41 protein-coding genes and 1 tRNA gene (1 of these 42 running past the window's edge) are annotated in these 57,671 nt (G+C 58.5%); 17 read left to right on the top strand and 25 right to left on the bottom strand.

Annotated features, from left to right (window positions below; all coding sequences use genetic code 11):
- Both WCO56_03180 and WCO56_03175 read left to right on the top strand, forming a co-directional pair.
- On the top strand, positions 1 to 1,665 hold the 3' end of the coding sequence (locus WCO56_03180; GenBank protein ID MEI7728541.1) for a DEAD/DEAH box helicase family protein. Its footprint begins 2,487 nt before the window's first position; only the last 1,665 of its 4,152 coding nucleotides appear in the window; the start codon falls outside the window, past its left edge; it ends in the stop codon at positions 1,663 to 1,665.
- Between the two features lie 14 nt (positions 1,666 to 1,679).
- Entirely contained in the window at positions 1,680 to 1,892 is a 213-nt protein-coding gene (locus tag WCO56_03175) for a hypothetical protein (GenBank protein MEI7728540.1), read from the top strand.
- On the opposite strand, the gene WCO56_03170 is transcribed toward WCO56_03175, so the two are convergent.
- The 9 genes from WCO56_03170 to WCO56_03130 form a co-directional block, all read right to left on the bottom strand.
- A complete protein-coding gene (locus tag WCO56_03170) occupies positions 1,861 to 4,542 on the bottom strand; it encodes a sialidase family protein (GenBank protein ID MEI7728539.1) in 2,682 nt (893 codons plus the stop codon). The two genes, WCO56_03175 and WCO56_03170, sit on opposite strands and share 32 nt — an antisense overlap.
- A 28-nt stretch (positions 4,543 to 4,570) precedes the next feature.
- Positions 4,571 to 6,190: a DUF4440 domain-containing protein gene (locus WCO56_03165; GenBank protein ID MEI7728538.1), complete on the bottom strand. Its 1,620-nt coding sequence runs from the start codon at positions 6,188 to 6,190 to the stop codon at positions 4,571 to 4,573.
- A gap of 15 nt (positions 6,191 to 6,205) precedes the next feature.
- Positions 6,206 to 8,581 (bottom strand): hypothetical protein, encoded by a 2,376-nt coding sequence (locus tag WCO56_03160; GenBank protein MEI7728537.1) that lies wholly within the window; start codon positions 8,579 to 8,581, stop codon positions 6,206 to 6,208.
- The gene (locus WCO56_03155) at positions 8,578 to 8,799 is read right to left on the bottom strand and encodes a hypothetical protein (GenBank protein ID MEI7728536.1); all 222 of its coding nucleotides are present in this window, start codon (positions 8,797 to 8,799) and stop codon (positions 8,578 to 8,580) included. The genes WCO56_03160 and WCO56_03155 overlap by 4 nt, the downstream gene beginning before the upstream one ends.
- Before the next feature lie 15 nt (positions 8,800 to 8,814).
- Complete coding sequence (locus WCO56_03150) at positions 8,815 to 9,864, bottom strand: sugar kinase (protein MEI7728535.1); 1,050 nt, start codon at positions 9,862 to 9,864, stop codon at positions 8,815 to 8,817.
- Complete coding sequence (eda, locus tag WCO56_03145; GenBank protein ID MEI7728534.1) at positions 9,861 to 10,514, bottom strand: bifunctional 4-hydroxy-2-oxoglutarate aldolase/2-dehydro-3-deoxy-phosphogluconate aldolase; 654 nt, start codon at positions 10,512 to 10,514, stop codon at positions 9,861 to 9,863. Before eda ends, WCO56_03150 begins: the two co-directional genes overlap by 4 nt.
- 39 nt (positions 10,515 to 10,553) lie before the next feature.
- Positions 10,554 to 13,244, bottom strand: coding sequence for a right-handed parallel beta-helix repeat-containing protein (locus WCO56_03140; protein MEI7728533.1), 2,691 nt, complete (start codon positions 13,242 to 13,244; stop codon positions 10,554 to 10,556).
- A gap of 150 nt (positions 13,245 to 13,394) precedes the next feature.
- On the bottom strand, positions 13,395 to 14,051 hold the full coding sequence (locus WCO56_03135) for a non-canonical purine NTP pyrophosphatase (GenBank protein ID MEI7728532.1): 657 nt from the start codon (positions 14,049 to 14,051) through the stop codon (positions 13,395 to 13,397).
- Between the two features lie 42 nt (positions 14,052 to 14,093).
- A complete protein-coding gene (locus WCO56_03130) occupies positions 14,094 to 14,624 on the bottom strand; it encodes a nitroreductase family protein (protein ID MEI7728531.1) in 531 nt (176 codons plus the stop codon).
- A gap of 98 nt (positions 14,625 to 14,722) precedes the next feature.
- Here WCO56_03130 and WCO56_03125 point away from each other — a divergent pair, with 98 nt between their 5' ends.
- Both WCO56_03125 and WCO56_03120 read left to right on the top strand, forming a co-directional pair.
- Positions 14,723 to 17,095 carry a DUF4962 domain-containing protein gene (locus tag WCO56_03125; GenBank protein ID MEI7728530.1) on the top strand — a complete coding sequence of 791 codons (2,373 nt, stop codon included), beginning with the start codon at positions 14,723 to 14,725 and terminating at the stop codon, positions 17,093 to 17,095.
- 4 nt (positions 17,096 to 17,099) lie between these two features.
- Positions 17,100 to 19,295: a glycoside hydrolase family 9 protein gene (locus WCO56_03120; GenBank protein ID MEI7728529.1), complete on the top strand. Its 2,196-nt coding sequence runs from the start codon at positions 17,100 to 17,102 to the stop codon at positions 19,293 to 19,295.
- A gap of 126 nt (positions 19,296 to 19,421) precedes the next feature.
- Here WCO56_03120 and WCO56_03115 read toward each other — a convergent pair whose 3' ends face one another.
- The gene (locus WCO56_03115) at positions 19,422 to 19,967 is read right to left on the bottom strand and encodes a hypothetical protein (protein MEI7728528.1); all 546 of its coding nucleotides are present in this window, start codon (positions 19,965 to 19,967) and stop codon (positions 19,422 to 19,424) included.
- 112 nt (positions 19,968 to 20,079) lie between these two features.
- Positions 20,080 to 20,442, bottom strand: coding sequence for a hypothetical protein (locus WCO56_03110; GenBank protein ID MEI7728527.1), 363 nt, complete (start codon positions 20,440 to 20,442; stop codon positions 20,080 to 20,082).
- A gap of 903 nt (positions 20,443 to 21,345) precedes the next feature.
- On the opposite strand from WCO56_03110, the gene WCO56_03105 reads away from it, so the two are divergent.
- From WCO56_03105 to WCO56_03070, 8 genes are all read left to right on the top strand, one after another.
- The gene (locus WCO56_03105; GenBank protein MEI7728526.1) at positions 21,346 to 22,848 is read left to right on the top strand and encodes an alpha-L-fucosidase; all 1,503 of its coding nucleotides are present in this window, start codon (positions 21,346 to 21,348) and stop codon (positions 22,846 to 22,848) included.
- Positions 22,849 to 22,890: 42 nt separating this feature from the next.
- On the top strand, positions 22,891 to 23,817 hold the full coding sequence (locus tag WCO56_03100; protein ID MEI7728525.1) for a hypothetical protein: 927 nt from the start codon (positions 22,891 to 22,893) through the stop codon (positions 23,815 to 23,817).
- Between the two features lie 192 nt (positions 23,818 to 24,009).
- On the top strand, positions 24,010 to 26,868 hold the full coding sequence (locus tag WCO56_03095) for a 2-oxoglutarate dehydrogenase E1 component (GenBank protein MEI7728524.1): 2,859 nt from the start codon (positions 24,010 to 24,012) through the stop codon (positions 26,866 to 26,868).
- Between the two features lie 56 nt (positions 26,869 to 26,924).
- The gene (gene odhB, locus WCO56_03090; GenBank protein MEI7728523.1) at positions 26,925 to 28,136 is read left to right on the top strand and encodes a 2-oxoglutarate dehydrogenase complex dihydrolipoyllysine-residue succinyltransferase; all 1,212 of its coding nucleotides are present in this window, start codon (positions 26,925 to 26,927) and stop codon (positions 28,134 to 28,136) included.
- A 54-nt stretch (positions 28,137 to 28,190) separates the two neighbouring features.
- Complete coding sequence (gene lpdA / locus WCO56_03085; GenBank protein ID MEI7728522.1) at positions 28,191 to 29,582, top strand: dihydrolipoyl dehydrogenase; 1,392 nt, start codon at positions 28,191 to 28,193, stop codon at positions 29,580 to 29,582.
- Positions 29,583 to 29,760: 178 nt separating this feature from the next.
- The gene (locus WCO56_03080) at positions 29,761 to 32,940 is read left to right on the top strand and encodes an SNF2-related protein (protein ID MEI7728521.1); all 3,180 of its coding nucleotides are present in this window, start codon (positions 29,761 to 29,763) and stop codon (positions 32,938 to 32,940) included.
- A gap of 53 nt (positions 32,941 to 32,993) precedes the next feature.
- Complete coding sequence (locus tag WCO56_03075) at positions 32,994 to 34,388, top strand: MBL fold metallo-hydrolase (GenBank protein ID MEI7728520.1); 1,395 nt, start codon at positions 32,994 to 32,996, stop codon at positions 34,386 to 34,388.
- A gap of 114 nt (positions 34,389 to 34,502) precedes the next feature.
- Positions 34,503 to 34,973: a TIGR03067 domain-containing protein gene (locus tag WCO56_03070; GenBank protein ID MEI7728519.1), complete on the top strand. Its 471-nt coding sequence runs from the start codon at positions 34,503 to 34,505 to the stop codon at positions 34,971 to 34,973.
- A 1,532-nt stretch (positions 34,974 to 36,505) separates the two neighbouring features.
- On the opposite strand, the gene WCO56_03065 is transcribed toward WCO56_03070, so the two are convergent.
- The 14 genes from WCO56_03065 to WCO56_03000 all read right to left on the bottom strand — a co-directional run bounded on the left by WCO56_03065 (position 36,506) and on the right by WCO56_03000 (position 52,253).
- Positions 36,506 to 37,336 carry a DUF1080 domain-containing protein gene (locus tag WCO56_03065; GenBank protein ID MEI7728518.1) on the bottom strand — a complete coding sequence of 277 codons (831 nt, stop codon included), beginning with the start codon at positions 37,334 to 37,336 and terminating at the stop codon, positions 36,506 to 36,508.
- Between the two features lie 16 nt (positions 37,337 to 37,352).
- A complete protein-coding gene (locus tag WCO56_03060) occupies positions 37,353 to 38,753 on the bottom strand; it encodes a HAMP domain-containing sensor histidine kinase (GenBank protein MEI7728517.1) in 1,401 nt (466 codons plus the stop codon).
- Positions 38,750 to 40,051, bottom strand: a complete 1,302-nt coding sequence (locus WCO56_03055) for a hypothetical protein (protein MEI7728516.1) — start codon at positions 40,049 to 40,051, stop codon at positions 38,750 to 38,752. Before WCO56_03055 ends, WCO56_03060 begins: the two co-directional genes overlap by 4 nt.
- Positions 40,052 to 40,072: 21 nt before the next feature.
- Positions 40,073 to 41,650 (bottom strand): glucose-6-phosphate isomerase, encoded by a 1,578-nt coding sequence (locus WCO56_03050; protein MEI7728515.1) that lies wholly within the window; start codon positions 41,648 to 41,650, stop codon positions 40,073 to 40,075.
- 88 nt (positions 41,651 to 41,738) lie between these two features.
- Complete coding sequence (locus WCO56_03045; protein MEI7728514.1) at positions 41,739 to 42,983, bottom strand: MFS transporter; 1,245 nt, start codon at positions 42,981 to 42,983, stop codon at positions 41,739 to 41,741.
- 198 nt (positions 42,984 to 43,181) lie between these two features.
- Positions 43,182 to 43,937 carry a ThuA domain-containing protein gene (locus tag WCO56_03040; GenBank protein MEI7728513.1) on the bottom strand — a complete coding sequence of 252 codons (756 nt, stop codon included), beginning with the start codon at positions 43,935 to 43,937 and terminating at the stop codon, positions 43,182 to 43,184.
- Between the two features lie 607 nt (positions 43,938 to 44,544).
- Entirely contained in the window at positions 44,545 to 44,700 is a 156-nt protein-coding gene (locus WCO56_03035; GenBank protein MEI7728512.1) for a hypothetical protein, read from the bottom strand.
- Between the two features lie 60 nt (positions 44,701 to 44,760).
- Complete coding sequence (locus tag WCO56_03030; GenBank protein ID MEI7728511.1) at positions 44,761 to 45,543, bottom strand: UvrB/UvrC motif-containing protein; 783 nt, start codon at positions 45,541 to 45,543, stop codon at positions 44,761 to 44,763.
- A 6-nt stretch (positions 45,544 to 45,549) separates the two neighbouring features.
- Positions 45,550 to 46,746, bottom strand: coding sequence for a homoserine O-acetyltransferase (locus WCO56_03025; protein MEI7728510.1), 1,197 nt, complete (start codon positions 46,744 to 46,746; stop codon positions 45,550 to 45,552).
- A 201-nt stretch (positions 46,747 to 46,947) separates the two neighbouring features.
- Positions 46,948 to 48,660 (bottom strand): tetratricopeptide repeat protein, encoded by a 1,713-nt coding sequence (locus WCO56_03020; protein ID MEI7728509.1) that lies wholly within the window; start codon positions 48,658 to 48,660, stop codon positions 46,948 to 46,950.
- Positions 48,661 to 48,662: 2 nt separating this feature from the next.
- Positions 48,663 to 49,835, bottom strand: a complete 1,173-nt coding sequence (xrtU, locus tag WCO56_03015) for an exosortase U (GenBank protein MEI7728508.1) — start codon at positions 49,833 to 49,835, stop codon at positions 48,663 to 48,665.
- Positions 49,807 to 50,214 (bottom strand): hypothetical protein, encoded by a 408-nt coding sequence (locus tag WCO56_03010; GenBank protein ID MEI7728507.1) that lies wholly within the window; start codon positions 50,212 to 50,214, stop codon positions 49,807 to 49,809. The genes xrtU and WCO56_03010 overlap by 29 nt, the downstream gene beginning before the upstream one ends.
- Before the next feature lie 228 nt (positions 50,215 to 50,442).
- A complete protein-coding gene (locus WCO56_03005; GenBank protein MEI7728506.1) occupies positions 50,443 to 51,216 on the bottom strand; it encodes a choice-of-anchor R domain-containing protein in 774 nt (257 codons plus the stop codon).
- 515 nt (positions 51,217 to 51,731) lie between these two features.
- Complete coding sequence (locus WCO56_03000) at positions 51,732 to 52,253, bottom strand: hypothetical protein (GenBank protein ID MEI7728505.1); 522 nt, start codon at positions 52,251 to 52,253, stop codon at positions 51,732 to 51,734.
- A 337-nt stretch (positions 52,254 to 52,590) separates the two neighbouring features.
- Here WCO56_03000 and WCO56_02995 point away from each other — a divergent pair, with 337 nt between their 5' ends.
- The 5 genes from WCO56_02995 (at position 52,591) to WCO56_02975 (ending at position 57,311) form a co-directional block, all read left to right on the top strand.
- Complete coding sequence (locus WCO56_02995) at positions 52,591 to 53,511, top strand: shikimate dehydrogenase (protein MEI7728504.1); 921 nt, start codon at positions 52,591 to 52,593, stop codon at positions 53,509 to 53,511.
- 7 nt (positions 53,512 to 53,518) lie between these two features.
- Positions 53,519 to 54,838: a prepilin peptidase gene (locus tag WCO56_02990; protein ID MEI7728503.1), complete on the top strand. Its 1,320-nt coding sequence runs from the start codon at positions 53,519 to 53,521 to the stop codon at positions 54,836 to 54,838.
- A 54-nt stretch (positions 54,839 to 54,892) separates the two neighbouring features.
- Positions 54,893 to 55,822: a hexose kinase gene (locus WCO56_02985; GenBank protein MEI7728502.1), complete on the top strand. Its 930-nt coding sequence runs from the start codon at positions 54,893 to 54,895 to the stop codon at positions 55,820 to 55,822.
- A 96-nt stretch (positions 55,823 to 55,918) separates the two neighbouring features.
- Positions 55,919 to 57,136, top strand: coding sequence for a GspE/PulE family protein (locus tag WCO56_02980; GenBank protein ID MEI7728501.1), 1,218 nt, complete (start codon positions 55,919 to 55,921; stop codon positions 57,134 to 57,136).
- A gap of 98 nt (positions 57,137 to 57,234) precedes the next feature.
- Positions 57,235 to 57,311 (top strand) — tRNA-Arg (locus tag WCO56_02975).
- The last annotated feature ends 360 nt before the right edge of the window (positions 57,312 to 57,671 follow it).

Genomic DNA, 57,671 nt, shown 5'->3' with positions numbered 1-57,671 from the left:
AACCGAGATGAATGGTCCAATTTTTGTAAAGGTGGGATGCCAAAGCTGGGGCAGTTACCTAAAGATATTCCCGCCAGTCCGGAGAGAACATATGCCGATAAAGGCTGGAAGGGGATGGGCGATTGGCTAGGGACCAGCAGATTAGCAACGAATTTCAGAACATACCGTCCATTCTACAAGGCGCGTGAGTTTGCTCGCAAACTGAAATTGAAGAGTGGAACGGAGTGGTTTGCTTTCTGCAAAGGAGAGTTGCCAAAATTAGGGCGACTGCCTGCAGATATTCCAGTTTCCCCTAAAAACACATACATAGGCAAGGGCTGGAAGGGCATGGGCGATTGGTTGGGAACCGGCACGGTTGCGCCAAGCCTGAGACAGTTCCGTCCGTTTCGGGAAGCCCGGTCATTTGCCCGTAAGCTTGGTCTCAAAAGTAGCTCCGAATGGCGTGCTTTCTGTAAAGGTGAAATACCGCAGCTAGGACGACGACCCAACGATATTCCGGCAAAACCATATAGGACTTACTCCAGCAAAGGATGGCAAGGAATGGGGGATTGGATTGGAACCAAGAGAGTGGCAGACCAACTAAAAAAATATCGTGTATTCAGAGAAGCGCGGATTTTTGTCCGTAAACTTAAACTTAAAAATCGAGATGAATGGTCTACCTTTTGTAAAGGCCATCTGCCTCATCTTGAAAAGTTACCATCTGACATTCCGGCTGGACCCGCACGGACTTATGCTGACAAAGGCTGGAAAGGTATGGGGGATTGGTTGGGGACAGGTACTGTTGCGAATCAGCTAAAGCAGTTTCGCCCGTTTCCCCAAGCTCGTTCTTTTGTTCGCAAGCTCAAGCTCAAGAGTAAAACTGAATGGCAAGACTTTTGTAAGGGAAAAATGCATCATTTGGGGCGACTACCCAAGGATATCCCGGCCAACCCCAGCCATACTTTCGCTAAAAAAGGTTGGAGGGGTTACGGCGACTGGCTAGGAACTGGCAACGTAGCAAACTTCTTAAAGGAATATCGCTCTTTTCATAACGCGCGAAAATTCACCCGAAATTTAAAGCTTAAGAATCAACTTGAATGGCGAGCTTTTTGTATGGGTAAAATGTGTCATTTGGGGCGACTGCCCAAGGACATTCCGGCTAATCCCAGCGGCACTTACGCTAAAAAAGGTTGGAGAGGTTACGGCGACTGGCTGGGGACAGGTTCGATTTGTCCTCGGCTTAAGCAATATCGTCCGTTTGTTTCGGCGCGGTCCTTCGTCCGTAAGCTTAAACTTAAAAACAATACCGAATGGTGTGCCTACTGTAAGGGCGAGGTGCCGCATTTAGGGCAGTTTCCAAAGGATATCCCTGCAACTCCGCAAACTGTGTATTTGGGGAAAGGCTGGAAAGGGTATGGAGATTGGCTGGGAACCGGTACTGTGGCAACTTTCTTGCGGAAATATCGTTCTTTTCACGAGGCACGAGCATTTGTCAGAGATCTCAAACTAAAGAGTCGTACCGAGTGGTTTGCTTTTATCAGGGGCGAGATAACGCAGTTGGGACGATTCCCCATGGATATTCCCACTAACCCAAATAAGACCTACAGTAGCAAAGGCTGGAGAGGAATGGGGGATTGGTTAGGAACCGGAAGAACCCACCGCGTCAAGGCATCAAAGCCTAAGTGATTTCAAAAATGAATATGCGGATCATCTATTGTTTGCTGTTTGCGATGACGTTGGCGGGCGCCGGTTTTGCCGCTGCGGCCGCCACGGTTTTTCAGGCGGAAGGGGCCGCTCTCAACCTGACCCGCGTCGAAGTCGTCGCTCAGACCACCTTCCAAGGTGTTAAGGGTGTTGCATTCATATCCGGGCAGACGACCATCACTTCACCGCCAGCGCGGTCACCGGAATGATGGACAGCGCACAGTCTTCCTTGCCCTGGGTGTAGATGATGTACAGTTTGCCGTCGTGCTCCACGGCCGCCGGATAAGACCATTCGGTGCTGTTGCCCACATGCGTCTTTTTGCCGTCCTGGCTGCCCAGCAGGCGGCGCTTGGGGGACTGCTGGTGGCGGATTTTCCAAATCCGGCAAAGCGTCTGGTCACCGGGGGCGGTCACCGCAATGCTCATCAGGTTGCGACCTTGTTCCAGATTGCCCGTGATGAGGTATTGCTGGCCGGTGCTGAGCCGTCCGCTGAGCGGTTTGCTGGCGGCCAACGGAAAATTACTCTGGCGCAACGGTGTCCAGGTGCGTCCGCAATCCGTGCTGACGGAGGCCGGGGCGGTCTTGGCATCCTTGGGCCGGCAAATGGCCACCAGGGCATTGCCCTGTTCCAGGAAGGTGGTTTCCGGGAACATCAGTTTGATGCTTTCCGGCCGGGGGATTTGCACCACGTCCCATCGCGTGAAATCATCCCCGTAGCTGATCGCGACCGCCGCCTCGTACCAAAGCAGTTCGCCGCCGATGATCCAGTTGCCATCCCGCAGCTTGCGCGGCGGGGTAAACGGAATGAAGCCGGGGATGTGCTGGTTGAGCGGTTGCCAGGTACCGGCGGCTTCGTCCAGGGTGAACAGTTCCGTGCGTGGCTGTTCCTTTTCCCAGCGGGTGAAGAATCCCCAGAGCTTGCCCTGATGCGAATACAGCACGGGATGATTAAAGGACTCGCCCCCGAGCAGCGGCTTCTCCGCCCAGATCTTGGCGGGAGCCCAGGTGAGGCCGCCATCGGTGGAGGTGGTGCCCCGCAGCAGTTCGTCTTTCACGTTGATCTCAAAAAGCCGGTGATTGGCCCAGCCGGCATGCAGAACATTTTTGTGCCAGGCAAGGGCAGGTTCATGCAGGTAGTGGTAGCCGCCTTGGACCGCGCGCTCTACTTGTACATGGGTCACCACGGGCAGATCGGGCATCTCATCGTAAGGCGGGAAGGGCACTTGCGGATCCCACAACTTCAGGGTCTCGGTATCCGCCGCGAGTTCAACCGAAGAGATCCGGCTGAGTTTCGCTTCCTGACCGGGTAGCACCAGGATTCCCCACTTCTCCACATTCAAGGCCTCTTCTTTGACCAGTCGCTTTTGGAAAACCGTGCACACATTTTGTTCCCCATCGAACATCAGGAATTCCGGAAGTTTGACTTTTTCAAAACCGCTCTTCAAAAGCGCCTCCGCCAGGCTGTCTCGCTGCCGTCCGGCCGAAGGGGTGATCAGATAGACCACGCCGGGTTGACGGCAGAGGATGCGCCCGCCCCCGATGTTGAACCGGACAAACTTATTGCCGCGCAGTGCCGCCGGCACTTCCTGAGCCGTGTAATTGCGATCCAGGAAAAGCTTGGCGCCGGGGTTCATCACATCCGCTTCGCCTTCGCCGTACTCGATTTCCGGCGCCGGTCCTTTGAGCAACGGTTTGCCGTCCTCGTTTGCTGCGCGCTTGCCTTGCACGGTGGCGGGGGCATTGGTGCCGGTGGCCTGGTTGATGCGCGCCCGCAAGCGGCCATCGGGCGACACCATTGTTCCCTGGAGCACATCCGCTTCGCGGAACGTGGCCATCAGGATTTCCTTGTCGCGTTGGCGTTCCCAATCGTAGATGACATAGAGGAGTCCATTGCTGGCTTGCACTCCGTCGGGATAGGAGACATTGCGCCGCTCATCCAGCAGCAGACCGCCTTTCCAGGTCTGGCCATCATCTTCCGACAGGAAGGCTTTGAGATGGGAGCGCGTGCGGGCGTTATTGGGGGGATCATGTCGCACCAGCAATAGGTTGCCGCTGCTGAGGCGGCGGATGAAAAAGCGCGTGGTGGGGTGGGGGATCGGGCTGGGAACGACCTCTGGCCAGGTCTTGCCGCCATCCTTGGAAACGCTTTCTCCGATGCCGTAGCGGGTGCGTACAAGCAGCCAGAGGCTTTGGTCGCGCTTTTGCACCAGCATGTGTTCATCGCAGTTGCGGTCTTTCCTATCCGGGATGTTGGCGGCGCCGATTTGCGTGTAGGTCTTCCCTTGGTCCACCGTGGCCATGACGTGCGCGCTATCGTTGCTGAACCAGACCGCCGCCGGCGCCAGCCAGCGCCCGTCTGCCGCAACTGTCGGCTTGTTCATCATGATGCCCTCAAAAAACCGGCGCGGTGCCGACCACGTCGCTTTGGCATTGCCCGATTCAGTGGTGGTGATCGCCATGCAATCGGCCGGCCGGCTGTCCGGCCGCTGCGCCCAGAAGAGCCAGAGCTTGCCGGCGGGGTCGTGCCAGAGGCAGGGGTCGAACGCGCGCACCGGCCCGTCGCGGTCGGGATCCAGGATCAGCGCCCGTTGCCAGGTACGGCCGTCGTCGCCACTGGTATCGAGTATGATGTAGTTGTTTTTGTCTTCGGTGATGCCGCCGCCGTACCACGCCGCCCAGAGCCGGCCATTGGGTGCGCGTTCGATGGCCGGGATCCCTTGGAACATGCGCACCTCATCGGCGTATTCCGGGCCGGGCGTGGCATTGAGCGGTGGAATAACCGGCTCACTGGCGGCGCTGAACGCGGCGGTTGCCGTCACCAGCCAGCACATGAGGGGAGCGATCATTTTGCCTTTCATAGCTATGATGGGTTCTGTGGTTATAAAATTATTCCAGTTTTCCAAACATGATACGTTCCTTCCGGCTTGAATCAGTGTCGCCCTGTGTCACCGCGAGCCAGATACTGCCGTGATGCTCGTGGAAGGTGGGATATTGGAAGGATTTCCCGGTCTCGAAACGATACTTGCGCTCCCACGTCTTGCCATCTCTGGAGATGTCCAGGTTGAACACGCTGCGCCCGACGCCGTTGATCCGGGTGGACTCCTGCCAGCCGAGGTAATAAACGCCGCGAAATTTATCGAAGGTGGGCTTGGAACTGCTCCCGTTTGGGACGAAGTCGCGATGCTCCCCGCGCGACCACGTTTTGCCATCCTTGCTCGTGGTGAAGGTGTAATTCCGGTTGCCACCCTCCTGGCGGCAGATGGCCATCCAGGTGCCATCGGGCAGGCGGTTCACCGCTGACTCCGTCAGATTCAAATCAAACGGTTCATTGTAATGCCCGACGATCTCAAACGTGTCGAGCGCCTCGTTGGCCATGGCCAGCGCATTCTGTCCGCCCGGGTAATTGTTGAGTGCCACATAAGTCTTGCCGTCAAAGGTTTTGAATGAGTCAAAGAGGTAAAGACCGAAATCCTTGGCCGGACGCTTGAACCCGTGCGCGGCGGTATCGGCATGAAAATATTGCGGCTGCAGGTCGAACACGCCAGCGTCGGTCTTGAGCTTGGCACGGTGGATTTGTTTTTCAAACTCCATGCGTTCAATATTGAAATCCAGGAACCAGGTCTGCGATTGACGTTTGGTGGGCGCCTCGCTGGCGAAGTAACAGCGCACGGTCCTGGCATCCTTCTGGATGATGCGCGGAACAAAACAGGCGCCGGTCGGCAGCGTTTCGTTCTCAAAGGCCTGCCCGCTTTTGGCAAAGGGGAGAGTCTTCACCACCGCCAGTGTCTTGAGGTCCACAATGGACAGCGCCGAATAGATGATTGGCCAGCCCGCACTTTCACTCGCCTTCTCATCGTTGACCTCTGCGACGATATATGCCCGATCGCCGACGCAGGCAAATTCCGCATCATGTGCACCCTTCACTTCCGGCGCGGTGACCTTGAAGAGGCCGGCCAGCACGCGGTCTGCCGCTTGCTTGGGATTCAAAGCCTGCCCGGCAAGGGCTCCCGCGCCATGGTCTTGAATTGCTTTTGGCGCCTCCTGGGCCGGGTTTGAAACCGTGTCCTCCGTCGGCGCTGGTATTTTGCTGGATTGCCACGCGAGAAACCGCCACTGCCCTTGTTCGAATCGCCAGACGCTCAGGAAACTTAACAGCACATCCGCAGTGCCTTTGGCGTTGGTTGTTTTAAAGTTGGCGCGCCCCGCCATGAGCGCGATGCCGGGTGCCGGGATGGTGAAATTCCGCTCCTCATAGCGGATGACCTCGTATTTGGTGCGTCCGCTCACAATGGTCTCCGTGAGCGTCGCCTTTGTATCAACCATGCCGGTGGAATGCGCATAGCGCAGGTCATCAGAAAAAAGCGCAGTGAGCCGTCCGCGGTCCGCTGTGAGGGTGGCGGCCACGCGTTCATCATCCGCCGCACGCACGGCCGAAATTTGCGGATCATCGGCCGCCAGGAGGGTGATGAGGGTTAGCAAGAGAATCGGGATGAATCGCAGTGTCATGGTGAGTGTGTTTGTTTAAGGTTTTCTTTCCAGGCGCACCGTGTGGAACTGGTTCGTGGAGAACGCGAGGTTAAAGGTTTGCTGCCATTGTTGGGTAGCCGGGTTATAATCAGTCTGCCAGAAGTCGTTGCCGTGTACGCTCTGATTGAGGGGCTGTCCATCAACAAAAAGCGCATACCCATCAGGCGCGGTCAACCCGCTGAAGGTCGCTGGCACATAACCCAGGCCGCCGCATAGCGTCACCTCGGCCGTTTGGCGGTCGTCCACCTCGATGCGCAAGGGATATGGTTTCAGCACTTTACCGCGACGTGCTTGGGGGTTCACCGCATTGCCTGCCGCTTCCCGCTGGACGAGTCGCCAAGTGTCAGCGCTGTTCGCCCGCGCTTCCCGAAAGGCTTTATCTGGCCCGTAGTAGGCGGTGGCCGTGGCGGGCAAAACCACCAGTTCCAGGTCAGCCTCCACGAAGTCGCCGGGCTGCAATTCCTTGAGGTTCGCCGGCGGCGCAAGTTCGAGCACGGTGCGATAATTGCCTTTGCCCCATTCAGTGCAGAAAAACGAGGCGTGCGGCTGGGGTGAAGGCTTGCCGCCGAGCACCGCCCGCCAACTGCGCACGATGAGCCCACGGCTGGCAGCGGCACTTCCGGTACGAAGCGCCTCGCGCTCCACTCCGTGGATGGACATCCACGGTTGCGCGCCGGTTAGCGGCACCGCACAGCGGTCGAAGACATCCTTCGCTCGCTTCGGTTCCCATTCCTCGCGTAAACCGTTCATGTCGCCGACCGCGACCCGGCGGGCGGGAACATCGTTATAGAAATCGGCGCCCAGTTGGAAAAATGCCAACCGCTGCCATTGCATCGGACGGCGTACATCGTAGCGCAGCCGGAAGAAGGTGCGCAGGTGGTCGTCGCTGCGGGGTAATGAAACATCCATGCGTGCGGCCAGTTCACCGCCGGTTGATTCTTCAGTGTAGCTCACATCGGTGAGGCAGGGCCCATAGGCGCGGTAATCGGTGCGGGTGGCACGCATCGGCTGATAGCGTCCCGTCGCATCCTGCCACATGAAAAAGTCGCCGCCACCGCAGTTTTCCGCCCAGCCCCAAGGTTTGGTGGGCTTGTCATGCGGTAGCGTCATGAGGGGCCGCACATCGTCAATGAAGCAGCGCCGTTGCACGCGTCCCGGCTCGAAACAGATGCTTTCGCCGAAACTTCCGATGGCGGTCTGGTCCCAGAACTGGTTGTGCCCCCAGCCGATCAGGCAGAGTTGTGCGTGCGATGCCGCGAAAATTCCGCCGTAGCGCGCATAGACCATCTGAAACACCAGTTCGCGCTTTGACTTTGGCGGCAACCGGACAAACGCGCAACCGTGGAACCACGGACCTTCGTGCGGTAAGACGCCTTTCTCCGGGCGTCGGTGCCAGTTCTTGGAAATCTGCACCGGCAGCCCCGTGGGCGTGCCATTGGTTTCACACAGCATCGGCGTGAAGCCAGTGAGATTGATATTCTTCTGCTGCGTGAACATCAGGCGGGCCACCGTTGGGCGATCTGAATTGTTTTGCAGTCGGAAGCGCCAGCGATCCAGTCGGTCCAAATGCTCTTCCGGATAATAGGTGCCCTTTGAGTTGCTCCATGGATTTTCCGGTAACTGAAGCGTTTGGCAGCCAAGTGCGGTGTCGAAACCGAGCCTCAACGCCGGGTCGGCTTCCAGGGTGGGGCGTGGGTCGGTTTGATTGTCAAACACTTCAAGCTGGACAGAGGTTTTGGCAACCAGCGGGGCGGAGACGCAACGCTCATCCCATCGCAACTCAGCAGTTCCTGCTGCCGGCAGGTCTTTGGGTTCCAATTCCAACCGTAAGGCCAGCCGATCCGGCCACGCCGAAATTTCCAGGCGCGCGCCGCCGGAGAATTCCTTTCCAGTGCTGTCGGCAAACTTCAAACCCTCAATTACCACGCGCTGGAAAAATCGCCCGCTCTCGACGAAGCGCACAGGTTGGAAGAACTCCCCTTTGGTTTCCATTCGCCCCACACAGGTGAACCTGTGGCCATCGGCAACCACCGCACAATCCCAGGCAACGGTCGGTAACTCGGCCAGTGCCGTGCGTCCGGGTAGCACAGCCAGTTCCTCCCTCATCGGGGTCGCCCATTTGCCGGCCCGCAAGGCCCGCACTTTATTGGCATCAAACGCCAACCCCCACGAGCCGGATTGTAAGCACAGTGTCTCGGTGGCGGGCGGCGCTTTGCTGCTGAGGAAACTGGGTGGCCCGTCGGCCCACCACAGCAAGGTGTAATCCTCTGTCCGTGGCATGAGCCCGACGCGCCCCTCCATCGCTTCAGCTCCCCGCGAGGCTGGCGGAGCCATCAGGAGGGCGGTAATGAGTGTAAATGTATATTTCATTTCGCGAGCTTATCGGGGGTGGGAATCGGCACATCCGGATTCACGAACAACCACGCGAGCGAACCTGCAAAACTAAGGCTGGCGGCGACGAGAAACGACGCGGTCCATCCGAATTGATCTGTGACCGCTCCCATCAGGAACATCCAGAAGATCAACACCCAACGCAGCCGCCCAGCGAGTGCCGTGGCCAGCCAATAAGGTGCGCGCGGGGTATTCATGGTTGGTGAAAATAATCAACGTCTCACGCGACTTGAGGTGCTGCCGTTCATGAGCGCCTCGATTTCAGCGCGGGTGCTGAAGTTGAAATCGCCTTCAATGGAGTGCGCGAGGCAGCCGGCGGCAGTGGCAAACGCGATGGCGGTTTGCGGGGCGGCAAGCTTGGGGGTTGTGAGCGCATGGATCAGCCCGGCAGTGAAGGCGTCGCCGGCGCCGAGGCGGTCCACGATGCTGGTGATCGGATATAGGTGCCCTGGTTGTGGGGCATGGCAGAATTGGTTCGCGTGCCGGTCGTAGAGCAGGCCGCCGAAATTGTTATGTGTGGCGGAAATGCCTTCGCGCAGCGTCATGGCGACGCGCTGAAGGCGCGGGAACTGTTGCGTGATTTGCCGGACAAGGTCTTCGAGTGAGGCTGCCCCATCAAGACCGAGTATGGCTTCCACGTCCTCCCGTCCGCCGATGAACAGATCGACCAACGGCAGTAATTCCCGCATGGTGTGGGTGGCCAGTTCGCGTGGTTTCAGTGCCGGATCCCATTGCCAGAGTTTGCTGCGGTAGTTCATGTCGCAGGAGATTTGCAGGCCGCGCTTGGCGGCTTCCCGCACCGCCGTCAGTGCCACGGCGGCGGCATTTCGCGAGATGGCCGGGGTGATGCCGGAGATGTGGAACCAACCGGCGTTCTCAAAAATACGCGGCCACGGATAAGCCTCCGGCGGCGTGATCGCCATGGCGGAACCTTCGCGGTCATAGATTACGTTCCCCGAACGCTGGTTGGTGCCGTGTTCCAGGAAATACAGGCCCAGGCGGCCGTGCGGCACCCGCAGGATATGTTTGGTATCCACCCCGATGCCGCGCAGGTTGGCCACGCAAGCGTCGGCAATGGCATGATCGGGCAGGGCCGTGACAAACGCGGCGTCGCCGCCCAGATAAGCGAGGGAAGCGGCCACGCTGGCCTCCGCTCCGGCAAACGTGACGTCCACTGAACCCGGCATGGCTTGCTGGAACCGTTTGAACCCGGGGGCGGCTAGGCGCCCCATGATCTCACCGAGAGTGATGATGCGGCTCATCGCTTGGGCTCCCGCACCTTGGCAACCAGATCCGAGGCAGCCCGGGCGTTGGCGGTGATGGCTGCCCAGTCCTGCTTGCGGATCACGTCGCGGGGTGCGAGCCAGGAACCGCCCAGCGCCGGAATCATCGGTTCCGCCAGATAGGTGGTGATGTGGCTGGCCTCCAGGCCGCCGAGCGGCACGAAGCGAACATTCAGATGCATATACGGAGCCGCCATGCTTTTCAAATACTTGAGTCCGCCGGACGGTTCGGCTGGGAAAAACTTTAGCAGCCGGCATCCCAACTCCAAAGCCTGTTCAATATCTGAAGGTGTCAACACCCCCGGGGCGAATGGCAGTCCCATTTGCTTTGCGGCCTGGATAACCCGGGGATTCATTCCCGGCGCCACCCCAAAGGCGGCTCCGGCGGCCACCACCTCGCTGACCTGTTCCGGGGTGAGAATGGTTCCGACCCCGCAGAGTACTTCCGGCACCTCGCGTTTGATCCGTTGCAGCGCTTCCAGCGCCGCTGGCGTTCGCAGGGTTAATTCAATGACGTCAATGCCGCCGTCCAGCAGGGAACGTGCCAGCGGCACGGCATCTTCAGCCCGTTCGATGACCAGCACGGCGATGACGCCGGCCTGATGAATTCTCGATAACATGTGTTCCATGGCATGGAATCCAATCGAAAACTGGTTGACGAAGCAATACTATTTGACTGCTTCCAGCAGGAAGTCATCCACGTAAAAAGTGGTTCCCACCTCGCCAAACGAGCAGATCCCCACCCAGGTGATGGTTTTGAATGCGCTTTGATAATGGAGGTCGGTCTTGGTGATGGGCGGTTGCCCGGGCAGGGTGACTTGCAGTTGGTACGTGCCGGTGGCTTTATCGCCAATGCCGCATTCGATGTTCAGTTTCACCCATTGTCCGGTGGGTAACTGCGTGATTTTGGTACCGTTGGCCGTCAACGTGCCGTCGGCTTTGACGGTTAACGAAGGGCCGGGGGCGTATTTGCCACCGTTGGGCCAGTCGCGCCACTCGTAGTTGAGTTGGGCGCCCGGTTCCACCCGCAGGGCGAGCGTGGCCCGCATCCGGGTGTTGGCAAAGTTCGCGTGTGTATAAATGTGCGGACGCCAGGCGGGTTCACGGCCGGTGCCTTCGGTGAATTGCAATGCCTGCTTGCCGTTGGCGGCGGTGGTGTTGATGACTTTCAGGATGTCGCCCTGATTCTTTTCCTGTGTAAATAGCATGATAGGCTGGCCGGGTGCGTACATTTCAAAGTCGTCGCGAATTGTGACGTTTACCGGTTTGGGCGGTTCAGGCGGGCCGGGCGGGAATACGCGGGTGACCGCTGGCAGGGAGGCTGTTCGATCATGTCGGGTCAGGCGGCCTGCTTTTGAAATGTCGAATGGCTGGAAACCGGCTTTAATGGCCGGGGACTTCGTTGCCAGTTCAAAATTTTCCGCATGCGGCGCCTTGAAACCGGGGTCGGCCACCAGGGCATCAGGCTCGCGCAAGCGCCAGGTTTCAATGGGAGTCCGGTTGGTGAAGAGCACGGGACCACCCTCTCGCCAATAGACGTTCCGGCGGAACTCCATCCGGTCGTGCATGCGGTCCAGTTCAAAGAGGTTGGAGCTGTTATAATAGAAAATATTTCCGGCGATGAGGATCGGCCCGCTTTTGGCCGGGTTGCTCAGTCGGATCTGGCCGTTGGTGCCAAAGGCGAAGATGTTATTGGTCACCGTGTTGTTGTTGCCGTAATGCTGGTGCAGCCCGGCATCCTTGGTGTGATAGACCAGGTTGCAGTCGGCGACGATGTTGGAACTGCTTTCATCAAAGTAAATGCCCCAGCCGCCGTAGCGCACGCTGCTGACGTCGTGGATGCGATTCAACTGCAAACGGGTGCCGGGCGATTCCCCAAGTGTGTAGATGCCTGCCATGTCGCTGAGCACACCCTGACCGATGTCATGCAGGTGATTGTTGTAAATCAGGTTGTGGTGGGCGGGACTGAAACCGGGGCCCCATTTCCAGCCCACTGACACTGCCGAATAGTAGAAGTCAAAGACATGATTATGCGAGACGTCGTTGCTCCAGGCATGGCCGATCCAGATGCCCACGGCCGGCGGGAAGATGCGTCCGCCATGGGCGATCAGGTTGTCGCGGATGATGGTGGTGCTGCTCCACTTGTTCGTATCGGGTTCCCAACCCAGTTTCGACGGGCCCACTTTAACGCCACCGGCCCCCAGATCATAGAGTTCGCAACCTTCCACCCGGTTCTGGTGGCAGCCATCGCTCCAGTCCACACCATAGGTGGCGGTGTGGCGGATGACGCATTGCTCGATCGCGCAGCGTTGCGCGAAGCGGGCGGTAATGGCCGCTTCAATGGAGGCGTCGGCCTGCGGATGTCCCCAGCCGCGAGCCGGTGTATTCCAGGCATTGTGCGCCAAGGTAAGGGTGCGCAGGGTAATGTTGCTCACGGGCGCTTGGCTGCTGCCTTGAAATCTGACCACCTGTGGCAGGCGCGGGGCGATTACCTGGGCGGTCGCCACGTTTTCACCGGCCCGCGCCAGCAGTGTCAGCACGCCGCTCTTTCGGTCCAGGTACCATTCGCCGGGCTGCAGCGCTTCCTTTACATTTTCCACCCGGTACCAGGTTGAGGGCTTGAGCGCGCCTTGTTCCGTGCTGTGGGTGGGCCCGGTGAAGGTGACCAGGTTTTGTTCGGCATCCACCGTTTTAATGTGCAGACGATCCATGGTCCACAGATGGAAGGTGGTGACTTCCACGTCCGGCAGGTTATGCCAATCAGCCCGCAAATCGCCTGGATGAAAACGAAAGCGATCATGGCCCTGGCCCGTACTGGGAGGAACTTGCGCGGCGACAAAAAAGTAACCATCGCGCGGGACTACCGGGCGGGCGCGTCGTTGGTTGTTTACGTAAAGCTGGGAGAAGTTCCATTCCCCTGAGGCAACTGTGGGCAGTTGTGTTTCCCAACGTCCGGCGGAAACTTCCCGCCAGCCTGCGATTTGCGTGCCCCCGCTCAGCAACACTTCCTCTCCCGGCGCTCCTTCATACACGATTGGTGCTGCATCCGTGCCTGAGTCGGCGGCTTCCAAGACGAGCGTGTCCGCCAGCCAGTATGTGCCGCCATGAATTTGCACCACGATGGGGCGTTTCCGCCCGGGTTCGGCGGCCTTTAACTGCCGCACGGCGTCACGGGCGCGTTGGAGCGTTGCAAACGGGCCGTCGCTTTTGCTGGCCGGTGTTTTGAATGCCTTACCGGACCAACCATCGTTGCCATTGGTGGCCACGATAAAGTCTGGCTCCGCGCCATCCATTGCACTGATGAATGTCAGCGTCAGGATACAGCCTAACCTGAGATAACTGAAACATGAGCTTCGCATAAAGGTAGAGTGGACGTTTTTATAGAAAAGCCTATTCAAAACCGCAGCTCAATAGCCGCCCGAAAAACCGAATCGCGCGTCGGCTTTTCATGCTATGTCGTTCGCGGAGCGCGATGTTCGGCTGACCCTTCCGCAGGGTAACGGTGTTTTTCAAAGCTTGTCGCTGCCGGAATTTAGCCACAGTTGCAATTTGATCATCGCGCGGGCCCGATGACTCATGCGGTTCTTTACCGATTCCCCGAGTTCGGCAAAGGATTCTACATGGCCATTAGGGATGAACAATGGGTCATAGCCAAAACCGGATTTACCGCGCGGCGCAAAGTCAATGTGGCCTCCACACGCGCCGTCAAACAACCACGGTGCCTGGTTTCCCCCAACCGTGGCCAGCGCCAGGACGCAGCGGAAGCGCGCGGTGCGGTTTGCGAGGGGAACATCCTGTAAAAGCCGGAGCAGTTTGGCATTGTTGGCGGTGTCGGGAGAATTGCCATTGGAAGTTGCTCCGGCGGGAGCATCGAGCGCCGCGAATCTTGCCGAGTACACGCCGGGCGCGCCGTGCAACGCGTCCACTTCGAGGCCGGAATCATCCGCCAACACACAATGCCCGGCGTTCAGGTGCCGCTGCGAATGTAACCAGCGGGCCAGTTCCACCGCTTTTTTGATCGCATTGCCGGCAAAGGTCGGCGCGTCTTCAACCACGGGTGGCGCCGCCGGAAAGTCATTTAAATCCAGAAGCGTAACGCCGTCCAGCAGGGCGCGAATCTCCTGCACCTTGTGACGGTTGCGCGTGGCGATGACGATGGTTTTCATCTGGTGCTGATCAAGCCGCCCAAGTCTTGAGTCCCACTGCCATTACCATTTCTCGAAGCGTACATGGCTGGCCTGGTAACGGGTGCGCGGTTCTTTGATCTCGCCAGGCTGCCCGATGGCAATGGCTGAGACGGGAATGATGGAGTCCGGCAACCCGAGAATGGCTTTCACGTCGCGAATACGATCCTCGCGCGGGTGTACGCCCAACCAACACGCCCCCAGCCCCTGGCTTTGCACCGCGAGCAACAGGTTTTCGATGGCCGCCGAGCAATCTTGCAGCAGGTAACTGAGTTGCCGGTCGTGCGCCACTTCCAGATCGCCACACACCACGATGCCCACCGCGGCGCTGGCCAGCATTTTCCCATGCGGCAGAACGTCCGCGAGGCGTTGCAGGTTGTCCTGCTGGCGGATCACCACAAAATGCCACGGGTCCTTCGCGACGGCGGAGGGCGCGGCCATGGCGGCTTGGAGCAGCAACTCAACCGTTGCTTCACTCACGGCTCCCGGACGAAACACCCGGATGCTTCGCCGGCCAAATATCACCTGTAACGCGGTGGGTATGTTTTCCTGCATAAACGTTGGTCATTCATAAACTCCGCACCGCCGTTTCGCAAGTCTTTCGCGCTCATTTTTCTATGTTCTTTTCCGGTTCCAGCCGCTACAAAAGCCTCATGAAGTATCCTTTGCTAACCGTTTGGGTGTGTTGGTGCGTGAATCTCTCGTCAATTCACGCCGCCACGCCCGTCATCCCCAACCGGGCGCCGAAACCCGGCGAAATTGGTTACCGCCCAGCCGATGGCGCGTCGGTGCGGCTCAACCCGCCGTCGTTCATCTGGCTGCATGAACCGGAGGCCGTCACCTATGCCATGCAATGGGCGCAAAAGGCGGACTTCACCGACGCCGTTACGGCGAGCAATTTCGTTTGGAACACGTACACGCACTCGGCGGCGCTCACGCCCGGCACATATTTCTGGCGCTATCAGTACGTGAACAAGAAGGGCGAGCGTTCCGGTTGGAGCCAGGTCCGTTCCGTCATCGTCCCGGCCGACGCGGCGGCGTTCCCGATGCCCACGCGCGCGCAACAACGCGAGCGGGTGCCGCAGCAACACCCCCGGCTGTTCCTGCGCCCCGAGGAACTGCCGCGCCTGCGCGAATTGGCCAAAGGCAAAGAGTCCAAGGCCTTCAAGAAAATCGTCGCCGACGCGGACAAAATCATCAAAGCGGGCCCCACGCCCGAGCCGGCGCATCGCGGTTCCTCCCGTGACAAGGAAGATGCCGAGGCCGTCAAATACTGGTGGCCCAATCGCGAGCAATCGGACAAGGCAACGCGCGAGGCCGAGACGATTGCGTTTGTTTATCTGATCACGCAGGAACCCAAATACGGCGAGGCCGCCCGCAAATGGCTTTTGCAACTCGCCGCGTGGGACCCGGACGGCCCCACAAATTTCAAGCTCAACTGCGAAGCCGGCAAAGCGATGCTCTACCGCCCCATGCGCGCCTACGATTGGGCGTATGACGCGCTCACGCCCGCCGATCGCCAGGTCATTCGCGACATGTGGCGCCGCCGCATCAAGGATGCCTGGGAAAGCGGCGAAATTGCGCGCGGCACCGGCCATTTGAACGCGCCGTACAACAGCCATGGCAACCGCATCTGGCACAAGATCGCCGAAGGCGGCATCGCCATGCTGGGCGAAGCGCCCGAGGCCGAGATGTGGCTGGATTATGCCGTGAACAAGTTCTATTCCTGCTACCCCATCTGGTCCGATGACGACGGCGGCTGGCATGAGGGCGTGAGCTACTGGGCCGGTTACATGGGCAAAGTCGTCACCTGGATGCAATTTTCCAAATCCGCGCTGAACATAGACGGTTTGCAGAAGCCGTTCTTCGATCAGGTCGGTGATTTCCCGATGTATGTCGCGCCGCCCGGCACGCCCAACAGCGGCTTTGGCGATCTTTCCTATCGCCCGCCCTCCGCGAGCGTTGGCAATTTCCTCGAATACTTCATCCGCGCCAAAGGTGCGCGTCCGGAAGGCAAAAGTGCGGCCTACTGGCGCTGGTGGATGGAGACCAGCAACATGTCGCGCGAGGGCGGCATCTTTGGTTTCCTGTTCGCGGCCAATTTGCCGGACATGCCGCCCGCCAAAGCGCCGAGCGATCTGCCGCAGTCCAAGGTCTTTCACGGCATTGGTGTCGCCAGCCTGCACAATACGCTGCTCCATTCCTCCAATGACGTGCATTTCCTTTTCAAGTCCAGCCCGTTTGGCTCGCAGAGCCACGGCCATAACCCCCAAAACATCTTCCAATTGAATGCGTACGGGGAATCATTGCTCACAACGTGTGTCTATCGCGATTTGCATGGCAGCAAATTCCATTATGAATGGGTCCATAGCACCGTGGCGCATAACGGCGTGCTCGTGAACGGGGAGGGACAGACGAAACACACCGCCGCACCGCTCGGTCGCATCACCGATTTCCAATCTGCGCCGGGCTGGGACTACGTTGCGGGCGACGCCTCCGCCGCTTACGGCAAGCAACTCACCCGTTACCAGCGCCGCGTCCTCTTTGTGAAGCCCAACCTCATCGTGCTCTACGACGACCTCGCCGCCGCGGCCCCCGCCAGCTTCCAATTCATGCTCCACGCCCTGAAACCGTTCGACCTTGATGAAAAAGCCAACCGCCTATCCGTGCAACAGCCGAAGGCGGGCGTCATGGCGCAGTACCTGCCGTCCGCTGCGCTCCCGCTGACCTTCCGTCAATGGGACGGCTTCAAGCCGAAGCCGACCAAAGAGTTCCCCAACCAGTGGCATGTGGAAGCCTCCACCACCGACAAACGCAGTGAACTGGGCATGTTGACCGTGCTGGTCCCGTATCCCTCCACGAAAGCGGACCCCTGGCAGGCCGAACGCCTCGAAACCCCCAGCGCCATCGGCATTCGCTTCACGCGCAACGGTCAATCCACGTTGGTCGGCTTCCGCAAAGCCGGGGTGACGAACATCGCCACCTTGGCCACCGCCACCTTCAATGCGGACGTCTTCGTAAAATAATTATATGCGGGCAGCACGCGTTGGTTTCCTCGTAGCCGGTGCCATCCTCCTGACCACCGCGCTTTTGCCCGCCGCAACGCCCGCCCCGCGTCTCATCCCGGAGCGCCGGCTCGTGGCCGTGGAACTGGCCTCCCCGCAAGTGCTCGCGCTAGTAATGGCCGATTACGATGACCACGCCGCCCCCTCGCAACTGCCCGCCGATTACCGCGTCAACGGCCAGGCCCCGCTCCAAGTCGGGCGCTACTCCGCGACGTGGTACGAGGAAAAATGCACCGATTGGAAACAACAACGCTACCCGCAAATCATCGGGCACCGCGTGTACCTCGTCCTGCCCGCGCCGCTCCCGGAAGACGCGCCCTGCACCATCGAATTCCCCGGCGGGCGCACCAACTTCACCTTTCAATCCCGCGCCTTCTTCTGCGAATCCTTCAAAGTGAACCAGGTGGGCTATGCATTGGCGGGCATGCGGCGCGCAGCGTTCTATGCTCCGTGGTGCGGCGATCTCGGTGCGGTCACCAACGGCCTGCCGGCGGAAGTCCAATTGCACGATGCGGCCACCGGCAACGTTTTGGCCACGCTGCCCTTGCGACCGCTGCCCCAAGATCCCTTGAATGGCGGCCCCCTTTGGCGCGTCGCGCTGGACACCGTCACCAATGCGGGCCGCTATTTCCTTTGTGCGCGCGGCGCGGGCCGCAGTGCGGAGTTCGGCGTCGGCGATGTCTATGCCCATCACGCCTTTTACGCGCACCTGAAGGGATTTTACCAGCAGCGCTGCGGCAGTGCGCTCAGCAAACCATACACCGAGTGGGAACGCGCCGCCTGCCACACGGAACTGGAAGTCACCGACGCCGCCCCGCCCGAATTCATCAAGGAACACGGCACCCGGCGCATCCCGCATGTCGGCGGGCACCACGACGCGGGCGATTTCGACGTGCGCCTGGCGCATACGCTCGTCGCGGGCTGGCTGCTGAACGCCTACGAACTCTTTCCGCAGAAGTTCATTGACGGCCAGCTCGACATCCCCGAGGGCAACAACGGCATCCCGGACCTTTTGGACGAAGCCCTCTACAGCATTCGCGCCTGGGAAACCCTTCAGTGCGACGACGGCGGCATTCGCGCCGGGTTCGAGGCGGATCGGCACCCCGCCTATGGCGAAGTGTCCGCCGCAACCGATAAATTGACCTACCGCACCTTCGCCCGGTACGGCCACACCACCCTTGCGGGCGCCGCACTGATGGCTTACGCCGGGCGCATGATCAAACCGTTCGCCGCCGAACGCGCCGCCGAACTCACCGCGCGGGCCGAGCGCGCCTGGGGCTTCTTCCGGCAACACGAAAAAGATCCCGCGTACCAATGGTCGCCCGGAGTGCGCCTGTTCGCGTCCGGCCAGCTCTACCTCGCGACGGGCAAGCCCGAGTATCACGACGTCTTTCGCCGCGAAGCCGCCTATTTCTTCAACCTCGCGGGGCAAAAGAGCGTGTGGCCCGCGCAATACAACGGCACCTACTTCAATATGGACACCATCGCCAAGGGCGCGGCCTTCACCCATTACTTTGCGTCCTACCTCCTGGACGATTCGCGCCCCAAAGACCCGGAAATTCTCCGCGCCGCCCGCCAAAGCCTCCTCGCCAAAGCCGATGAATACCTGAAAAAACTCAGCGGCGACGGCTTCGCGACGATTTCCACCGCCAGTTGGGGCGCTTCGACCGGCGTCGGACGCTATGGCGACTTCCTCATTCACGCCTGGCGCCTCACCGGCGACGCCCGGTACCGCGCCGCCGCCGCCCGGCTCGCCGATTTTGCCCTGGGCGCGAACCCACCCGGCTGGTGCTTCACCAGCGGCCTCGGTGTGCGCCCGCCCTATAACCCGCTGCACCTCGACTCATACTTTATGCTCGGCGCAGGCCGGGGTCCGGCGCCGGGCCTGGTCATCTATGGCATCACCGAACCGCCCGGTAAGCGCCCGCATGTCACCGCTGTGACGCAGCACCTCTACCCGGCCATGGAACAACTGCCGTTGGCGCGGCGCATCACCGACGGTTGGTCCGTCGTCTTGCAAAATGAATTCACCATCTGGGAAACGATGGCCCCCAACGCCTTTTTGCACGCCTGCCTGGCCCCCGATCAACCCCTCAAAGGCCGCCTGCTCCCCTGGACCGGTGCCAAACTCCCCGGCGGCTACCCGGCAGCGGTGAAGTAAGGCGGATTGCGGATGATCAAAATTCAACGGCTGGAACGGGTAATCGTTAGACCGTGTTCGAGCCGGAGAAATTGAGAAAAGTTATAGAATAATTCGCTTTCCACGATGCAATTGTTCACTCATTTTTTAAACATCATGGACTGTAACGCAGAGGCAACTTGGATCAGGTTGTAAATCGAACCAAAAGTTTATTTCATCCTTCTCGTAATCAAAGAGTAGATCGCTAGCAACGGAATTCTCAAGCTTACGCAATTCATTGCGCTTGAGTGGAGACCAGTCAAGATGGGATATCCAGAATTTTTCGAAACCAGCCACTTTGTAGGCATAGCAACGAGATCCAAAAAGGTCGGCCAAATCGACATCTTTGGCTTTTGGATCCACTAGAATTCGGGCAAAAGCTTTCCCGAAAAGATCAAAAGTGTACGCATAGCGTACGTTTGCAAGCCCTGCTGGGTTATATTTCTGCGAGCTAAGGAACCTGTCGACGTGTTTATTGCGGTTATCCAAGCATAGATTGGCCACGCACATTTGCACGACACAAACAGTACCTTCAAGCATTTGCTTTGGTTTGCTCGGAAGATTGAGTCGTTTGATATGCTCTCGAAAAACGCCACAATTGTCGACTCGCGCCGCAGTTCTGAAACTTCGCTCCCATTCATTTAATAGATTCATAGCAATATTGTGAAGCAATTAAATAAAAGTGGCACACCTCAAAATGATTGCATCAGCTGACCATGGTTCATGGTAAATTAAAAGAGAAGCAACAGCCCTTTAATGTCTGCATTCACTTACCATTTTTCCAAATGTTAAAGAATAATTTGTTACCGGAAATTTTCGACACTCGCGCCCCTTTCGCTCCGATTAAAGCGTACATGGCGTTTAGCGCAGAAAAATGATTCCCAAAATACATGGAGCCTTTACAGGCAGCCAACACCTCGGCAGTTGTGATGCTTTTCGTGCCACCGAGTTTTTTCACGATGAAGTTGAGTGCTTTTTTGGGAACAATAGTATAGTTGCCGGCATCCTCGTGTTTATTCGGTGAAAAAATTATATAATGTTGTGGTGCTTCGAGTACATGGTAGTTGCGTTTGACACCTTTAACGAGTCTTCGATATTCGAGGCTGGGAAGAAGTCTTCGATAATTCATAAATCCTAATTATAGTGTTGCTGTGGGGAAATGAATTGATTGAAAATATTTTTCAATAGCCCATCCTTCGTGACTCGATGGAATTGGACTATAGCGCATTGCTTTCGAGCAAGGTTCATAGCGGTGATCTTAATTCCCCGCTAATGGCCGTCAAGTGCCAATTAAACCTTACCATAACAGCTTGCAATACTCGCATTTTGCTAAATATAGAGTCGCCAGCGTCGCATGGCCAAGAGTGTGGCATTCACGGTGGGCAGGCTCCCCTGTAGCGCAGACTTCCAGTCTGCTGTGTCGCGGTCAGTCGGCAAGGGGCACAGGGGCCGACCACCGGTGCGCACCAGAAACTTGACGCATCCTAAAGAAATGCCAGAATTTTACACGGCAAAATTCCATCGGGCCCGCCCACCTTGCGATTTTTGCGGTTTCTGGAATGTGTTGAACATGGTGGTGATTTAACGCTCTTCCGCCGTGGCTGGCAAGCACGTTTCCGGGGCGCATTTGTGGCATCCCTCCAGGGTGCTTCGGCGCAACGACGTTTACCGGCGGTCAGCCCCTTTCCCCTGCTGAGCAACCGATCACTGGGGAAACCGGGGCCAACCACCGATGCACCCCCACAACCTTCCGTACCTTGAAAGGAAGCTAAGTCCCTCCGCATCAAGGCCCGCGCCGAAAGGGTTTTGTCGGTGATCGAAAGGGTCTTGTCCAAGCCGGACAGGGTCTTGTTTGTGGTATTTTCGGTTGCAAGCGACTTGGCTAGGGTTTCAATCCTTTGCTGGGTTGGGCGGCAATTGAACGTTTAATGACAATATGACATGCCAATGCCATGCCCCTGATGTAATTTGCAGCAACGATTTCATGATTCCCGGTCTTGCCATCCGCCCTGGCTTTGGGCATAGTGCGGCCATGAATAGCTCACGTACTTTACGTCATGGATGGTGGCTGGGGTGTGCCGTGCTGTTGACGCTGTTGGCCGCGCCCGCCCAAGCCCAGTATGAACCGAAGTGGGAATCGCTGGATAAACGGCCCACTCCAACGTGGTTCCTGGATGCCAAATTCGGCATTTTTATTCATTGGGGAGTCTATTCGGTGCCCGGCTGGGGCGCGCCCAAACAGTACGCCGAATGGTACTGGCATAACATGCTGACGAAGAACCCCAAGAAACCCACCAACGAATGGCGGGAGTTTCACGTCAAGAATTACGGGGAGAATTTTGATTACAAGGATTTCGCGCCGCAGTTCCGGGCGGAGTTATTCAACGCCGACCAGTGGGCCGACATTTTTGCGCGCTCCGGGGCCAAGTACATCGTGCCGACTTCCAAACATCACGAGGGCTTCTGCCTGTGGCCCAACGAGCAGGCCAGCAAGGCGTATGGGCGTCCGTGGAACAGCATGGAGATCGGTCCCAAACGGGATTTGATGGGCGAGCTGGCCGGGGCGGTGCGGAAACGGGACATCAAGTTTGGTTTTTATTACTCGCTGTATGAGTGGTACAACCCGCTGTGGCAAAGTGATAAGAAACGGTTTGTCGAGGAGCACCTGTTCCCGCAATTCAAGGACGTGGTGACGCGTTACCAGCCGGCGATCATTTTCTCGGATGGCGAGTGGGACCTGCACTCCAAGGACTGGCGCAGCGAGGAATTGCTGGCCTGGCTGTTCAATGAGGCGGCATGCAAAAACGAGGTGGTCATCAATGATCGCTGGGGCAAAGATTCCCGGCACAAGCACGGGGGGTATTACACCACCGAGTACGCCGCCGGGCTGAAGGATGATTCGCATCCCTGGGAGGAAAGCCGTGGCATGGCCTACTCGTATGGTTACAACCGCGCCGAGGCCTTGGGCGATTACAAGACGGCCCGCGAATTCATTTTCATCCTGTGCGATCTGGTGAGCCGGGGCGGCAATTTCCTGCTGGATATCGGCCCGACGGCGGATGGGCGCATCCCGGTGATCATGCAGCAGCGGCTGATCGAGTTGGGCGACTGGCTCAAGGTCAATGGCGAGGCCATCTATGGCAGCCGCTATTCCGGCCGAGCCTGCCAGTGGAGCGACGGCAAGCGTCCGGGGCAACAATACGGCGAATACATGATCAAGTATGACCTGATGGCCCAGGCGGGACAAAAGCCCAAGAACGATCTGGCGGTCAAACAAATCTTCTTCACCAAGAAGCCGGGGGCACTCTACGCGATCACCACCGGTTGGCCCGGCAAGGAACTGTTCGTGCGCGACATCACCGTGCCCGCCAACAGCGAGATCACGCTGCTTGGGGTGGATCAAAAACTCAAATACCAGGTGCAGGGAACAACGCTGACGCTTGAAACTCCGGCCCTTGGGCCGGAAGAGGCGCCGTGCCATCACGCCTTCACCTTCAAGATCACCGGGGCGGAAGTGGTCAAGGAAAACAAGTAGTCCCAACCTGCATCGCCGGAAACGAATCTACATCCAAACATTATGAGTAACTCACTGAATCGCCGCGACTTCATGCGGAACACCTTGGGCGTCTCCACGCTGGCCGCCATTGGAACCGCCACCGGCGCCGAGCCGTCCGCGCCACCCGCCGCCGTCAAGGATTTGCCGCAAGGCAAGCTGGGGAAACTTTCCGTCAGCCGCCTGATTTTCGGCGGCAACCTGATGAGCGGCATCGGCCATGGCCGGGATTTGCTGTACGTCACGGATTTTCTGAAAAAGTATTTCACCGAAGCCAAGGTGTATGAGACCTGGGAATTGTGCGAGGCGAACGGCATCAATACGCTCCTGCTGCGGCCCGAGGAACCGATCCTGGGCTGGCTGAAGAACTACCGTTCAAAGCAAGGCGGCAAATGCCAATGGATTGCCCAAGCGGTGCTGACGGAAGCCAATCTGAACACGGAAATCCAGAAGGCGGCCGATGCCGGAGCGGCAGGAATCGTGGTGGATGGCGAAGCCGCTGAGGCGTTGCTTAAAGCCAAAAAGGGCGCGGTCCTGGAGAAGGCGTTGGAACTGATCCGGCAAAAGGGAATGGTGGCCGGGCTGGGCGCGCACCAGATTCAAACCGTGATGGCCAGCGAAGAAGCGGGATGGAAACCGGATGTGTACCTCAAGACCTTTAACAGCAAACGCTATTGGTCCGCCACGGTGGAACCGCGCCGGGACAATATCTGGGATGAGAAACCATCCGAAACCGCGAATTTCATGGCGGAAGTGAATCGCCCATGGATCGCCTGCAAAGTGTTGGGGGCGGGGGCCATCCGCCCCGATCAAGGCTTTGTATATGCGTTTGAGAGCGGTGCGGATTTTCTGTGCGTGGGGATGCTGGACATTCAGGTCGGGGACGATGCGCGAATCCTGACGCAGGCGTACCAGAAAGCGCGGGGGCGGACGCGTCCGTGGTGCGGGTGAAGGGAATACTGAATACCGAATACCGAACCGGAGGCCGGCACAGAGAGTTGGGAATCAGCAGACCGGTTGGGCAAGACTTGATGGCTTGCGGATCGTCGCGAGCCACCGTGTGCCAGCCTGCAACTGGTTATTTTACAGCCAGTTATAAATAGTGGCATTCTGTGAATTTAATGCCAGAGTATAGGGGTGCTTATGAGTGATGAAGGTCAATCCTTGGATGTGTTAAATCTGGCGTTTGCCGAACAGTTGTACGCGGAGTATGTGCGTGATCCGGCATTGGTGCCGGAGGCATGGCGCACGTATTTCGCGGAAACCACCGGAGACGCCGCGCCGCAGCCGGATTTCCGGGCCAGCCCCGCCATCAACCGCCGGAGTGTGTTCAACCCCATCGGCGGCACCGCCGGAGTATCCAGCGAATATTTTGAAAAGATGCTGCTCCTGCAACACCGGGTGGACCGGTTGGTGCGGGCCTTCCGGGTGCGCGGACACATGCAGGCGCGGTTGGACCCCTTGAGTGAATGGGTGCCGCATGTGCCGGAGTTGGATCCGCAGTATTACGGATTCTCGTACGAGGATATGAACCGTCCGTTCTTCTTCGAGAACCTGCACAAACTGAAACGGGTGCCACTGCGGGAAATCGTCCAGGAACTCCGCAAGATTTACTGCGGGGCGATCGGCTTTCAGTTCCTGCATATTGATGACCTGCACATGCGCCACTGGATTCAGCAACGGATTGAACACCTGGAACATGAAATCATTCTGAGCCGGACCAAGCAGTTGCGCATTTTAACGCGCCTGACGGATGCCGTCGTGCTGGAACAGTTCATCCGCAAAAAGTTTGTCGGCGCAAAAAGCTTCTCACTCGAAGGCGGGGAGACCCTGATTCCCATGCTGGACTTGGCGATTGAAAAAGCCGGGGCGCAAGACGTGACGGAAATCGTCGTCGGCATGGCGCATCGCGGACGGCTCAACGTGCTGGCCAACATCATCGGCAAAAGCCCGCGCGAAATTTTCCGGGAATTTGAAGATAAAGATCCGGGACTATACCAGGGAGGAGGCGACGTGAAATATCACATGGGATATAGCAGCGACTATGTGACCTCCGCCGGGAAGAAGGTACACCTCACGCTGTGTTTCAATCCCAGCCATCTTGAATTCGTCAACCCAGTGGCGTTGGGGCGAGTGCGCGCCAAACAGGACTTTAATGGCGATTTGGATCGTTCGCATGTCATGCCGCTGCTGATTCATGGCGACGCCGCATTCATCGGCGAAGGCATCACGCAGGAAACCCTGAACCTGTGTCGGTTGCCCGGTTTCCGCGTTGGCGGCACGGTGCATATCATCGTCAACAACCAGATTGGGTTCACCACCCAGCCAACGGACAGCCGCTCGACGATGTACGCCACGAGTGTGGCCAAAATGCTGCCAGCCCCCATCTTTCATGTGAATGGGGAAGATCCGGAAGCGGTGGCGCGGTGCATCGAACTGGCGCTGGATTTCCGTCATAAATTCAAGATGGATGTGGTGATTGACATGTATTGCTACCGCCGTTTGGGGCATAACGAGAGCGATGAACCATCCTTTACCCAGCCGCTGCTCTATTCGCTCATCGAAAAGCGCAAATCCGTCCGTGATGCCTACTTGGAGCACTTGCTGAAGCTGGGCGAGGTCACCCGCGAGGAAGCGGATGAGATTTCAAAAAAGCGGTACGACTACCTGGAACAGCACTTGTCCGAGGCGCGTACGCGCGCGCGCACGGCGCTCTCTAGCAGCCTGGAAGGCATCTGGAAAGGCTTCACCGGCGGACCCGAACCGAAGGATAACGATCCAGACACCGGCGTATCGCAACGCAAACTCGCCAGCCTGCTCCAAAAATTGACCGAGTATCCAGAGCATTTCACCGTTCATCCGAAATTGGCCCGGCTATTGGAGCAGCGTCGCGAGATGGCCAAAGGCACGCGGCCACTCGATTGGGCGGCGGGGGAAGCCCTGGCCCTGGCCACCTTGAGTGCCGAGGGGCATCGCATCCGGCTCTGCGGACAGGACAGCCAGCGCGGCACTTTCAGCCATCGCCACGCGGTGCTGCACGATGTGCAGACCAGCAAAACCCATACGCCGCTGAAGCACCTGTCCGAAAAACAGGGGCCGCTGGAAATTTTCAACAGCGCGCTTTCCGAAGCCGGCGTGTTGGGCTTTGAATACGGCTACAGCTTGGGCTGCCCGGACGGACTGGTGCTCTGGGAGGCGCAATTTGGAGACTTTGCCAACGCGGCACAGGTCATCATTGATCAGTTCATTGTCAGCGGCGAGGACAAATGGGGGCGGCTGAGCGGCCTGGTGTTGCTGCTGCCGCACGGGCTGGAGGGGATGGGCCCCGAACATTCCAGCGCACGCCTGGAACGTTTTCTGGCGCTGGGGGCGGAGGATAACATCCAGGTGGTGGCTCCCACCACGCCCGCGCAAATCTTTCATCTATTACGGCGACAGGTGGTGCGCAAATGGCGCAAGCCGCTCATCGTGATGACTCCGAAAAGCATGCTGCGCAATCCCAAGGCGGTTTCACCGCTGACGGAGCTTACGACCGGCCGGTTCCAGCGGATCATTGGCGATAGTAAGGGAGTGCCCCTGACCCAGGCCAGCCGCGTGCTGCTGTGCAGCGGCAAACTGTACTATGAATTGGAGAACCAGCGGGAACAACTGGGCCGGACCGATGTGGCGATCATCCGCCTCGAACAGTTGTACCCCTTCCCCAAAGCGGAACTGGAAGCCATGCTTTCCGAATGCCGCGACGGGACCAACGTGATCTGGGTCCAAGAGGAGGCCGAAAACATGGGAGCCTGGCGCTATCTGCGCGTCACGGTCAGCATGCAGTTTCTGGGCCGCCTGCCCTTCACGGGCATCTGCCGCCCGGCCTGCTCCAGCCCGGCGACCGGGTCGCCAGCGGCGCATCACATTGAACAGGCGGACCTGCTGAACCGGGCCTTCAGCATCGGCGACAGCCAGCCGCGTCCGCGCACGGAAACGGTGACGAGTGTCAAGCAACTGGTGTAATACGTTTTTAAACTTGGTGTTTTTAGTGATTTGGAAAACAATTGACGAAAGAGATTATGGCTATCGAAATTAAAGTGCCGTCGGTGGGCGAATCAGTGACCGAAGTGGAAATCGCTGATTGGCTGAAGCAAGAGGGCGACCTTGTCCAACGGGACGAGGTGCTGCTCGTGATTGAATCGGACAAAGCCACGGTGGAAGTGTCCGCGCCGGTCACCGGCCGGCTGGGGAAAATTCTCAAGGGTAAGCGCACCAAGGCCACCGTGGGCGAGGTGGTAGGACTCATCGAGGAAGGCAGCCCGGCAACCGTGCCAGCCACCCCTGCCCCATCCGTTCCCGCCGCCAAACCGGCTGCCAGCAAGGAACCCATGGTCATGCCCGCCGCCGCCCGACTGCTGGCGGAAAAGAATCTGCCGGTCTCGGCGGTGACGCCGACCGGGCCGGGCGGACGCGTGCTCAAGGAAGACGTGCAACGCACCAGCACGGCGAAACCCGAGACGCCCACGCCAACCGTGGCGCCAGTTCCACCGCCGCCGCCCGCCGCTCCCGAGGCCTTTGCACCGACCAGTCTGCGCCCCGAAGAAGTCGTGCCGATGAGCCTGCTGCGCCGGCGCATTGCCGAGCGACTGTTGCACGCCCAGGCCACCATGGCCATGCTCACCACGTTCAACGAGGTGGATATGTCCGCCATCATGGGTTTGCGCGAGCGGTACCAGGAAAAATTCCTCGAACGTTACCAGATCAAACTGGGCATGATGTCGTTCTTCGTGAAGGCCACGATTGAAGCGCTGAAGGAACATCCGGCCCTGAACGCCGAAATCCGCGGCTCCGAAATGGTGTACCGGCATTATTTCGATATCGGCATCGCGGTCGGCGGAGTCAAAGGCCTGGTGGTGCCGGTGCTGCGCAACGCCGAGCGCATGGGACTGGCGGAAATTGAGAAGGCCATCGCCGACTTTGCCAAGCGCATCAAGGAAAACAAAATCCTGCCGGACGAATTGCAAGGCGGCACCTTTACCATCACGAATGGCGGGGTGTTCGGTTCGCTGATGTCCACCCCGATCATCAACCCGCCGCAAAGCGGAGTACTGGGGATGCACACCATCCAGGAGCGCCCGGTGGCCCTCAACGGGCAGGTGGTCATCCGCCCCATGATGTACCTCGCGCTGACGTATGATCACCGGATTGTGGATGGCCGCGACGCGGTGCTCTTTTTGCGGCGCATCAAGGAAATCGCCGAAGACCCCGTGCGCTTGATGCTAGAGATTTAGAATGACGAACGGGGATTCGTGATCGGAAATTTGGAATCTGAACTTGGTACGATTATGCCTGTGATTGAATTTGATCTGGTGGTGATTGGCGCGGGGCCGGGCGGCTATGTGGCCGCCATTCGGGCCGCGCAGCTTGGCTTAAAAGTGGCCTGCGTGGAAAAGGAACCGGCGCTGGGCGGCACCTGCCTGCGCATCGGCTGCATCCCCAGCAAAGCGCTGCTGGAAGCCAGCGAGCATTACGAACAAACCAAGAACGGCCTCGCCACCTTTGGCATCAAGGTGGGAACGGTCGAGCTGGATTTGCCGGCGATGCTGCGACGCAAGGATTCCGTGGTGACCATCCTCACCAAGGGTGTGGAAGGGCTGTTCAAGAAAAACCAGATCACACGTTTTGTGGGCCACGCCCGCCTGGACGGTCCAGGCCGCGTGGTGGTGCAAGGCGCGGCGGGCAACGAAGAGCTTAAAGCCAAGAGTATTTTGATCGCCACCGGCAGCAAGTCGGCCCCGCTCAAAGGGGTGACGGTGGATAGCAACCGCATCGGCACCAGCACCGAGGCCCTCACCTACCCGGAAGTACCCAAACACCTGGTGATCATCGGTGCGGGCTACATCGGCCTCGAACTCGGCACCGTCTGGCGGCGCTTGGGTGCGAAGGTCACCGTGCTGGAATACCTAGACCGCATTTTCCCGGGCACCGATGCGGAGATCGCCGCCGACGCCCTTCGCATTTTAAAGAAGCAAGGTTTTGAATTCCGGCTCGGCTCGCGCGTCACCGGCGCTACTGTCAATGGGGAACAATGCACGGTGACGGTGGAAGGGGCGGAACCGATTCAGTGTGACCGCGTGTTGCTGGCGGTGGGGCGCATTCCCAACACGGACAATCTGGGGCTGGAAACCGTTGGCCTGAAATTGGATGAACGCGGACGCATTCCCGTGAATGATCATTTTGCCACCCCAGTCGCCGGGGTGTACGCCATTGGCGACGTGATTCGCGGCCCCATGCTGGCGCACAAAGCGGAGGAGGAAGGCATTGCCTGCGTGGAGCATCTGGTCACAGGCTACGGACACGTGGATTACAACACCATCCCCGGCGTGGCCTACATCCACCCGGAAGTTGCTTCCGTTGGGAAGACCGAGGAACAACTCAAAGAAGCCGGGATTAGTTATCGCAAGGGCGTTTTCAATTTTATGGGGAACGGGCGGGCGCGTGCCGCTGGGACCACCGAGGGCAAAGTCAAGGTGCTCGCGGACCAGACCACGGATCGCGTGCTGGGCGTGCATATCATTGGACCGCACGCAGGCGAGTTGATTGCCGAGGCCGCCGTGGCGATGAATTTTGGTGCCAGCGCCGAGGACATTGCCCGCTGTTGCCATGCGCATCCCACCCTGTCCGAAGCCATCAAGGAAGCCTGCCTGGCCGTGGATGGCCGGGCGATTCATGCATAGGGTCTCGCAGGCAAACGCCACAACCTGCAAGTCGCCAGCCGATTTCCTTTCGACTTGATTAGGAGGGAATATGAGTAATGAGGAGCTGTGCCAATACGGATCGCCACGAAGATTTTTACTCGATCCCACTTGACCGGCTGCATTATGAACCGGAAGCTTGCGCCGTATTTTAATGAGTATGAGTGAGGTGCAATTGAATGAGGCGTTTCTGGCCGGAATTGCCGGTTGGGAAGCCATGAAGCGCGCGCGAGCCTTGTTGGAGACGGACAAGGTTCTCAGTTCCAATTGGACACCGCCCATCCTCAAAGGGGTGGTCCAAGAGGGCACTATTTCGTACCGCGCGGGGCTGGTCATCAAGAGCACGACCAATGTGGAGAACATGTGCGGCTGCCGGGAATCCCGCCAATGGGGCACCATGTGCGTGCATTCAGTGGCGGTAGGGCTGCACCATGTGCGCCGCGAAAAACTGGCCAGCCAACCACCAGCCCCTGCCGCTCCTCAAAGCCAGGCACCCAGCCAGCCAAAGGCGACCGTTCCCCTGCCCTTACAACGTACGCGCGGACGCTGTCTGCGAAGAGCCGAAGTCGGCACGCAGGGAGAACCGTTGCAAATCTCGGTGATCCTGCCGCCGAATCTGACGCAAGCAATCACCAAAGGCTCCATCATGGTCTGCCTGGAAGGAGAAGGACGGCGAGGACGGATGCCGCTGAACAGTCTGGATAAGAACACCCCTTTCACCTTGTCACCAAACGACCTCACACTGCTGAATCATCTGGAGGAAATGGCGGGCGGTGACACGCCGGGCATGATCCAATTGAAGGCGGATGCCTTTGCCGGTTTACTGGCCATCCTGATTGATCATCCACGGATCACCCTGGGGAAAAGCCAATCCATTGCCGTTTCGCCACAGACATGGATTCCGCCCCTGACGGCCAGCTTGCAGGTCAATGGTGAAATCGTGCTGGCACTACGTGCTGTTGGGCCGGCGCCCACCTCATCCGCCATCCTGAATGGCCAGAAGCCGTGGGTCTTCCACGCCGCCATCCTTCAGCCCATCGGGTTACCGACTCGTTACCAAGGCGTCATGGCTGGCCCCATGCGCCTCACGCGCGCGCAAATCCCGCTCTTCATGGGGCAAGATTGGCAGGCCCTGGCGCAAAGTGGTTCCGTGGAGGCCAACTTCAAGCCTGGTGATTTCTCCTTTGCGCCCAAGGCACCACGCTTTGTACTTACCCTCCAAGGAGGCTTAAGTCAGCTCCAAGCCCTGCTGCAATGCTCGTATGGACCGCGCATCCTGCCCTTGGGAACTGCCAACGCCAGTGAATCACTCTGGCTGCCTGATCCCGATCAGCCCACCCGTTATTCCACCCGCGACCTGGCCGCCGAGCAGGCCGCCATGGGCCGCCTGATGCGAGCCGGTTTCTCCGGACCCGATACGCAATACCGCTGGCAACTGAACGGCCAGAACGCAGTGCTCAATTTTTTTGCGCGAGAATTCTATCGTCTGCAAAAAGAGTGGGAGGTCACGCTGGAGGAGCGACTGGACCAAAGCATTGCGCGAAACATTGAACGGGTTGAACCGACCCTGGAAATCACCCCCTCCGGCGAGCAATGGTTCGACTTGCAGGTGGATTACCAGACCAGTTCTGGAGAGCGTTTTTCACCGACGGAAATTCAACGGCTGCTGTTATCGGGCCAAAGCCATCGGCGGTTGAATAACGGAAAATTTGCCGTGATTGACACCGGCGCAGTGGAAGAGTTGCAGGAAGTGCTGCTGGATTGCGCACCGCGCCAACATGCCAACGGCTTCCGGTTGGCCAATACCCAGGCCGGTTTCCTGACGGCCACCGTCCGCAACCAAACTGGCTGGCAACTGAAGGCTCCCGAGAGTTGGCAGCGCCGTTTCGCCTCGACTTCCGCCATGGAAACGGCGGAATGCCCACCGCTGGGCGAACTGGAAACGCGCCTGCGACCCTACCAAAAAACTGGGGTTGCCTGGCTGAATTTTCTGCACCGCAACGGCTGTGGCGGCATTCTGGCGGACGACATGGGGTTGGGTAAAACCCTGCAAATGCTCGCCTTTCTGCAATCGTACTACCAACCAACCTGGGACACCCGCCCTTCCCTGGTGATCTGCCCCACCAGCCTGGTATTTAACTGGGTGGCGGAAGCAAATAAATTCACACCCGCACTGCGGGTACTGGCTTTGCATGGGCCGGATCGCGCGAAAAATTTCAAGGACATCGCGCAGCACGACATTCTCATCACCAGCTACGCGTTGATTCGCCGCGATGCCGAACTCTATCGTGGCATTGAATTTGCCGTGGCAGTGCTGGACGAGGCGCAACATATCAAAAACCGGCAAACCCAGAACGCGCAAGCAGTCAAATCCATCCGGGCGGATACGCGCTTCGTGCTGACGGGAACACCGATGGAAAATAGCGTTCTGGACCTGTGGTCCATCTTTGATTTCGTGATGCCGGGGTATCTCGGCCAAGCGAAGGATTTCCGGGAGCGCTACGAGTTGCCCGTCTCGCGGGAAAAGAATACGGCGGCCCAAGCGCGCCTGGCGCGGCGCATACGCCCGTTCCTGCTGCGCCGGTTGAAACAGGAGGTGGCCCGCGATTTGCCGGCGAAGATCGAACAGGTCAGCTTTTGCGAACTGACGGGTCAACAGGCGGAAGTTTACCGGCAGGTGCTGGAAGCCGGACGGCGGGAAATCACCGAGAGCGTGGGCGCGCAGGGGCTGGCGAAAAGCCGGATGCTCATCTTCACCACCCTACTACGGTTGCGGCAGATTTGCTGCGATCTGCGTCTGCTCAAGCTGGAGAATATTGATCCGCAGGAAGCCTCGGGTAAATTGGACCTTTTCCAAGAATTACTTGAAGAAGTCGTGGATGGCGGACATCGCGTCCTGATTTTCAGCCAATTCACCAGCCTGCTAAGCCTGATTCGCGAAACGCTGGCCAAAGAAGAAATCACCTACTGCTACCTCGACGGCTCCACCATCAACCGGGCGGAAGTGGTGGACCGTTTTCAGCAGGACGCAACAATCCCGGTCTTCCTGCTGAGCTTGAAGGCGGGGGGCACGGGCCTGAACCTGACCGGCGCAGATACCGTGATCCACCTGGACCCCTGGTGGAATCCCGCCGTGGAAGACCAGGCCACCGACCGCGCGCATCGTATCGGCCAAACCCGCGTGGTGACCAGTTACAAACTGATCACGCGCGGCACGGTGGAAGAAAAAATCCTGAGTCTGCAACAACGCAAGCGCGACTTGCTCAAGGGCACGCTGGGCGACGAGGAGTCACTGAGTCAAGTGCTGACTTGGGATGAAATCCAGGAATTGATGGCGTAGGCGCACGAAAAATTTCGCTTTAAACCGATCATCGCCTCTGCCATCGTTTCGCCATGCAAGTTCATTTTTATGGTGCGGCACGAACCACCACCGGCTCCATGTATTTACTGGAGGTGAATGACCAGCGTATTTTGCTCGAGTGCGGCATGTATCAAGGCCGGCGCGACGAATCCATCGAACGCAACCGAAACTTTCCATTTGATCCCTCAAAATTAGACGCCGCCGTGCTTAGCCACGCGCATATTGACCACTGCGGCAACCTGCCCAACCTGTGCCGGAAAGGATTCCAAGGGAATATTTACAGCACCTTCGCCACCCGTGACCTGGCCAGCATCATGCTGCAAGATTCCGCCGCAGTGCAACGCGCGGACGCCGAGTTTGTATCCAAGAAACGCGCCAAACAAGGGCTGCCACCGGTGGAACCACTCTATACCGCCGCCGACGCGGAAAAGGCGGTCCGCCAATTCGTCGCCTTCAATTATGATCGCCCCATGCCGATTGGTGACGGTGTCACGGTAACGTTTGTGGATGCCGGCCACATCCTCGGCTCGGCACAGGTGGTGCTGGACATTCGCGAGAACGGCAAAAAATTCCGGTATCTGTTCAGTGGCGACGTGGGGCGCGGCCAGGATGAAATCCTGCGCGACCCGGTGCCGGTGGAAGGTGTGGATTACCTGCAAGTCGAGTCCACCTATGGCGGACGCGAGCACGGCACGAAACCGGAGGCGATCAGCAAACTGGTGGAACTGGTCAACAGCACGCTGGCCCAAAATGGCAAAGTAATCATCCCGTCCTTCTCGGTGGGACGCACCCAGCAGATCGTCTATGTGCTGCATCAATATTGCCTGGACGGAAAAATTCCCAGAGTGCCCATTTTCGTGGATAGCCCGCTAAGCGTCAACGCCACCGAGGTGTTCCGCCTGCATCCGGAATGTTTCAACGACAGTACTTACGCGTTTCTGCGGGATGTGGCCAACCCGTTCGGCATGGAAAACCTGACGTACATCCGGGAACTCAGCCACTCGATGAAGCTGAACGACGTCAAGGAACCGATCATCATCATCAGCGCGTCCGGCATGGCGGAAGCGGGGCGCATCCGGCATCATCTCAAGAACAACATCGGCGATCCCAGGAACTTGGTGCTGTTCATTGGTTACTGCGCCGATCACACGCTGGGCGCACAGATCATGAAAGGCCAGAACCCGGTGAACATCTTTGGCGAGCCGTATGCCGTCCGGGCACGGGTGGCCTCCATTGACGCCTTTTCCGGCCACGCGGATAAAAACGAACTGACCCGCTATGTCCAGAAACTGACCGGCAACATCAAGAAGATTGCCGTGATTCACGGTGAGGAAAGTCAATCCCTGGCGTTTGCGGAAACCTTGGAAAGGCTGAAACCCAACGCGGAAGTGATGGTGCCCAACACCGGTGATGTCATGAAAATTTAGACCGGTTGGCGAGTTGGCCTGGCTTTTGCCAGCCAAATCGGTTGGGAATTCATCATCAGAATGCCATTGACGCGCGGCCATCCAAATAGGTAGCGTTTGGGACTGAGCACAACTATGAAAACATTCAAAACACCGTTTCTTTCGGGACCGATTCTCACCACCATGGCGGGTCTGGCGTTGTTGTTTGCCGGCCCCGGATTCGCAGGGGCGGCGGATGCCCCCGTTTCGGATAAAGCCTTGCAGGGCGTCTGGCGCGGGGCCCGGTTTGGCGCCGGCAAAGGCGAAGACCCTTCCAAAGGCGTGAAGCTGGAACTGACGATCAAGGACAGTCACATCACGTGCAAAAAGCTTCCCGACGGCCAGGCGGTAGGCGAGGGTGATTTGAAAGTTTCAGCCGATGGCAAAACCATCGAGGCCGTGGGCAGCACGGGCAACTTCAAAGGCAAAGCATTTCAGGGAATCCTCAAACTCGAAGGCAACACCCTGACGTGGTGTACCGGCTCGGGCGGCCAGGAACGGCCAACTGAATTTGCCGGAGACGGGGCAAAGAAAAATTGGTTGATCATTGTAAAGCGGGAGCCGTAATTTCAAATCCACGCTTTAGCGCACCGCGAAAAAATCCTCATCAACAGCGCCACCGACCCGTAGCCCGCAACCGGGGCGGTGGATGATTTTGGACTGCGGTGGCAACTGCCGTGGAAAAGGGGTCGGCTGGCGACACCGCTTTGGATATTCCGCATTCTGAATTCGAGAGTTCCGTACCCCCTCACCCTAGCCCTCTCCCTCTGGGAGAGGGAAAACCGCTCGCCGCGTATGGAGATTCCAAAGGGCATTTGTGCGCTCCCGCCGCGGAAGGTTGCTGTGCCAGACGCCACCTTACACACAAGCAACCCATCCTCTGCTGCCCAGCCGCAGAACAGACCTCCTCTCCCCAAGGGAGAGGAAAGAGGTGAGGGGGTATGAAACTCTGGAAATTTCCCCACCGCCAAAATCCCCCGCGCCACTCTCGTTGCGTCTCCTCATGGACACCCGCACCCTCTCAAATGAACGGAGCAAATCCAAAGCGGCGTCGCGGCCCCTGCACCCCGCCTTGCCGCACGCACTCCAAAATCGGTGACGGCGCGAATTACCACCGTGCATTGTTTAGTCGAACTCCGTTTCGGGTCCCCCGGTTCGAGTTGGTAGCTGGGATCGTCTAGTTGGAAGCCGGAATCGAAATAGACGGTTCTCATAAAAGCAGGTCTCAAGCCGCCGACCGGGCAAAATACGTCTAATTTGCCCCGTTTTGGCAGTTTTTGCTGTAAAGTGGCCTTTTTGAACGGGTTACGGGCGTTTATGAACCATTTTATAAGCCCAATAAATGATTTATTGGACCCAATAAGCGGTTTATTGGGCTGGCTGGCGGTGTTATTATGCCCTCTGACGGTGGTATTGGACCCGGTAAACGGTTTATTATGCCCTGTGGCGGTGGTATTATGCCCTCTGGCGGTGGTATTATGCCCTCTGGCGGCATCATTGGACCCAATAAACGGTTTATTATGCCCTGTGCTGGTGGTATTATGTCCTGTGCGACCGTCATTATGCCCAAAGAATGGTTTGGAGAGCCATAAAAATGATTTTTCGGGCTGTCGGGATGGTTTGGACAGCCCCCGGAGAGTCTTGGAGAACCCTCCACCAGTCTTGGAGAACTCTCGGAACGGTTTGGCGGATCCTCTACCGGTCTCGGAGAACCCTCGGAGAGGTTTGGAGAACCCTCTACCGGTCTCGGAGAACCCGCGAACTGGTTTGGAGAACCCTCTACTACCCGTGGAGGACTATCGGGGAGTGTCAGAGAACCCAAGGAATGATTTACCGGGGCGGCTGGTTTGGCCAGTGGCACCCCGCTGCGCCCGCGCCAGCATTGGGCAGGAGGCAAGGGAAATGGTCAAGGTCGCGCTTTGCAGCGCGCCGGATTTCTGGGTCGGAGTTTGCCCGGAATACGCAACGAATGTATGGAAATGTGCCAGCGCGTCTCGATTAGTCAGTCTGCGGATCGCCCGAGTACTGACCTAACCCGATAATGATGGGAATCGAAATTTTTAGAAATGTAATTGCCGCGCGGCCGACTTGAAGCCTCATCACGGGGCAGCCGTACTCAATGGGCGTATCCAGATATTGCGGAACCGTACCGGATTGTTATGCCCCATCAGGGAAAGCGGCCCGCTGGTTTTCTGCGGAATGTACTTGGCCAGACCGCGATGCGCGGTGGTGCCGTACACTTCCTGGTTGCAATGCACCAGCAGACCGTTGTGCAACATGGTCAAACGCGCCGGTTGCACCAGCTTCTCCCCGGCATACACCGGCGACTGCCAGAGGATGTCATACGATTGCCATTCCCCAGGCGGGCGGCAGGCGTTGACCAGCGGCGGCGTCTGGGCATAGACCGAGGCGGCCTGCCCGTCCGCATATAACTTGTTGGTGTACGAATCGAAAATCTGGATTTCCGTCATCCCCATCATGAATACGCCATTGTTGCCGCGATCGAAGGGCACGCCCACCGGCGGATTCGGTGCTGCATATTCCAGGTGCAACTGGCAACTGCCAAAGGCCTGGGTGGTGGTCAGGAGTCCTTTGCCGGCGACGAGTTCATTTTTATCGAGCTTCCATTCCGCCGTCGGCAGCCAGGCCGCCATGTCCTTGCCATCGAATAATACGATGGCATCGGACGGCGCGGTGCCCGGCTTGTCCTGCGTCATGAACTCGCCCGCCGTGACTTTGGGCGCCACCGGCCGGTCTGGATCATGCACGTGAAATCCGGACCATGGTTGCACGGGCGTATCCCGGTAACCCGGAATGCCCGCGCCGTCTTTGGAGTACTCCAATGTGGCGGCGGTTACGTTGACACTCAGCGCGAGTCCCAATAACAGCGCGCGACCAATCGGACTTGGTTCAATATGCATACGCTTCATAAAACAGTGCTTCCGTTTACTGGTTTTTCACCATCGGCAGCCGGATGGTGAACACGGTCAGGTTGCCTTCCGGCGGTTCCAGCGTCAAGTCGCCATCATGCGCCCGGATCATCTCACGCGCCAGCTTCAGCCCCAAGCCCTGCTCGATGCCCTGGGTGTCCGGTTGCCCCGCGAAGATGTGTTCCCGGACGGCAATCGGAATAACGGTCCCGGCACAAACGATGCGCAGCGTCGCCAGAAGGCTGCGCGTCATCAACTCGAACCGGATGGTTTCCGGCGGCGGATTGACCTCCATGACGTGGCCGATGACAAGGTGCAACGCTTGATGCAGGAGCCCCGCATCCGCCTTTATTTGCACCTCCGGTTCCAGTTGCCACTTCACCCGCAACCCCGGCACGGCGGTTTGGCACGTTTGGGCCAGCGTATTCAGCAGGCGGGACAGATTCACCGGCTGGCGATCCAGCGGGAGACGGCCCGTCTCCGCCATGGCAAGGAGCAGCTTTTGCACGAGGTGGCCCAGGCGCTGCACTTCCTCGCTCCGTCCGCCATCCGGGTTTTGCTCCGTCCCCCCAACCGTCGCTGGTTTAAGCTGCGCCAGCCGCGCCTGAATCTCCCGCAATGCCTCCGCGTTAAAACGCGTCAGTTGCCGGTCATTGGCCTCCATCCGCTCCAGCATCTGATTAAATAACTGAATCAACCGCTCGAATTCCTGGTCATGGCCCAAGAGCGGAATGCGTTGGTTCATGCCGGCAACCGTGACCCGCTCGGCGTTTTGTGTGAGCGCGGTGATAGGGCGCATGGCCTGCCGGGCGAGCCACCACGCCCCCAGCCCAGCCAGCAGCATCGCCGCCCCCGTCCCAAACAGATACAGCCGCCGCAATGCCCGCATCTCCTCGTTGAAGGGGCGAAGGCTTTTGCCGAGCACCAGCGTGGCGCGCGCATTGCCCATCACGGCAAAGCGCCAGCTCGCTTCGCCCGCCTCACGGGCTTCAAACCGCGGGATTTTTTGAGGCAACGGCGCCGCCTTCGCCGCCCCCACCGAGGGCGATCCGGCAGCCCGCGCCCCCGGCAATGATGCGGCGTACTGTGCGGGAATGGGAAACGAACGAATCATCAAACTCTTTGGCCAATGGAGCGAGACATGCTGAATCTTCCCATGTTCATCCAGCACGAGCAGCACAAAGGTGGCGGGCTCCCCACCCAGCACGGATAACGTCTCTTCAAACCGCTGGTAATGTGACGGGCCGTGTTCCTGGTCCAAATTGGGCTGCGCCAGATTAAGCAACTCGCGGTCCAATCGCGCCAGGCCGGTTTGATGCGTCACGCGCCACAGGAACCCTCCGGTAACCAGCAGCAGCCCGGCCATGAGCAGCCCGGCCAGCAGCGCAAATTTAAGCCGAAAAGAATTCAGGTTCATGCGCATGATGCCCCTGCCCTGCCCCACCATTGATCAAACGATTCGGGCGGGCGCGTGATCTGCAAGCTGCCCGCTTCATGCCAGACCACCGCCGCCAGACCATGAGAGAAACGGGTTTCCCACGGGAGGTGGTACGCGCCGGCCTCCAGCCAAATCAAATGGTCTCCGGCGCGAATTGTTTTCGGTAACGGGCGGCGCGCCAATTGATCGAAAACCATGCACGTCGGGCCATAGACGGTGGTGAAGACCTGGCGTCCGCGACGTTCCGGCAGGCATAACAGCTCGTGTTGTTCCCAACTGGACACCAAGGCGTTCATCGTACGGCCTCCATTGCAAATGAGTTGCCGCATTCCTGGCCGGTCTTTGACATCCAGTACAGAGATGACGAGCACGCCGCAGCGGGCGCTGACGAAGCGTCCGTTCTCCAGCCAGATTTCCCGCAAGTCCGGGAATAACTCCCGGGCGCATTTCAAACGGGGCGCGTCGAACTCCGCCGCGTAAAATGTTCCATCGTGCGAACACGTATGGCGCGGCGGCCAACCTCCGCCGCAGTCCAGATAATGGGGGGAGAATTTCGCCGCCTGACAGATACCCGCCACTTCCTGAATGGCGCGTTCGTAGATTTGTGGACTGGCGACATTGGTGCGCAGATGAAAATGCACGATCTCCGGGTGGATACCCGCGCGTTGCAAGGCGCGCAACGCGGGCTGCGCCTCGGCGGCGGTAAATCCGAACTGGGTTGGTTGTCCGGGGTGTTCGGGGTCGAACTCCTGAGCGGTTTGCAAGCGGATGCCCACCCGCCAATGGAGTTGTTTCGCGCAGGGCAACAGGGCCTTTAATTCGCTGAGCGAGTCGAAGTTCACGGATAACCCGATCATCGTCTGGTCTGCCAGGTTGGGCAGCCAGCGATGTTTGGCCGGACCGTTCACTAAAATCTCCGGCGGCTTGAAGCCCGTACGGATCGCCGCGCGAAACTCGTATTCGCTCACGACTTCGATGGGGCGTCCCTGCGGCTGCCACCACTGCAACAGGGGAGCCAAGGGCTGTGTTTTGCATGAGAGCCAGTGTCGCACCGGCACCGGGCTGGTGCACAGCGCCGCGTCCATTTCCTCGATGGCACCCAGGAGCGGGTCGGCGGAAAACAGGTAAAACGGTGTGGGCACCTGTTGGATCGCCTGAGCAGCCAGGCGCCGCCAAAAACTTATTTCGCGGCGCGAATGACCAAACGCAATGGCGCGCGGCGCACGCTCGGCCTTGCTGGACGGCCTGCCTTGGAAACGCCGGGCAGTGGCTTTCATTGCGCGGAGCCGTTCGCCGTCTCAGGCCTGCTGGTACCGGGTTTCCAGGATGTTTTTCCCGGTTAGCTTCTGAATTCCCCGGTCGGGATTGGCCGCCAGGTGTTCGCACACTTTGAAAATGGTTTCCATCTCCGTGGGCGCGTGGATGGCCTGCGCGATTTGTTCGACGCTCTGCGGCAATTTCGTTGCCAGTTGGCACAAAATCCTGCCTTGCAACGCCAGCACTTCGCCAGCGGCTTTCTTGCCCGCCTCGACGCCCGGCTGATGATATGCGTTGATGTTAATCAGCGAGGCGTAAAAGCCCACCGCCCGTTCGAACAGCGCGATCAACACGCCAACGGTGAAGGGCGACACTTCGGCGATGGTCAGCGTGATGGATTCGCGGTCGTTTTCATGCAAAGCACGGCGCGTGCCGAGAAAGAAGCCAGACAAATAATCACCGGACGTCGCGCCGGTCTCCACGACCATCGAAACACCCTGGCGGTCGCGCAGCACTTCGATGAAGGTCACGAAGAAATTATTCAAGCCGTCGCGCAGTTGTTGCACGTACGCATGCTGATCGGTGGAACCTTTGTTCCCGTACACCGCGAGGCCCTGATTCACGGTTTTACCCTGGCAATCCAACGCCTTGCCCAGGGATTCCATGATCAGTTGTTGCAGATATTTGGAGAATAATTCCAGCCGGTCTTTATAGGGCAGCACGACCAGGTCGCGCGCGCCGCGCCCACTGCCGGCGTAGTGCCACATCAAGGCCAGTTGGGCGGCAGGGTTCCTGGATGTATCCGGCAAACGCGTGAGGCTGTCGCACGCCTTGGCGCCGGCGAGGAACGCATCAATATCCAACCCTTGCAGCGCGGCGGGCAGCAGACCGACCGCCGACGTTTCGCTTGTGCGGCCACCGACCCAGTCCCACATCGGGAAGCGTGCCAGCCAATGGGTGGACGCTTTATCCAACTCGCTCCCGGCACCCGTGACCGCGACGGCATGGCGCGCGAAATCCAGGCCGGCGTGTTCCCACGCGGCTTTCGCTTCGACCATTCCGTTCCGGGTTTCCTTGGTACCGCCGGATTTGGAGATGACCACACATAACGTTTGCCCGAGTTCCGTGACGATGCGGCCCAACACCTTGTCCATGCCGTCGGGATCGGTGTTGTCGAAAAAGAAAACGTCGAGTTTATCCGTGGTCGGATGTCCGAGGGCATTCGCAACAAACTGTGGGCCAAGCGCAGAACCGCCGATGCCCACGACCAACAGATTTTTGAACGGCCCGCGCGCGCCCGATAAGCTGCCGTCATGCACCTGCTTGGCGAAGGCTTTGACCGCCGCCACCGTATCCGTAATTTCTTTGGCGACGTTCGGATCCGGTGCGAGCGCGGCGTTGCGCAGCCAGTAGTGGCCGACCTGCCGCTTCTCATCGGGGTTGGCAATCGCCCCGCGCTCCAGCTCCGTCATCGCGTCATACGCCTGGTGCATGGCGGGGGCCATGCGGGCAAAGAAATCATCCGGGAAATTCATCCGGCTCAGGTCCACGGCGAGGCCGAGTTCCGGAAATTCCGTGTAATATTGTTGGAACCGTTTCCACAGTTGCGCTTGTGTCAGTTTCATCATGCGGCGAGCATACCTGTCTGGCAGGCGGTTGTCGAGAGGGACGTGAACGTTGCCCGATTAAAATTCGATTAGCCCCTGATTAATCCGGCAACGGTTTGCCTTTGGTCTCGGGGGCCAGCCAGATCAGCCCCATGCCGATGGCATATACCATGGTAATAACCGCCCCGGCTTCGGCGTAGCTGCCATAAAAGCCAACCAACTGCCCTTGCATAAGCGCGCCACCCGCCGCGAGCACGCGGCCGCCGTTATAACAGAAACCTTGCCCCGTCGCCCGCGCCCGGGTCGGGAACAACTCCGGCAGATACAGCGGCAACCAGCCATAGAACGCCGCCGTGATCGCCCCGGCCACGCACGCCCCGATCAGGAATGGCGCACCGAACGCATGCACCGTGCGGAACAGCACCGCGCACACCACCAGCGAACCCAGGCACATCGCAAAATAAGCCGGACGCCGCCCCACCCGCGCCCCGAAGAGCGGCCCGATGAAGCAACCGACAACCGCCCCGGCCGATTGCATGAACATCGTCATCGCCTTCGCTTCCGGCAACGATTTGCCCGCCAGCTTATCCGCCCAGAGCGGCAGCCATTGCACCGACCCCCACGTCCCGATCAAGGCCACTGACGACAACCCGACGGCAATCAACGTCGTCTTCCACAGTTTGGGACCGAAGATTTCCGCGAGCGGATTCACCGTGACATTCTTCACGGAATCCTTCCATTTCTCCGATTCCGGCACGAACAAACTGATCAACAGCGCGAGCAGCGCGGGTGCCGCCCCGGCCAGCATTACCCAACGCCACGAATCTACATGTACCGGCACCAGCCACGTCAGCAGACCGATCAACGCGTACCCGATATTCGAGGCCGCGCCGATCACCCCCGCCATCAATGGCCGTTTTTCCTCCGGCCAATACTCCACCACCAGCGCCACGCCCAGCGCCCATTCCCCGCCCATCCCCAGCGCGGCCACAAAACGGCACGCCCCCAGATGCCACGCCTCCGTCGCGAAATAACCGCAGCCGGTAAAAAGCGAATACGTGAGGATGCTGGCGGTCATGGCGCGCACCCGCCCGACCTTGTCCCCCAACCAACCGAAGATGAGCCCGCCGCTGGCGGCCCCGAGCAGGAACAACGCCGTGATGTACCCCATCCATTGCCCAATGGGGGCTTCACTTTGCGTGTGTAACAACTCCTGTAAGGCCGGGCGAGCCACCACGGGGAACATCCCCATTTCAAGCCCGTCAAACATCCAGCCTAAAAACGCGGCGGCCAGCGTCAACCATTGGGCCGCGCCGAGTTGCGATGTGTTGCGTGTGTTAGTCATGTGCGTGTCAGTGTGCCGTCCCCGAAAAAAATATAGAAGCAGAAAGTGAGCACGGGCCATTGGGCGGCAACCACCGCAACTCCCGGCGGCGGATTGCCCCACCGCCGGAACTGCTGCCGCAAACCCGCCTGGTGCCGGAAGCTGCGCAATCCGCGCCACCACTGCCCTCCGGCTCCGCGCCGGCCATCGGCGACGGTGTTATTCCACCTTTCCGGTGGCGGCCCATTGCGTGCCGTTCTGCAACAACTTCTGCAGGTTGGAATTCGCCAGGGCTTTGCCGTCATGCCCAAATGTATGATGGAAGACCCGCCCGGCCCCGTACTCCACCGTGAACGCCAGCGGCTCCGTTTGTTTGCTCCAATCCGAATCAGCCGTCGCCAGCACCGTGATCGGCGCGTCCCCTTGCATCCGCGCATAGAGTTCGTCATCCGTTTCAAAATCCTGCACGCCCTGCGTGATCGGATGGTTCGCGTTCGCGATCTTGACCTTGAACACACTGCGCGGGCCGTGCCCGGAATTCCCCTTGCCGAACACCCAATAACGCCCGCTCAACTTCCGAAACTCATCCCATTCCTTGAACGAACCGCTGGAGAGATGGCTCAGCACGAAACCTTTGCCCCCCTTGATGTACTCGATCAAGTTTTGTTTGGCGCTGTCGCTCAACGTCGGCGTTTTGGCGTTGTACATCGCCATATAAACCACGTCGTAGCGTTTCAAGGCCGTGGTGGATTCCAGGATGCCGGTGTCCTCGCAGATTTTCACCTCGAACTTGCCCGAGGCCTGCAACAAATCACGCGTGCCTTGGGACACTTCCCGCCACGGGTGTACCGACACATCATCCCCGGTCAGGATCAGCACGTTAATTTTCTTCGGCTTGGCCGCTTCCGCCGCCGAAACGGACAGGGTGAAAGAGGTTAGCGCCACCGCCGCAATCGCGATCAATCGTTTATGCATAGATATTTGTTTATGTTATGGACTACGAGCCCAGTATTATCCAATCGTGGACGCTGTCAAGACTGCACACACCGCCAAAATCACCCCGGCACGGCCAATGCCGCCCATGAACCGACATGGCAAAATAATAGTATCAGAAGATAGGAGCCAGGAATTTGGAGTTAGAATGCCGCAAAGGGGAGCCCGTGGAGCGCGGCCCGCGCATGGACGTCAACCAACGCGAACAATGAATAAAACCGGAGAAAATAGAAGTATGGAGTCAGGAGTTTACTTGCCGATGGAAACTGCCGCGACGCCAAACCGCCTCACGGCCATGATTTGCCGCCCGAATCGTCGGTTCCCCGCTATTTTCGGTGGAATACTCAGTGGAATCCCGAAGCCCGAAATCCGAATGCCGAAAGAAATCCGAAATCCGAGATCCGAAAACACGCCCCATCCACGAGGGGAGCCACCGACGCCTGTGGCCGTCGCCGGGCTGGAAAAACGCCGCGTTTCAACGTGAAAAGCGAACCGGCCACCAACCGCGTGCCAGCCATCGGATTCCGGCTTCGGAATTCTTTCGGTTTTCGGCCCTCGGATTTCGGATTTAGCTGGACCCCTATTCCATTCAAAATAGCGAGGAGCCCTTTTTGTTCAACTCCGCATCCTGGGCCAGCCAGACCTGCCCCATGCCGCCCACTCCCAAGGACCGGATCAAAACAAACCGCCCCGTCCCCACACTGTGGCCGTTCTCAAACGCTTCATATCCAAGCGGACTTGCCATGGCGGGGAAGGTAAGAAAGGAGGCCTTGAGAGTCAAACATAACCGCGACCTTGGCGGCGTTCACCCGGACATTGGGGATGAATCCTCCGGTTTGGTTCGCAAGGCCCGGAGTTGGTCACGCAGGACGGCGGCCTGCTCGAAGGCTTGTTTGGCGACCGCCTCTTTCAGCGCGATTTCCAGGCGTTCCATCTCGGAGATGGGGCGGGTGGATTTGATCTGCCGGGCCAGTTCGCGCAGCGCCGTCACCGACCGTTCTTGTTCAAACTTGAAGGTATCCAGGTCCAACTCGGGCAGCGCGGCGATTTTCTCCACGCATTGGCGCACCAGTTCCAGCGCCGCCTCGTGCCGCAACGCCTCCCATTCGATCATGGCGGCGGCGGTGGTGTTAAGGCGCATGATGTACGGGCGCCATTGCTCCAGGTAAAAGCGGTCCTGCTCCCGCTGGGCGAAGCGATGCACAAAATCGAAGAGGCGCAGGTTGCGGTTGGTATCGCGCAGTGTGCGCCGCCAATCGCGCATCTGAAACAGCCGCAAATAGCGCAAGTAATACAACTGCCCCTCGGCGAACAGTTCCGCGCATTCGTTGACCTTCAGCCCAAAGCGAATCCCGGAGTGCGCCGCCTCGGCCTGGCTCTGCCGCTGTTGTTGAAAATCAAACCAGGATTCGCAGTCCGCTATCACCCGGCCATCCGGACGCCCGGATAATTCGTACTGCTCGATCCCCAACGGCAATCGCACCTGCAATATCTCACGCCCATCTGTGCCGCGCGCAAACCGTGCGTCGTTTTCAGGATCATACGGCCAGGCATCCAAAATGCCGCGAATGTCCAAGGCATCACTCATGTGACGTCAATCCATCAGGGCGGCGCGCAGGAATGGGCGGTAGAGGTGCGGCTCCAGGAGGAAAGAGTCGTGACCTTTATCGGAGTGAACGGTGATCCAGGTGGCTTCGATGCCGGCTTTTTCCAGGGATTTGACGAGGTGCTCCTGTTCTTCCGGCCAGTAGCAGACGTCGGTATCAATGGTGAAGACGAGGTATTTCTGGTTCTTGCAGCGTTCAAAGACGGAAACGATGTCCTCGGCGACGGCTTCGCGCACAACGTCAAAGCGGTTCCAAGCGTCCAGGATGCGGAGGTAGCTGTTGGCATCGAAACGTTTCACAAATTTGGCGCCCTGATGCAGCATGTAGCTCTCAATCGGGCTGCTGAGGTGATACCACGCGAGGTCATCGTTGCGGCGAACAATCTCCCGGCGTGCGCGTTCAGCCATGGCGTCCAGCGAGACGAAGGATTTATGCCCAATCATGCGGGCGGCGGCCAAGCCCCGGCGCGGCGGGTTCTTGAGATCGTAATCGCCCCCCTTGAAGAGGGGATCGGATTCGATGGCATAGATTTGTTCAAAGTTATGGATGCGTGAGAGGACCGGCACGAGGAGTCCAGTGGCGCACGGGATGACGGCGCGGACGCGGTCCGGATACCGGGTGGCCAGGCAGAGGGAAAGCATCCCGCCGAGGGAAGCGCCCATCACGGCGTGGAGTTGGCCGATGCCGAAATGATCCACCAGGCGCATCTGGGAATTGACAATGTCGGAGAGGGTGACGCGCGGGAAGGTGGAGAGGTACGGTTTGCCGGTGCGGGGGTTGAGGGAGAGCGGCCCGGAGGAGCCGTAGCAGCCGCCAATGTAGTTGCAGCAGATGACAAAGAAGTGATCGGTATCCACCGCGCAACCAGGCCCAATAAAACCATCCCACCAACCGGCCTGACATTCATCGGTCCACAACGCGCCGACACCGGGGACGGCAGGGTTGAAACCGGCGGCGTGCTGGCTACCGCTGAGGGCATGGAACACGAGGACGGCGTTGGTAGCTGTGGCGTTGAGCGTGCCATAGGTCTCGTAAGCGAGGACGGCACCTTCCAAGCGTTCACCGGAAAGGAGGGTCATCGGCCCACCCTGCTCGTCCAGGTTGAAAAAATGCGTCTCCACCTTTTTCCCCGCAGCGGTGGCGGAAAACGGCGTGCCCTGATCCATTCTTTTATTGCGGCTCATGTTAATGATAAACGGTAAATATCCGGCTGATAAGCTAGAACACTCCCGTGGCTGGTGCAAGCGGGAATTCGGCAGGGGGGAGAGACAATTATGGCTGACGCCCATGCGGCGCGAACCACCGAGCCTGAGCAATGGATGGAGCGCGGGCCTCCGGCCCGCGTGGCTCGATCTTTTTAACCACACGCCCCGTTGGTTGAATAATCAGTTTTTGCCGGTTACCACGTCTTTTGCGCCCGTGCCAACCGGATGTGCCAACCGTTCGTGCTCGCTTGCCAAATCACCCATGCCCAAGGCCCGATAGGCTTGGGCTAGGGCGGTGTGTGATGGCCGTGGGTTGTCCAGTTTAGGCAACGTGATTTCCAAGTCGGCAATGCCTTCGCGCCAACGGCCCATTTTTATCTGGACGTGACCGCGGGTGTCGCGGAAATGGAAGTTGTTGGGGTATTTTTCCACCAGCGGGTTAATGATGGCAAGCGCCCGCGGCAAATCGGGATTTTCCCCCATGGCCAGCAGGAAAGCCACGTTGTTGGCCACCCAAGCCGAGCTGGACGAGACTTGATACGCCAGTTGAAAATGCTCCTTGGACAAGGCGACATCGCCCTTTTCCCACGCCGCGCTGCCGATCAGGAAATGCAGGATGTCCGGGGAACGCCCCTGGGCCAGCATTTTATTCAACAGGCCGCGGGCCGCCTCGATTTTCACATCGTCCCGCAGGCTGAGTTTCACCAGCACGTTCAATAATCCGGAATTATTAGGCGCAAAACGGAGGCCTTTTTGCAGCAGGTCAATCACCGTCGGAAAGTCATCCGGGCGGGAGCGTGTCACCGCTTGGGTCCAAAGCAAATAGATGTCGCCCATTGCCAAGGCATACGTGGCATCCTCAGAGCGGTTCATCGCCAACTGCATACGGGTCAAAGCCCCCTCAAAATCTCCGGTCAGCGCCATGGCCATGGCCCAAGCCCGTTGGACGTCAAAACTTTTCTCTTGGGAGAATTTCTTCGCAAACAGTCTGGTGGCGCCGACCGCGCAACTTTTTGCCGTCTCCGTTTCGCCTTTGTCCAACAATATGGCGGCGTACTTTACTGCGGCAAAAGGACTGTTCTCCGCGGCGTTTGCCAAGTGACCTTTCGCGAGATCCCAGCGGTCGGACTGCAAATAAATGCTGCCCAGCATATTATTGGCCTCCAGGGAGTCCGGATCGAGGCTGAGCGCATGCTGGAGATGGGTAATCGCCTTGTCAAGTACCTGCGGGGAAATGTTGGTCTGCTGCAGCATTTCCCGGGCCACCCGCAGATGCGCGAGTCCTAGCACCGGGTGCGACAGCGGGGCGAGCAGGCCAATGACGTCCGCCGCCTCCTGCCGCCGCCCCAAGCCTTCCAAGCTGAGCGCCAGGTAATACAGATAGGGATCTTTCACCGTGCCCAGGCTGGCCAGACGCTGGCTGGCCACCCGGGCGCGTTCAAACTCTTTGTTGCTCAACGCCTGCTCCACGATGGCCTGATATTCCACCCGTGTTTCCCATGGGCTCCAAACTTGGAGGCAAATGCCACCGGTAACCAGCAGCAGCAAACCGCTCAGCGCGGCCGGCAGCACACTCCATAGGATTGCGTAGGGCCGGGTCTTGAACCAGCGGACCACCGGCATGCCAATCGTGCCCGTAAAATCCGGCAGCTCCAGCGAAAAAAAATACTTCACCCCCATCACCACCCGCATCCGCAATCGGCGAAAGAAGGATGCCCCGGGCAAATTAATTTGCGGCACCAAAGTTTCGTGCCCGCGCCAGACCCATTTTTTTGCCCGATACAGAAAACGACGAAAGAAGGACGGCCCGGGCAAATCAACTTGGGGCACCAAGGTTTCGTACCAGCTCTGGGCCCATTTCTTTACCCGATACAGAAAACGATGGATAGTCATGATCAGGGTTGCAGTTGACTCGCCAGTTGTTGCCACATAACCCGCCGCGCCGCCTCGTAGAATGCCTCGACCTGCTGGCGTTCCTCGGGACTCAGCGCCACGTAGCGCACGGCCAGCAACTGCACGCGGTAGGTCGTTGGTTCGGTCCCTTTGACCGTGGCAAAGCGGGATTTCAAATTGCCATCCCCAAAACCGGGCAACTGCAGCCAGTGACCTTGTTCATCCACCGTGCCATGCAGCAAATAGCCGTGCTGAACTCCGTCCTTGGTCATTTGCACCTCCACGATCGGCAGCTTGTCTGTGCCCATGGCGTCCCGCTGCCGCTGTTGGGAAAATTTCCACCCGCTTTTAATGTAGCAGACCCCAACGTCATGGCAGCCCGAGAACGGATAATCCAAGCCCAGCGTCACTTGCAAGTTTCCTTTCTGGAATTGCCACTGATGCGACGAAATCCCGGTAGTCTCGATCGTATGGCCGGTGGCCACATCGCGGCTGAGCCGCTGCCATTCCAGCAACTTTTCCGGCATCGTAAAGGCGGCACCGGCGCGCAGCGCGCTTTTGGCAGTCAGGCTCAACGCGCCTTGATGCCGCTTCCATCCGACCGCCGCCCCCGCCAAACCCACCACCAGAAACGACACGGCAGCCACCTGACCCCACCGGGGCGCGATGCGGACGGTGGCCTTTGGCACGGGCGGCGTTGGCGCTATGACTGGCTTTACCGACGCGGTGGCCGGGAGCAACAGAAATGTCAAAAGGCGGTCCAGACTGAAGATCAAGCCCAGGTAGGTAACCACCAACACCAGACCTAAAACCTCATGCGGCCAGCCGGTGAGCAAATCCACATGGAATTTGTACTGCAACCATCCGCCCACCGTAATCCGAAAAATATTACCCATGACGACAAATCCCACAGTGAGAGTCAGGCAGACCAGAATGCGCACCGGCCTCCGGCGTTTCCAAAGCGTATAAAATAGACAGGTCGCCAGCATGAACAACACGGAATTGATGCCACTGCAAGCCTCCTCCACCAACAGCCGATGACCCGGCACTTCAATCACGTTTCCACCGGTATGCTGCACCACCCCCAGCAAATCCAGCAACCGCCCGCTGCATATCACCGCCAATGACCGCAAATGCATGGTCAGTTCAGTATCGAGCTTGAGGGGCGGGGGGATGATCGTCAGCGTCAGCAGAAGCGCGGGCAGGTAGGCACGGAGCCCGGCAGCCCCCCCCCAGCCACCAAATCACCCCGGCCAACATGAGGAACGCGGCGATACTCCCCAGCCACGGCGTCCAAAGCATTCCGGCGGTCCCCAAGAGCAACCCGGAGGTGCCGAGCACCAGGGCAATGATCCAAGGGTTGCCCGGAGCTAGCGGTTGCGGCATCGCTTGGCTGCGCGTCCACGCCAAGAAACCCGCCCCCGCCAAGGCCAAGGGAAAAAACTGATAATGAGGCCGCCCCCACAGATTAAGGAAAAATAAGACCAGCACCGGCCCAAAGCCAGCCACCATCAGCAATAATTGGTTGCGGGTCAGCCCGGCCCCTGGCGGCATAAATCCGCCGGTTGAAACCGGCTGCGTTATGGCAATATTGGTTTGGGACGTCATTAACAAAACGGTAGCGCAGTTCACCAGTATTTCGGAACCGTGTTCGCACGCATCGAAGAAACAAGGCGTACGGGCTCAAAAATGTTAGCGGTAATTGCCAAAAAAAAGCCGGACCCATTAGGATCCGGCTGTGATAATATTAAATTTTTGTGTGACCCATTGGCCGAGAATACCTCAGACTTGAACCGGCAATTGGCCAGCCTGACGACGGCGCAGATAAAATCCGCCCGCGCCCATCACAGTGATCCCCATCATTGCCCACTGACTGGCCTCGGGCACCGCAGTGATTTCCATCATGAGGGGGTGCGTCCCAGTTGTAGAACTCCAACCGCCTGAAGTATTTAACACCATTTCCCTAGTTGAATACCCAAAACCGCTATGAAGATAAGTATTAGTAGTACTTAAGTTATCTTGTACTCTAATCGAACTAAAAGCATCGACATTGTCAATTGTAGGTTTAATAACCACCCAGTATGCGCCCGCACCAGTATGGATGGTATGAAGGCTATCTGCGTTTTTAAAAGTAGTCAACTGAAAAGAATTATCATTAAGAGAACCTGGAACTTGTCCGGTAAAATTCCCTATCAGGGTACCCGGCTTATTACCACTATCGTTATAAATACCCACATCAACGGTACTACTACTATTACCACCATTATCAAGCATCATCAGCGAGATCGCTGAAATGTACGCCCCTTGAGCAGAAGTAACCAAAAATTGTTGTGCAAGTCCCCGTCTGCCACCCGAGGTTGACACTCCTTCACCCCTTTCTGCATAATAGGTGCCATTTGGGGTAACAGGCGCATTAAGACTGTTATAAGCAACCCACTCGTTATCCGCCATCGCGGGAAGAACCACATCCGCCCGAGCGTCAGTCGCCAAATTTAACCCACATCCCACCACCAAGGACATGGCCGCATTTTTTAGTAAACTTTGCATATTCTTCATAACTTTCTAATTTTGTTCCAACTATTATCCGTAACACGTGAGCAATATTGCATGTCTCTGTAATCTTTTCAAAGGAAATTATTTAAGAATAACACACATATAAACTGAAAGATGGCACGGCTTTTGCTACTGAATTGTCGGCAGTATGAACGACCTTGCGGGATCGCCCATGAATAGATTTGCAAGCGACTCACCCGAAGGTAGTTGCATAAATACGAAGCCCATTCCCATTCAGGCGCTTTGCAGCCGTGTGGCCATGGACCGGCGATTTGGTGCCGACCTTGACCGCCACCGGGCGGGAATTACCCACCCACCACCATGATTCTTGCATTCACCCGCAAGGCCGGCCCGGATGGCGGAAAACTTGGCCCCCCAGTATGCCGTGCTGCCCGGTTTCGCGTTTCCCGCGCGGTCCGTTATGTTTACTTTTGTATATGTTCTGTTAATGTTTTGTACTGTTTTGGTTTAATTTTTAAAAATTAAAACTCAGAGAACTGCATCCAGCTTGGTTTGGTTCAAGCTGGCAGCGGCGGCTCGGGCGTATTATTCATGGCGCGATTGCGGCACCGAACGCTGCTCACGGCAATCACCCCTCCAAGGATCACCCAGCGAAGAGGGTTGGACGTGAAGATGAAAGTGCCGCAGAACATGATTGTCGCCAGGAAGCCATATATTATTAGTGCGACCCAGCGGGGACGTTGCTGACGCGCCATTGGCCAAAGCCACCACCAGAGCACATCCGCCACCCAAACGAGGGTGAAAAGGTAGTTGCCCCATAGAACCGCGCTGGTGCGAACGTGAATGACATCGTAGGTGAGCATGGCCGTATAGCTGGCGGCGGCGGCGTGACTCCAGTTATGATACCCGCCAAAACCCAGGCAAAAGTGCAGGAGGTACACTGCGCAGGCCGCCGTCCACAAATTGCGGGTGGGACGCTCGCGCCGGGCGGCCAGAAACGCGGCGAGCATGAGGAACGCACTGCACCAGGCGCTCCCCTTGACCAGATATTCCCCCAGATTCACGGACATCAAATTCATTGGGGGACGGTACCGGTTAGCTGGGACGGAAGCAAGGCGCGGAAATGCCAGGGCTGCCTCAAGCGCGTTGGTGCGTTACGAAAAATACGAGGTGGGCAAGGTCTGTGGTTCCGTACCCCCTCACCTGTTTCCTCTCCCTCGGGGAGAGGATTTTCATTATCCGGCTGAGGGAATCAGCTTAATCGCTTCACTTTCATGCGGGTAATTCCGCGGCCATGGGAATACCTGAACCGCCGTTTCCAGCTTGAACTAAACCGAGCTTGAGGCAGCCCTGCGGAAATGCGCGTTGAAAATATTTCGGCTTTAAACTCTGTTGGGGACAGCGTAAACTGCCGCCATGAACGACGTATTTGCAACCCCGTTGGGCGCCACGACGCGTTATTGCGCAGTCTATGGGCACCCGGTGCGTCACTCGGCGTCGCCCGCCATGCAGAATGCCGGGATCACCCAACTGAATTTGAACTGGCGCTACCTTGCGTTCGCCGTACACCCGGACCATTTGCGTACCGCCATCAACGGGGCGCGCGCGATGAAGTTCATCGGGTTGAATCTCACCGTCCCGCATAAATTGCTGGCCATGGATATGGTAGAGGTGTTGGATATTTCGGCCAAGACTTGGGGCGCGGTGAACACGATTCGCTTCGAGGCGCGCGACACCGACGGCGTCTGGCGTTCCCTCGGCGATTTCCCCGGCGATATTCCCGAGGATATTCGCGCCCACGGTTTCAATACGGACGCGGACGCCATCACACGGACGTTGCGCAGCGATCTCGGTGTGGAACCCTCCGGTGCGCGTGTGTTATTATTGGGGGCGGGCGGGGCCGGGCGCGCGGCGGCGCTCAAACTGGCCGCCGATGGCGTCAAGGAATTGTTCCTGGTGAACCGCACCGCCAGCAAGGCAGCCCAGATTGCCGAAGAAATCCGGCAGCGCTATCCCACGGTAGCGGCGCACCTCGGCTATCCGACGCAAACGGTGGACTTTCTGGTCAATGCCACGTCGCTGGGATTAAAGGCGGAGGATCCCCTGCCCTGGGATGCCGCACAATTTGCGCTGACCCGCGCCGGGTCGGTGTTTGATATGATCTATCGCCCGGCAGAGACGTCCCTGCTAAAAGCCGCCCGCGCCGCCGGATGCCGCGTCACCAACGGGATTGGGATGCTGCTCTACCAAGGAGCCAAGGCGCTGGAAATTTGGACTGGCAAACCGGCTCCGGAAGCCGCCATGCGACAGGCGCTGTTAAAAAACATTTACGGTTAAACTCATCATGCTGGATTTTTCAACCTGGTCGGAGGTGCCGTTCCATTTCTGGACGGCGGTGCTGTTTATCTTCGGGACCATCGTGGGCAGTTTTCTCAATGTCTGCATCCACCGGCTGCCGCGCGAGGAAAGCATTATCTCGCCGCCGTCGCATTGTCCGCATTGCCAATACTCCATCCCATGGTTCCTGAACATTCCACTGGCGACCTGGCTCTGGCTGCGGGGAAAATGCGCCCATTGTGGAGCCCCGATTGCCTTCCGGTATTTCCTGGTAGAGTTATTGACGGGCATCCTTTTCCTCTGCGCGTGGCTGGCGTTCGGGCGGGAGCATCCGGGCGTCGCGCTGGTGCATTGCCTGGTCCTGGCGGGGTTCATGGTAGCCACCTTTATTGACTTTGAACATTTCATCATCCCGGATTCCATCACCAAAGGCGGAATGGCGGTTGGGTTTGTGATCTCAGCGGTCGTTCCTGCATTGCATCACGTCGCCACTGCCAAAGAAGCGCTCGAAAAGAGCGCCATCGGCATCGTGGTGGGCGCGGGTGTCATTTATCTTTTTCTGCGGGGAGGGAAGTTATTGTTCGGGAAACGTCGCATCAAAGTCCCTGCGGGTTCCACTGTCATCTTTGGCGAGAGCAGCGTCAAACTGCCCGATCAGGAAATCCCCTACGAAGAAGTGTTCTACCGCAAAACCGATTGCATTGAAGTGCAAGCCGCGCAAGTAACGCTGGTGGAAAAGCGGGAGAGTGTCTCGGCCGCGGAGGTTTCCGCTGAGAAACCTGCGGTGGCCGCCACAACAAGCGTTCCCGAGCCGGTGTCCATGGAGAATCGCGTGACCGAAACTCCCGCCAGCGTAGTTGCGCCGATGACCGTCGCCCCGGTGAATCCGCCGGAATCCGCCTCGGTTGAAAATTCCGTTATTGTACCCTCCCCTGCCGCAGTTGCGTCCGAAGGGAAGAAACAGTTCGAGAATGTCCGCATCCGGCTGTTCCTGGATCGCTTGGAAATTGACGAGGAAGTGTTCAACCCCGAGCAGGTGGTGCAACTGGAAGTCGTCACCGACCAGATTTCCCTGCCGCAAGAAGCGATGGGGCTGGGCGATGTTAAATTCATGGGCGCGATTGGCGCATTTCTCGGCTGGCAGGGCGCGGTGTTCTCACTGTTTTTCAGTTCGATCATCGGCTCGGTCGTCAGCCTGGGTTTGGTGGTCATGAAAAAGCGCGGGTGGTCCAGCCTGATTCCGTATGGGCCGTATATTGCCATGGCCGCCACCGTCTGGCTGTTTTGGGGCAAGGAAATTTTTGCACTCCTCACCCGGCTGCAATAACCCAATCGGAGAACGCGAACCACCACTGGCGCATAAATAAGTTGGATCCGGAGTATGTTTCTCACCATTGGCACCACCCCCGCCGTTCAACGAGTCATGGTTTTCCGAAAGTTGACCCTCGACGCCGTCAATCGCGCCGTGACCACTCTGGATGGAGTCGCGGGCAAAGCGATTAACGTCGCGAAAGTCCTGCAAGTTCTCGGCGAAAACCCCGTGGCGGCGGGCTTCTACGGTGGTCCGCGCGGTGAAATCGTCCGTGGCGCAATGGAATCACTGGGGATCACCCTGGAGTTTGTCCACGTCGCTGCGCCCACCCGGCAATGCATTACGGTGATTGACGAGAGCACCGGAATGCATACGGAGTTGGTCGAGGAAAGCCGCGCGGTCGAACCCGCCGCGTATGAGGAGTTATTTACGAACATTCAGCGCCATGCGAGCATCCGTGTGGCGATTATGTCCGGCACCATTACCCCCGGCGGGCCGGTGGATTTCTACGCGCGCTGCATCCGCTGGGCCGACCAAATCGGAGCGATGACCATTGTGGATGCCCAAGGCGCGGTGCTGATGGAAGCCCTCAAAGCGAGGCCCGGACTGGTCAAACCGAACCGCCAGGAATTGGCCGCCACCGTTGGCTACGCCTTGAACACCGAAGACCAATTGCGCGCAGCCATGCGGACCGTGGCGGAACTCGGCGCACAACGCGTGGTAATCACTGCGGGCAGTGCGCCGACCATGGCTTTCGATGGCCGCAACTTCTGGAAGATTGGCTCGCCAAAAATCACCGCCGTGAATCCGATCGGCTCAGGCGACGCGTTCACCGCCGGATGCGCCTCGCGGCTCGGGCGCGGCGACGATTTGGGCGAAGCTTGCCGCTGGGGCGCCGCCTGCGGTACCGCCAACGCCCTGACCTGGATGGCCGGGGAGATACACCCCGCCGATGTGACCCGCCTGGCCAAAGACGTTTCCGTGGAATGCCTCCCCTGAATTTTTCCCGTACACACGGAAAAATTTCTCGGGATTCTGATTGTCCAAGGTCGGAATTTCGGCTAAAGAATGCGCCCATCAGACAGGATTTTCGCTATGGGCAAGACCAATGAATACATGCAGACCGTGACGGAATACTCGCAAATCGAGATTCCCAAACTGGTGGATTCCCTGTTGCTGGATGGCATCACTGCCGGGGCCAGCGACATTCATATTGAAGCTTGGGAAACGTGCGTGGCCGTCCGCCTGCGGCTCAGCGGCGTATTGACCCAACTGGTGAACCTCCCGTTGGAATTCATAGACCGCATCACGGCCCGCTTCAAAGTCATGGCCAACATGATTTCCTACCAGAACGATCTCCCGGCGGAAGGTCGCGTGGAGGCCAACGCTCTTTACGGCGGCACCGAATTGCGGGTCTCCATCTTTCCCAACGTTTGGGGTGGAAAAATCGTCGTCCGTATTTTTGATCCGCGCAACCGCAGTTTTGATCTGGCCCATTTGGGTTTGGAAGAGGATATCCGCGAAAAACTGGCCACTCTGTTGGGACGTCCCAACGGGTTAATCCTGTTCACCGGCCCCACGGGTTGCGGAAAAACCACCACGATTTATAGTGCCCTGATGCATATCGTCCAGCGCGCCGGCGCGTCCGTCAGCATCAGCACCGTGGAGGACCCTGTTGAATTCCGGCTGCCCATGATCAGCCAGTCGCAAATCAATCTGGCCAAAGATTTCACCTACGCGATGGCGCTGCGCTCCCTCCTCCGCCAGGACCCCCAAGTAATTATGGTGGGGGAAATCCGTGATGTGGACACCGCCGTCATCGCCCTTCAAGCCGGGCTCACCGGGCACTTGGTGATCAGTACCATTCACAGTGGCAGCAGTTCCGGGGTGTTCGCCCGCCTGATGAACATGGAAGTGGAACCGTTTCTGCTCGCCTCCAGCATTATCGGGGTCGTCGGACTGCGCCTGCTGCGCACCAATTGCCCCCATTGTGCCTTACCCTACGACCCGGAACCGGCCCTTTTGCGCTACGTGCCGGCGGAAGTAATTCCCCACGCCAATTTCATGAAAGGCCCCGGTTGCGAGGCGTGCCTGAACACTGGATTTGCCGGACGCACCGCGCTGGCCGAACTGCTGGCGGTGGATGATACCTTCCGCGAGGCGGTGCTCCAAAAAATGCCAACACGCTCACTGCAACAAGTGGCCACCCAACAGGGCATGTCCACCTTCTGGCAATTGGCGCTCCGCCGGGCCTTGAAGGGGCAAACCTCTCTGGAAGAAGTCTTCCGCGTAGTGGCACTGGATCAGGTCTGATCGAAATTCAGGGCTTACGGATAAAACTCGGGATAGAAAAAAGGTGAAAAGAACGCTTGCGAAAACGGAGGCGCGCACGTAAATTTTGCCTTCGCGGTGCATCCGTAGCTCAATTGGATAGAGCGTCTGACTACGGATCAGAAGGTTCTGGGTTCAACTCCCGGCGGGTGCACCATTTTAAAACACTTCGGTAAAACAGGGCTAAAACAGCACTTTCCCCCAACAAAGCAGCATAAGCAAAAAAGGCTTCATGCAACACTTTTGCAACACTTTCAAAGGTTAAAACCGGCCTTTTGCAACACTTTCGCCGCGCCTTGCAACACTTCCACTTGACCACTTCAACACTTTTGCAGGCGCTTCAACACTTTTCCGGCTGGCCATTTATTGGCTATTCCATGCCATCCCCTGCCCTCTGGACGTGTCAACGGGTGCCGGGTGGTCAAACATACCTAACGCGGGTCCGGTCATTCCTGGGGCGGTTGGTGACGGTGCCAGGGTAAAACGAAACGCCCCCCGATTTCTCGAGGGGCGCTCG

Source organism: Verrucomicrobiota bacterium (assembly GCA_037139415.1).
Lineage (GTDB): Bacteria > Verrucomicrobiota > Verrucomicrobiia > Limisphaerales > Fontisphaeraceae > JBAXGN01.
The sequence above is the reverse complement of the archived record's forward strand: the minus strand, read 5'-3'. Positions and strand labels throughout refer to the sequence as shown.

Excerpts from the sequence above, each read along its gene's own strand:
- WCO56_03115 (MEI7728528.1), bottom strand. The coding sequence starts at position 19,967 with ATGAATCTATTAAATGAATGGGAGCGAAGTTTCAGAACTGCGGCGCGA.
- WCO56_03095 (MEI7728524.1), top strand. The coding sequence starts at position 24,010 with ATGAGTGATGAAGGTCAATCCTTGGATGTGTTAAATCTGGCGTTTGCC.
- WCO56_03030 (MEI7728511.1), bottom strand. The coding sequence starts at position 45,543 with ATGAGTGATGCCTTGGACATTCGCGGCATTTTGGATGCCTGGCCGTAT.
- WCO56_03170 (MEI7728539.1), bottom strand. The coding sequence starts at position 4,542 with ATGAAAGGCAAAATGATCGCTCCCCTCATGTGCTGGCTGGTGACGGCA.
- WCO56_03160 (MEI7728537.1), bottom strand. The coding sequence starts at position 8,581 with ATGAAATATACATTTACACTCATTACCGCCCTCCTGATGGCTCCGCCA.
- WCO56_03175 (MEI7728540.1), top strand. The coding sequence starts at position 1,680 with ATGCGGATCATCTATTGTTTGCTGTTTGCGATGACGTTGGCGGGCGCC.
- WCO56_03000 (MEI7728505.1), bottom strand. The coding sequence starts at position 52,253 with ATGAATTTGATGTCCGTGAATCTGGGGGAATATCTGGTCAAGGGGAGC.
- WCO56_03135 (MEI7728532.1), bottom strand. The coding sequence starts at position 14,051 with ATGAAAACCATCGTCATCGCCACGCGCAACCGTCACAAGGTGCAGGAG.
- WCO56_03155 (MEI7728536.1), bottom strand. The coding sequence starts at position 8,799 with ATGAATACCCCGCGCGCACCTTATTGGCTGGCCACGGCACTCGCTGGG.
- WCO56_03055 (MEI7728516.1), bottom strand. The coding sequence starts at position 40,051 with ATGAAAGCCACTGCCCGGCGTTTCCAAGGCAGGCCGTCCAGCAAGGCC.
- WCO56_03080 (MEI7728521.1), top strand. The coding sequence starts at position 29,761 with ATGAGTGAGGTGCAATTGAATGAGGCGTTTCTGGCCGGAATTGCCGGT.
- WCO56_03105 (MEI7728526.1), top strand. The coding sequence starts at position 21,346 with ATGAATAGCTCACGTACTTTACGTCATGGATGGTGGCTGGGGTGTGCC.
- WCO56_03005 (MEI7728506.1), bottom strand. The coding sequence starts at position 51,216 with ATGAAGAATATGCAAAGTTTACTAAAAAATGCGGCCATGTCCTTGGTG.
- WCO56_03060 (MEI7728517.1), bottom strand. The coding sequence starts at position 38,753 with ATGAACCTGAATTCTTTTCGGCTTAAATTTGCGCTGCTGGCCGGGCTG.
- eda (MEI7728534.1), bottom strand. The coding sequence starts at position 10,514 with ATGGAACACATGTTATCGAGAATTCATCAGGCCGGCGTCATCGCCGTG.
- WCO56_03045 (MEI7728514.1), bottom strand. The coding sequence starts at position 42,983 with ATGACTAACACACGCAACACATCGCAACTCGGCGCGGCCCAATGGTTG.
- lpdA (MEI7728522.1), top strand. The coding sequence starts at position 28,191 with ATGCCTGTGATTGAATTTGATCTGGTGGTGATTGGCGCGGGGCCGGGC.
- WCO56_03100 (MEI7728525.1), top strand. The coding sequence starts at position 22,891 with ATGAGTAACTCACTGAATCGCCGCGACTTCATGCGGAACACCTTGGGC.
- WCO56_03075 (MEI7728520.1), top strand. The coding sequence starts at position 32,994 with ATGCAAGTTCATTTTTATGGTGCGGCACGAACCACCACCGGCTCCATG.
- WCO56_03125 (MEI7728530.1), top strand. The coding sequence starts at position 14,723 with ATGAAGTATCCTTTGCTAACCGTTTGGGTGTGTTGGTGCGTGAATCTC.
- WCO56_03020 (MEI7728509.1), bottom strand. The coding sequence starts at position 48,660 with ATGACTATCCATCGTTTTCTGTATCGGGTAAAGAAATGGGCCCAGAGC.
- WCO56_03035 (MEI7728512.1), bottom strand. The coding sequence starts at position 44,700 with ATGGCAAGTCCGCTTGGATATGAAGCGTTTGAGAACGGCCACAGTGTG.
- WCO56_02995 (MEI7728504.1), top strand. The coding sequence starts at position 52,591 with ATGAACGACGTATTTGCAACCCCGTTGGGCGCCACGACGCGTTATTGC.
- WCO56_03010 (MEI7728507.1), bottom strand. The coding sequence starts at position 50,214 with ATGCCGCCAGGGGCCGGGCTGACCCGCAACCAATTATTGCTGATGGTG.
- odhB (MEI7728523.1), top strand. The coding sequence starts at position 26,925 with ATGGCTATCGAAATTAAAGTGCCGTCGGTGGGCGAATCAGTGACCGAA.
- WCO56_02980 (MEI7728501.1), top strand. The coding sequence starts at position 55,919 with ATGGGCAAGACCAATGAATACATGCAGACCGTGACGGAATACTCGCAA.
- WCO56_02990 (MEI7728503.1), top strand. The coding sequence starts at position 53,519 with ATGCTGGATTTTTCAACCTGGTCGGAGGTGCCGTTCCATTTCTGGACG.
- WCO56_03025 (MEI7728510.1), bottom strand. The coding sequence starts at position 46,746 with ATGAGCCGCAATAAAAGAATGGATCAGGGCACGCCGTTTTCCGCCACC.
- WCO56_02985 (MEI7728502.1), top strand. The coding sequence starts at position 54,893 with ATGTTTCTCACCATTGGCACCACCCCCGCCGTTCAACGAGTCATGGTT.
- WCO56_03140 (MEI7728533.1), bottom strand. The coding sequence starts at position 13,244 with ATGCGAAGCTCATGTTTCAGTTATCTCAGGTTAGGCTGTATCCTGACG.
- WCO56_03040 (MEI7728513.1), bottom strand. The coding sequence starts at position 43,937 with ATGCATAAACGATTGATCGCGATTGCGGCGGTGGCGCTAACCTCTTTC.
- WCO56_03165 (MEI7728538.1), bottom strand. The coding sequence starts at position 6,190 with ATGACACTGCGATTCATCCCGATTCTCTTGCTAACCCTCATCACCCTC.
- WCO56_03065 (MEI7728518.1), bottom strand. The coding sequence starts at position 37,336 with ATGAAGCGTATGCATATTGAACCAAGTCCGATTGGTCGCGCGCTGTTA.
- WCO56_03150 (MEI7728535.1), bottom strand. The coding sequence starts at position 9,864 with ATGAGCCGCATCATCACTCTCGGTGAGATCATGGGGCGCCTAGCCGCC.
- WCO56_03130 (MEI7728531.1), bottom strand. The coding sequence starts at position 14,624 with ATGCAGGAAAACATACCCACCGCGTTACAGGTGATATTTGGCCGGCGA.
- WCO56_03110 (MEI7728527.1), bottom strand. The coding sequence starts at position 20,442 with ATGAATTATCGAAGACTTCTTCCCAGCCTCGAATATCGAAGACTCGTT.
- WCO56_03120 (MEI7728529.1), top strand. The coding sequence starts at position 17,100 with ATGCGGGCAGCACGCGTTGGTTTCCTCGTAGCCGGTGCCATCCTCCTG.
- WCO56_03070 (MEI7728519.1), top strand. The coding sequence starts at position 34,503 with ATGAAAACATTCAAAACACCGTTTCTTTCGGGACCGATTCTCACCACC.